The organism is Candidatus Hydrogenedentota bacterium (assembly GCA_012730045.1).
Lineage (GTDB): Bacteria > Hydrogenedentota > Hydrogenedentia > Hydrogenedentales > CAITNO01 > JAAYBR01.
This window is the reverse complement of record JAAYBR010000032.1, coordinates 1-57,671: the sequence shown is the minus strand read 5'-3', so window position 1 is coordinate 57,671 and position 57,671 is coordinate 1. Positions and strand designations below refer to the sequence as shown.

The following is a 57,671-nucleotide window of genomic DNA, read 5'->3' as shown; positions in this document are numbered from 1 at the left end:
GGCGGCGCGATCCGCCGCTTTGTGGAGAAGCCGCGCGAGGACGCCGTGCTCGACCAGCTGGTGACGCCGTCGGGGCTCTTCAGCGACTTCGGCCTGGAGCCGAAGGGCCGCAAGCACCTGGCCTCCATGGGCGTGTACGCCTTCAGGGCGGAGGTGCTGGAGGAGCTGCTGCTGCGCAACCCGTCGTGGCTGGACTTCGGCAAGGAGATCATCCCCGGGGCGCTCAAGACCCACCGCGTCTTCGCGCACATGTTCAGCGGGTTCTGGGAGGACATCGGGACCGTGCGGTCGTACTTCGACGTGAGCATGGCCATGACCTCGCCGGACCCGCCCTTCGACCTGCACGACCCGGACCACACCGTCTACACGCATGCCCGCATGCTGCCGGGGGTGCGGGTCGTGGACGCGTCGGTGAAGAACGCCATCCTGTGCAGCGGGTCGCAGATCGAGCGGGCGACCATCCGCAACAGCATCATCGGCATCCGCAGCCGGATCCGGCCGGGCGCGGTGATCGAGCGCGCCATCGTCCTCGGGGCGGACTACTTCGAGGCGGAGCCGCCGGAGGAGGTCGGGGTCGCCATCGGCATCGGGCGCAACGCCCGCATCTCGCAGGCCATCATTGACCACAACGCCCGCATCGGGGACAACGTGGTCATCCGGGGCTCGGACCGCATGAAGGACTACGACGGCGACGGCTACGCCATCCGCGACGGGATCGTGGTCGTGTTCAAGGACGCCGTCATCCCCCCCGGCACCCGCATCGTCTGACGGCGGCCCGCACCCCGCGGAATCGCCGCGCCGTCCAGGAAGGAGTCGTTCGTTTGACGCACCAAGAGGGCAGGGAGTTCCGCTGGCACGAGGGCCTGGCCATCTGCATCTCCATGGTCGGCGTGCAGCTGTGCAGCGAGGTCATCAACCAGTGGGGCCTCTATTTCTACTCGCCGTCCGGCGGCGTGGGCCGCACCATCTACGTGCCCGTCGCGCTCGTGGGGGTCATCTTCATCATCGGCACCCTGTGGGACGCCGTCAGCAGCCCCGTGGTCGGCGTCCTGTCCGACAAGACCCCCACGCGCCCGGGGAAATGGCGGATTCTCCCCATCCCCGGACGCCGGCTCCCCTACATCTTCTGGGGCGCCCTCGGCATGGTCTTCACCCTCGTCGGGTTCTGGTACCCCCCGGTGGAGGGCACCTCGCTCCTCAACCTCGCCTACGGAACCGTCTTCCTCTGCGCCCACTGGACCCTCTTCTCCCTGGCCGTGGTGCCGCTCAACGCGCTCGGCCCGGAAATCGCCCGGTCCGGGGCCGCCCGCGTGGCCGTCGGCACCTGGGTCGCCGTCGGCATGATCCTCGGCCTTGCCTTCGCCAACGCCCTGCCCGGCGTGCTCATCACGGCGCTGGACCCCGGCCGCGTGGAGAGCGGTCTGGCCCTGCGCTTTGCCGGGCCGGTCGCCGACGTCCGCGGCGCCGTGGGACGCCTGCTGCCCCCGGGCGAGACGGGGCTGGAGGCGGGCACGGCGGGGGGCCTGACGGTCTCGGAAAAGGACGAAAGCGGCGCCGTCTCCGTGTCCGTGGCGGGGCCGCTCTACGAGCGGATCCGCGAGCACACGCAGGAGGATGCCGTGGCCGCGGCGTTTCCGGAGGCGCTCCGGGGGAAAATGACCCCCGTGCGGCGCAAGGCCTGGTCCGGCGCGCGGTTTGACGCGCCCGGGCCCGACGCCGCGCAGCTGGACGCGATCCGGGCGCGCCTGGCGCCGGTGGTTGCGGCGGCCTTCGCCGCGGAGAGCCTGGCGGGCGTGGACGGGGGGCTTTTTTCCATCACCTACCCGACATCGCAGGCGGAGCTCATGGACGAAAAGGCGCTGGCGGCGGCCCTCGCGGGCGCGCCCGGGGTCCAGGGGCCGGTGGGGGTGGAGAAGAGCGCGGCCCATCTGCGCCTGATGCTGCCCCCCGGCACCGCGCCCTCGGGTGAGCTGGCCGACTTTCTCGCCGCCGCGGCGGCCCGCGAGGCCGTGCGGGCCAACCTGATCCTGATGGACGAGTCGGGGGCGCCCACCGTGGCCCTCACCCGCGCCCTGCGGGGGGATCTGGCCTTCGCGCGCGTGCGCGCCCTGCTGGCCGACGCCCCCGGCGGGCCGTCGGCCACGCGCCGCGAGGAGTCCTTCTCCCCCGCGGGCTACCGGCGCGTCGCCATGATCTTCGCCGCCGTCTCCTTCCTCACCTTCCTGTGCCCCGTGCTGCTGGTCCGCGAGCGCTACGACTCCGAGGCGGTGCCGTCGGACCCGATGCCCTGCGGGCGGGCCCTGCTGGACGCCCTGCGCAACAGGCCCTTCCTCATCTACGCCGCGTCGTTTTTCCTGTTCACCATCGGGTTCCTGGCCGTGCAGCGGGCGCTTCCCTACTGGGCCGAGCTGGGGCTCGACGGCGACGAGGGCACCATCACGAAGCTGCTCGTGCCGTTCGTCCTGGTGGCCGTGGCGTCCTACGCCGTGATTCCCCTGGTGGCGCGGCGCGTCCACATGAAGTGGATGATGTTCGCCGCCCTGGCCATCATCGCCACCGGCATGCCCTTCATGTACCTCATCGGGAAGTCCGGGGCGGACTTTGCCACGCGCCAGCTCATGGGCATGCTCCTCTTCGGCTACTGCGGCGTCGGCCAGGCCATCATTTATGTCATGATCGTGCCCATGATGGGCGACATCATTGACTGCGACGAGCGGCGGTCCGGCGAGCGGCGCGAGGCCCTCTACAACGGCCTCAGCGCCTTCATCTGGAAGGCCTCCATGGCCGGGTCGGTCCTGCTCGCCTCGCTCTCCATGAGCGTCTGGGGCAACCGGGTCGGGGAGCACACCGGCGTGCTGCTGGTGGGGCCCTTCGCCGGCCTCTTCGGACTGCTCGGCATGGTTGTCATCGCCCTGTACCCCGTGATGAAACCCGGGGCGGCGAGGAAGGAAGGCACCCCATGAAACAGCGCCTGCTGGAAGCCATCGTCTCGGGAAGGGCCGCCGTCGCCGTCGTCGGCGCGGGCTATGTCGGCATCCCCCTGGCAAAGCATTTTCTCGACGCCGGGCACCCGGTCATCGTCCACGACACGGACCCCGCCAAGGTGGGCGCGCTCCGCGCGGGCGTGTCGCCCCTGCGCCACCTCCCCGGCGACTGGGCGGCGAGGGCCGCGGCCGCCGGGAACCTCACCGCCTCGGCGGACCCCGCGTGCCTCGCGGGCGCCGACGCCGTGATCGTCTGCGTGCCCACGCCCCTGACGGCGCACCGCGAACCCGACCTGTCCTGCGTGCGCGCCGCCGTGGCGGCGGCGGCGGCGGTCCTCCGGCCCGGCATGCTGGTGGTTCTGGAAAGCACCACCTGGCCCGGCACCACCGAGGAGGTGGTGCGGCCCCTGCTGGAGGCGGGCGGGCTGCGCGCGGGCGCGGACTTCTTCCTGGCCTTCTCCCCCGAGCGCGAGGACCCCGGCAACACGCGCCACGCCCTGCCCGACATCCCCAAGGTGGTCGGCGGCGTCACGGCGGACTGCACGGAGGCGGCGGCGGCGCTCTACGGGCGCGTGTTCCGCGCCGTGGTCCCCGTGAGCCGGCCCGCCGCCGCGGAAATGGCGAAACTGCTGGAGAACGTGTTCCGCAGCGTGAACATCGCCCTGGTCAACGAGCTCAAGATGCTCTGCGACCGCATGGGCCTCGACGTGTGGGAGGTCATCGCCGCGGCCGCCACCAAGCCCTTCGGGTTCATGCCCTTCCAGCCCGGTCCCGGCCTCGGCGGCCACTGCATCCCCATTGACCCCTTCTACCTCACCTGGAAAGCCCGCGAGTACGGCTTCACCACCCGCTTCATCGAGCTGTCCGGCGAGATCAACACCTCCATGCCCCAGTATGTCGTCACCCGGACCATGGAGGCCCTCAACGAGCGCGGGAAAACGCTCAAGGGCGCGCGCGTCCTCGTGCTGGGCGCGGCGTACAAGGCCGATGTGGACGACCTGCGCGAGTCGCCCGCCCTGCGCATCCTGGAGCTGCTCCGGGGCCACGGCGCCGAGGTGTCCTACAACGACCCCCACATCCCCCGGCTCGCCGCGCCGACCCCGATGGAAAGCGCCCCCCTCACGGCGGAGACGCTGGCGGCGGCGGACTGCGTCCTCCTCACCACAGCCCACACCGCCTACGACGCGGACTTCATTGTGAAACACAGCCCGTTGGTCGTGGACACCCGCAATTTCACCCGCGATGTCCGGGAGGGACGAGAGAAGATCGTGAAGGCGTAGGAAGCGGCCAGGCGAAACGGTGGTTGGTTTTACGGGCGGCGCGATGATCCGGATGAGGTAGCGAAGACCAAAGCGCTGAAAGCGCGCCACAAAACAGCCCGGGGCGTAAGCCCCGGGAAATCGCGACCCCTCCCTCTGAGCCCTGAAGGGGCGGCACAACAACCCTCCGCGCATGTGCCGCGCTTTCAGCGCTCTGTGGGGGATGGGCGCACCCTCCTTCCCGGGGCTCACGCCCCGGGCTATTTTGTGGCGCGCCTTCGGCGCTCAAGGGGCCAGGCATGGCGGTGCCTTGTCCGATGATCGGCGGCGCGCGCCGCGTGGACGGGCCGGGTTATTCCTGCGGCGGGGCGGGCGGCGGGCCGGGGGGGGTGCGGTCACCCTGTTTGTGGGGGCGGGGCGCGCCGGGCGGCGGGGGCGGTCCGGGCTGTACGCCGGGCGGGGGGCCCATGCGGTCGGGCGGGCCGGGGGCGCGGCGTTCCTGGGCGGTTTTCACCACCTGGCGCATCTGTCCCTCAAACTCGTCGAGGAAGAGCAGGAGTTTCGCCTGCTGGACGGGGTCCATGCCTTCGGCCATGGCGTGGAAAAGGCGCTGGCGCTGGAGGGCGATTTTCTCGTTCAGTTGCAGGGCGCGCTCGAGCAGGGGCGCCACCGCGCCGGGGTCCGCGTCGCCCTTCAGGGCGGTCTGGCGGAGTTCCCTGACCGTCTCGGCGCGCTCCTTCTGGAGCTGCTGGGTTTCCTTCCTGAACTGGGAGAAGCGCCGGACCATGAGCACGCTCTGTTCGTCGGACAGGCCGAGATCCTCGGACAGGCGCGCCACCATGACCTGTTCCAGCATTTCGCGGCCCCGGGCCTCGCGGGCCGCGCCGGGGCGTTTCTGCGGCGCGGGGCCGGGCGGGGCGATTCCCGGGGGGGGCGGGCCGGCGGCGGGTCCGCCGGGCGGGGGGCCTTCCGGCGGCTGGGCGGCCGGCTGCACCATCAGGCCGGCGGCCAGCAGGCACGCCGCGCACAGGCCCATCCAGAATGTCTTCATCTTCGGTGTCTCCTTTTCCGGTTGCGCCGGGGCGCCGCGCTAGACGAGCGGCGCGCCCCTCCGAAGCAGGGGCGCCAGCGCCTCCGCGTTTTCGTCAGCCAGCAGTTCCGCCTCCTCATACAGGGCCCACACGCCCCCGTTTCCCTCGGCGTCCAGCCACGCGTCCGCCGCCGCGCCGTCCTCCTCCAGCGCCAGCGCGGCGACCAGTTCGGCGTCCGTCAGCGTCTCGCTTGCCTCCAGCACCTCGGCCATGCCGTCCTCGAAGGGCCAGAGCGTTTCCGGGGTTGGGAGTTCCGCGTCTTCGCCTGTCGGCGGGGCGGCCAACTGGAGGGCCGCCGGGGCGGGCGCGGGATCCTCCAGGGACAGGGCGACCCACGCGCCCCCGGCGATCACCGCGAGCGAGGCCGCCAGCGCGGTCACGGTCACCGTGACCCGGCGGAAGCGCGCGGCATGCTCCCCGCGCAGCGGGGGGATGCGCCCGCAGACCCGCTCCGCGAACCCGGGGGAGACCTCCGGGGCGGACAGGCGCGCGAGCGCGCCGCGCAGCGCCCGCATCTGTTCCAGATACGCCGCGCGGGCGGGGTTGGCGGCCAGCCACGCGGCGTCCGCCGCGGGGTCCGCGCCCTCGCCGTCGAGGATCGCGCCGATCCGCTCCAGGTCTTCCTGTGTCAGCCCGTGTTCCCTGTTCATGATTCGCTTCGCTCCCTGTTGCCGGACAAGACAAGGCACGAACGGAGGCCGTGGCGGGCAAGAGATTGCTTCAGTCGCTCCGCTCCTTCGCAATGACGGGGACTTGGTCGGTGGATCCGGCGTCGGCGCGATTGCTTCAGTCGCTCCGCTCCTTCGCAATGACGGGGACTTGGTCGGTGGATCCGGCGTCGGCGAGATTGCTTCAGTCGCTCCGCTCCTTCGCAATGACGGGGACTTGGTCGGTGGATCCGGCGTCGGCGCGATTGCTTCAGCCGCTCCGCTCCTTCGCAATGACGGGGACTTGGTCGGTGGATCCGGCGTCGGCGCGATTGCTTCGGTCGCTCCGCTCCTTCGCAATGACGGGGGGACGCGGCGGCATCAAGAAGGCCGGCGCGCAGCGCGTCATTGCGAGGCGGCGCCCCGGCCGCCGCGGCAATCTCTTGTCGGAATGCCTCCGCTCTGACACACCCTACAGGCCAATCGCTCGCATGCCGGTGATTCATGATCCGTGGTCCCAGGCCTCCAGTTCCCGGCGCAGGCTTTCCCGCGCGCGGGCGAGGCGGCTCCGCACCGTGCCCACGGGGCATCCGACCGTTTCGGCGATGGCCCCGTAGTCCATGTGTTCGTATTCGCGCAGCAGCAGCACCTCCCGCTGGTCCTCCGGCAGGCGCAGGAGCGCCGCCTCCAGCAGGCCGCCCAGCTCCGACGCCTCGGCGTGCCGGTCCGGCGTCACGCCGCCCGCATAATCCACCGGCGCCGCGTCCAGCGACACCATGCGGTCGCGGCCGCGCCGTTTCCCGTTGCGGATGCAGTTCAGCGACAGGTTCCGGGCGATGCCGAAGAGGAGGGTGGAGAGCCGCGCCCTCGGTTCAAGTGTCGGCAGGCTGCGGTGGAGCCCCAGGAACACCTCCTGGGCGACCTCCTCCGCGTCCTCGAGGGAGCCGGTCATGCGGGCGCAGAAATGGACCACCGGCCGCTGATAGCGCCGCACCAGCCGCGCGAACGCGTCCGTGTCGCCGTCCCGCGCGCGGAACGCCAGCGCCCAGTCTTCCGTGTCCTGCATGGGCCGCTCCATCAACCTGCCCCTTGTAACACCGCCCGGCCCGGAAAGTTCCGGCGCCGGAAGCTCCGCCTTATTGTGGGGCCCCGGCGCGGGAAGAGTCCACCCGCGCCCGGCGAACCCGGACCGCCGGATAAGCGACGGCCCATGCGTCCGCTCCAGGGCGCAGCAAGCGGCGCCCCTGCACGGGGATTGCCCGGTGTTTTCGTGTGTGCGCGGGGCGCACCGGGAATGTATGATAGGGGGGTGGCGGAGCGGGTCTTTCCGGGACTTCCCCCGGGGCGCCGTCTCCCGCGGGACGGGGTGGTCCTATGATGCTGTCGGCACTTTCCGCGCTGGTGTTGGCGCTTTCCGCGGCGGGCAACGCCCCCCGGGTGGCGGGTGACATCTATCTGCAAACGGACTCCTTTGCCCTGATCCTTTCGGCGGACGCGCGCGCCACGGGGGTGATGGACATGCGCGCCGGGGAGGATTACGGCGTTCCGGACACGGGGGTCCCCTTCGCCGCCGTGCGGCGAGGCGGCGAGACGTTTCCCGCGACATCGGCCTCGTATGAGAACGGGCAGCTCACGCTGGAGTTCGCGGACATCAAAGGCCGCGCCGTCTTCTGCGTCACTTCGGCGTTCCGCCGCATTGAATTCGAGGTGTCCTCCCTCACCTGCGAGCGCGCGGCCGAGCTGGTGTTCGCCCAGATCCCCACCACCCTGCGCGGCGCGCCCGACGAACCCTTCGCGGTCAGCCCGCTCGCGCTGAACCTGGAGACGAACTGCGCGCAAATCCCCGGCCTCTGCCCGGGCCTCACGGGGTTCACCGCCCCGGAGCGGTTCGGGTTCCGGGGGGCCAAAGGCGCCGTGGTCGCCGCGCCCATGGCCGGGCTCCGCGACGCGCTGAAAGAGGCGCTCCAGTCCGCCGAAGGCCTGGAGCACTCCCCCCTGGGCGGCCCCTGGGCGCAGGAGGCGAAGATCAACCGGGGCTCGTACCTCATCGCCACGGAGGACGTGACGGAGGCCAACGTCGCGTACTGGATCCAGGCCGCCCACAGCGTCGGCGCGACGCAGCTCGACCTGCACGGCGGCCACGCGTTCCGCTGGGGCGACTACGAGGTGAACCGCGACGTGTACCCGCGCGGGCGGGACAGCCTCAAGGCCGTCGTGGACACGATCCACGCGGCGGGCCTCGCCGCCGGACTCCACACCTACGCCTTTTTCATCGCCAAGGAGACCCCCTGGGTCACGCCCGTTCCCGATGACCGGCTCGACACCGACGCCGTGTTCACCCTCGCGGAGGGGCTGGGCGCCGACGCGACGGAGGTGGCGGTGAACGAGGACACGGCAACCCTATCCGCCGTCACGGGGTTCCAGGTGCGCAACAGCGCCACGCTCCGCGTGGGCGACGAGTTGATCACGTACACCGGCGTGTCGAAGGAGGCGCCTTACGCCTTCACGGGCTGCACGCGCGGCGCGCTGGGCACCAAGGCCGCGCGGCACGCGCGCGGGGCAAAGGCCGCCCACCTCAAGGAGTGCTTCGGCCTCTTCGTCCCCAAGGGCGACTCCACCCTGTTCACCGAGGTCGCGCGGCGCACGGCGGACCTGTTCAACGAATGCGGTTTCGACATGCTCTATCTCGACGCGCTGGACGGCGCGGACACCCTCGCAGGGGGCCCGCACGCGTGGCATTACGCCGCGAAGTTCACCCATGAGCTGGCCCGCCGCCTCGACCGGCCCGCCGTCATGGAGATGAGCACCTTTTTCCACCACCTGTGGCCCCTGCGCTCGCGCATGGGCGCGTGGGACTGCCCCGCACGGGGTGCCCGGGACTTCGTGGACGCCCATGTCCTCCACAACCGGCGCTGGGAGGCGTCCTTCCTGCCCGTCCATCTCGGGTGGTGGGGCGTGTTCGGGTGGGGCGGCGTGCAGCCGGAGCGCAGCTTCCCCGAGGACATCGAGTATGTCTGCGCCAAGGCCCTCGCCACGGACAGCAGCCTCTCCTACATCGCAGGGGTGACGCCGGAGACCCTGAAGACCGGCGGCGCGGGGCGTTTCGCCGGCATCGCCAAACGCTACGAGGCCCTGCGTGCGGCGGGCACCGTGCCCGTTTCCGTGCGGGCGCGACTGGCCGCCCCGGGGAAGGAGTTCACCCTCGACCCCAAGGCAGACGGAAAGTTCCTCCCCCTGGACCGGTCCCGCCACACCGTCACCGTGACGGGTGCGCCCGCGGAGGTGACGGTGGCCAACCCCCACGGCGAGCAGCCCCTGCGGCTCCGCATCGAGGCGCTGCTGTCGGCCGGGGACCCCGCCTCCCCCGACACGCTGGTACTGACGGATTTTCAGGGCGTCGGCGAATTCGCCCCCGCCACCGCCCAGCAGGGGGTGGAAGCCACCCTCGCCCCCGGACCCGCGGCGGTGCTGACGGCGAAGAACGCCTCCGCCGAGCCGGGCCGCGCGTGGGCCGCCTTCCGGTCGGAGTTTGCCGCGCCCCTCGACCTGACCCACCGGGGGCTGGCGCTTACGGTGGAGGGCGATGGCCAGGGCGCGGTGCTCAACGTGCAGCTCCGGGCCTCGGAGCATCTGGGCGGCGGCATCGCCGACCACTACATCCCCCTGGACTTCAAGGGGCGGCGGCAGGTGCTCCTCGTCGAGCCGGAGTCCGACCGGCTGGCGACCTGGGAATGGCCCCACACCCGCCGCCGGGGCGACTGGGCCGCCGACCCCGACCGGCTCACGGGCTTCCTCTACCCCATGTACCACATCTGGGTGGACTACGCCAGCATCGCCTCCATGAGTGTCGGCGTCACCAACCTCCCCAAGGGGAAAACCGTAACGGCGAAGTTGGGGCCGGTGCATGCCGTGAAACTGCGCGCGGGCGTGGTGGCGAACCCGTTCCTCCTCATGGGCGGCGAGACCGTTGTCTTCCCCGTCACGCTCGAGGCCGGGGAGTATCTGGAATACAACGACTTCGCGGACTGCAAGGTGTACGACGCGCGGGGCGCGTTCAAGGCCGACATCGTGCCCCTCGGCGTGCTGCCCCTGCTCGCGGCGGGGGACACGGTCTGCGCCTTCGCCGCCGACCCGCAAAAGGACGGCCCCGTCCGCGCCCGGCTGACCTTCACGACCACCGGGGAGGCGCTGAAGCCGTAGGGGGAATGGACGATATGGACTGTATGGACGGGATGGACATAACGGCGGCGCCGTTGCCCAGCCCTCTCAGTCCATAGCGTCCATGCCGTCCATCTCGTCCATGGCCCGGCCGCCCCGGCTCACCCCGTGAAGTAGAGGTAGACGCCCAGGATCAGCCCCAGCACGATGCAGGTGTGGATGACATCCCAGCGGTTCCAGCCCGCGCGGATTTCGTCGCGGCCCTCGGCGGTGACGGTGGCGTAGGTGAGGCCGGTGATCCGCTTCTCGTCCGGCGGGGCGGTGGCGTAGCTCACCACGACCAGGGCGGCGCAGCAGAACACGAACAGGAACACGCAGAAGAGCAGGAAGTTGATGTGGCCATAGGCCGCGGCGAGGGCCATCGGTCCGGACAGCGCCTCCAGCGCCGCCGGCTCGAAGCTGTTCGCGTAGACCTGGCATGCCAGCTTGAGCAGGCCCAGGGCGAAGCCCGCCCCCAGCGCGGCGACCGCCCCCGTTCCGTTGAGCCGCTTCCAGAAGACGCCAAGGAAGAACACGGCCGTCATGGGCGGCGCGAGGTAGGACTGCACACTCTGGAGGTACTCGTAGAGCGCCCCGGCCACCATCTTCATCACGGGGATCCACGCGATGCCGAGCACCACGACGACGGCGGTCACGACGCGCCCGACGGTCACCAGCTCCCGCTCCGACGCCCGCGGCTTCAGCTTCTGGTAGATGTCCACCGTGAAGAGGGTGGAGCAGGAGTTGAACAGGGCGGACAGGGAGCTCATCAGCGCGGCCAGCAGCCCCGCGATCACCAGCCCCTTGACACCCACCGGCAGGATTTGCGACACCAGCGCGGGGAAGGCCTGGTCCGGGCTTTCCAGCACCAGCAGGTTCTTCTTCGCCAGGGCGTAGGCGATCATCCCCGGCACGATGAACAGGAACACGGGCGTCAGTTTCAGATAGGCGCCGAAAATGGTGCCCCGCCGCGCGATGGTCAGGTTGCGCGCCGCCAGCGTCCGCTGCACGATGTACTGGTCCGTGCACCAGTACCACAGCCCCACGATGGGCGCGGCGAAGAGCATGCCCGGCCACGGGAAATCCGGGTCGTTCCAGGGCCGCCACATGTTGAAGTGCGTCGGGCCGCACTGCGCCCGCAGCTCGGCCCAGCCGCCCAGATGCCACAGGCCCAGCGCTGTGATCGTCAGCGACCCGACAATCAGCACCACCGCCTGCATCGCGTCCGTGTACACCACCGCCTTCATGCCGCCCACCACCGTGTAGATGCCCGTCAGGATCACCGTCGCCAGCGCGCCCACCCAGAAACTGTCCAGCCCCGCGATGTTCACGTCCGGGAACAGCGTCGCGAAGACCGTGCCCCCCGCGTACACCGTCACGCTCACCTTCGTGAACACATAGGCCGTAAGGCTCACGATCGAGAGGATCCACCGCGCCGCCGGGTTGTACCGGCGCTCCAGAAACTCCGGCATCGTGAACACGCCCGAGCGGTAGTAGAACGGCACCAGCACCCACCCCAGCACCAGGATGCACCACGCGTGCAGCTCATAGTGCGCCATCGCCATCCCGCTCTTCGCCCCCGCCCCCGCCAGCCCCACCAGGTGCTCCGACCCGATGTTCGACGCGAACAGCGACGCCCCCACGGCGAACCACCCCACGTCGCGCCCCGCCAGGAAATAGTCCGCCGACGTGTTCTGGTTGCGCGACGCCCACAGGGCGATCCCCGCCACCGCCCCGAAATACACCGCGATGATCGCCCAGTCCCAACCCGCAAGCACCGTCATGGCATGGTCCCTCTCTTGCGCCGCGACCCCCGCGGCCCGCCCCGGCATTGTAGCCGAACGCCCCCGGAAAAACCCATCCCCGTGGGAACGCGGTGAAATGCACGCCATCATGCAGAATACCCGTCACCCGAAGGGTGCGACGGTCATGTCGCGAAAGAAGAGGGCGCAGCAAGCAGCGCCCCTACAGATGGCGACTCCCGCGCCGTTGCGTGAGCCCAAGGCAGGAGGCCGTAGGGGCGCCGCTTGCTGCGCCCTGGAGCGGACACGAAGGCCGTCGCGTATCCGGTGATGCGGGAGCGTCTGGATGGGTGCCCGGCGTCTGTAGGAATCCGCTTTTTCGTCGGGGGTGCCCGGGAGTACCATGGTTGGCGGGCCGCGCCTGTGGGGCCCCCACTGGGAGAGACGCCATGACGGGGATGATCGGTGTGCTGGTGTGCGTGCTGTCGGCGGCGGACGGGGCGGGGACGGCGGGGGCGGACCTGCTGACGCCCGCGCCGTTGACGGCGTCGCTGGAGGGGCATGCGGGGCGGTATGTGGACGCCATTGTGGACCAGTGGCTCCTGCCCGCGCCGGACGCGAATCCGGGCATGCTGGAGATGATGCGCCTGCGCGACCGCGCGCCGGACTATGAGGACCCGGTGCCGTGGGCGGGCGAGTTCATCGGCAAGTTCCTCACGTCGGCGGTGCTCATGCGGCGGATTTCGGACAGCGCGGCGCTGGACGAAATGACCCGCGGCCTCATCGCGGAGCTGGTCGCCACGCAGGACGCGGACGGCTATCTCGGCCCCTTCCGGAAGGGCGAGCGCCTCCTAGGCCACTGGGACCTGTGGGGGCACTACCACGCCATGCTCGCCCTGCACACCTGGTTCGCCGAGACGGGCGACCGGGCGGCGCTCGCCGCCGCGTGCAGGGCCGCCGACCTCGTCTGCGCCACCTATCTCGACACGGGCCGCCGCGTGCTGGACGCGGGGTCGGCGGAGATGAACATGGCGGTCATCCACAGCCTCGGCCTGCTCCACCGCGAGACGGGGAAGCCGGAGTACCTGCGCATGATGCGGGCCATCGAGGAGGACTGGGCGCGGCCCCCGGCGGGGGACTACCTGAACGCCGCCCTCGCGGGGACGGAGTTCTACCAGTCGCCGAAGCCGCGCTGGGAGAGCCTGCACCCCATGCTCGGCCTGGGCGAGCTGTTCCGCATCACCGGGGAGGCGAAATACCGCGACGCCCTCCTGCACTGGTGGCGCAGCATCCGCGCGCACGACGTCCACAATTCCGGCAGCTTCTCCACCAACGAGCAGGCCACGGGCAACCCCTTCATGCCCGGGTCCATCGAGACCTGCTGCACCGTCGCGTGGATCGCGTACTCCGTCGAGGCCCTGCGCCTGTCCGCCGACCCCGCCGTCGCCGACGCGCTGGAGCTGGCCTTCTGGAACGCCGTCCTCGGCTACGAGCACCCCAGCGGCCGGTGGTGCACCTACGACACGCCCATGAACGGCAAGCGCCCGGCGTCCGCGCACTCCATCGTGTTCCAGTCGCGCCCCGGCACGCCGGAGCTGAACTGCTGCTCCGTGAACGGCCCGCGCGGCCTGGCGATGCTGTCGGACTGGGCGGTCATGCGGGGGGCGGGCGGTCTCCATCTGAACTACTACGGGCCGGGCACCTTCACCGCCAGGGCGGACGGCGCGGAGGAATGGACCTTTGTCCAGCGGGGCGGATACCCCGCGGACGGGGAGCTGGAGATCGAGGTGCGGCCCGACACGCCCCGGCGCGCGGCGCTCTTCCTGCGCATCCCCGGATGGTCGAAGGAGACCGTGGTGAAGGTGAACGGCGCGGCGGTGCCGGGTGTGGCGGCGGGCGCCTATCTGCGCGTGGAGCGGGAGTGGAAACCAGGCGACGTCATCGCGATGACTTTCGACATGCGGCCGCGGGCGCTCCGGGGCGACGCGCATGTCCAGTGGCGCAGCTCCCTCTACCGGGGGCCGCTCCTGCTGGCCTACGACCAGAAGTACAACGCCTTCGACCCGGCAGACCTCCCGGAACTCGACCTGGACACGCTGGCCCTGACACCCGCCGACCCGCCCGCGGGCCGGTTCGCGCCCCTCGTGTGCTGCCCCGTGGTTGCCCCCGACGGGCGCACGCTCACGCTGGTGGACTTCGCCACCGCGGGCGCCCACGGCACCCGCTACGAGTCCTGGCTGCCCGTGCGCAACGCGCCGCCCGCCCCGTTCTACGTCACCTGGCCCGTCCCCGGATCGCGCGTCCCGCCGGAGGACCTCATGGTGGAGTGGTCCCCCGCGGCGGAGGAGGGGGCGGTGTATGACGTGACCGTGGCGCGGGATATGGAAAGGACCGATGCCCTCTGGCACGCGGAGGGCCTGGAAGTCCCCCATGCGGCCCCCGAATTCGGCCGCGACGCGGCGGCCGGGCCCGTCTTTGTGTGCGTGAGGGCGCATGTCGGCGGCGCGGTGGTTTCCGCCGTCGGCTCTCCGCTCTGCGTGGCGGTGGACCCCGCGCTGCCCTCGCGCATGAAGGGGACCGTGCTCGACGCGCCCCTGCGCGGCGCGCCCGACCCGGCGGCGGGCGCGGTGCTGGCCGCCGAACAGCTCGCCCCCGCGCCCGGCCCCGACGGCGCGGCGGACGGCGCCCTGCGCTTCGACGGCAAGGCCTCCAAGCTGGTCTACGACGCCCCCGGCTTCCCCACGCGCAACCACACCCTGTCCGTCTGGTTCCGCGCAGAAGCCCCCGACCCGGCCAACAAGGGCTGGCAGGAGATCGTCTCCGCGTGGTACCAGGGCGGCTGCGACCCCCTGCGCCTCGCGCTGACGGGCGGGCAGCTCGTGGTCCGCATCGAGCACCCCATGGGCACCTTCCAGACGCCCGGCGTGCCCGTGGCGCGCGGCGAATGGACCCATGCCGCCGTCGTGAAACGCGGCGCGGCGATACGGCTCTTCGTCAACGGCGCGGAGGCCGCGTCCCTCGCCGTGCCCGAACTCCTCGCCACGGACGCGAAAGCCCTCGGCGTCGGCTGCAACCCCCTGCACTCGGAGCTGGAGGGCTTCCACGGCGACATCGCCCGCGTCCGCTTCCAGCGCGAGGCCCTCGACGACGAGGCGGTGAAGGCGCTCGCCGAGGCGCGGTGAGGCCTGATCGCCGGACAAGACACCGTGAGAAAGGGAGCCGATCCGGGAACGAGATTGCTTCGCTACGCTCGCAATGACGGGGAAACGCGCGTCATTGCGAGCGTAGCGAAGCAATCTCGCTCCCGCCAAAGCCCCGGCCGGCCCGGTCATTGCGAGTCGGCCGCCCCGGCCGGCGCGGCAATCTCTTGTCTGAACGCCTCAAGTTCTCCGCGTCTCATGGGAGGATGCCTTGATCTTCTCTGCCGCAGGCACGTTCGGCGTGAATCCACAAGGCGCGTTGCTCTGCGGGCGTCTCGACGGTCCTTCCTCATCCGGTGCCCAAGGGGAAACATCCCCGCGCGTTGGGTTTGGACGGGGGGGCGGTGTACACTGTTTCTACCGGGCTGCGGGGCGGCCTGTTTGACCCCAAGGACGAGGAAAGCCATGAAGACAATGCGCGAAGAGACGGCCTCCGGCCGGGTGCTGGTGTCGGACGGGGCGTGGGGCTCCTTTCTGGTGGCGAAGGGCATGCAGCCGGGGGAATGCCCGGAGCTGTGGTGCGTGGAGCGTGCGGACGATGTGCGGGGCATCGCCGCCGTGTACGCGGCGGCGGGCGCGGACATTGTCATGACGAACAGTTTCGGCGGCACGCGGTTCAAGCTGGCGCATTTCGGGCTGGACGGGCGCGTGGCGGAGCTGAACCGCGCGGCGGCGCGGCTTTCGCGCGAGGCCGCCGGGCCGGACCGCCATGTGATGGCCTCCATGGGCCCGACGGGCAAGCTGCTGATGATGGGCGACGTGGCGGAGGAGGAGCTGTACGACGCCTTCCGCGCGCAGGCCGTCGCGCTGGAGGAGGGCGGCGCGGACGCCGTGACGGTGGAGACCATGTCCGCTGTGGACGAGGCGGGCATCGCCGTGCGCGCGGTCCGCGAGAACACGGGCCTGGAGGTGGTGGCGTCGTTCACCTTTGACCGGAAGACCGACGCGGGCTGGCGGACCATGATGGGCGTCAGCCCGGAGCAGATGGCGGAGGAGATGCTCGCCGCCGGGGCGCACATCCTCGGCGCGAACTGCAGCCTGGGCTCGGCGGAGATGGCCGGGGTGGTGGCCGCCCTGCGCGCCGCCGCGCCGGACACGCCGGTCATCGCGCATCCGAACGCCGGGCGGCCCCTCCAGCATCCCGACGGGCGCATCGAGTACCCCGAGACGCCGGAGATCATGGCGGCGAACGTCCCCGCGCTGGCCGCGGCGGGCGCGGGCATCATCGGCGGCTGCTGCGGCACGGGGCCGGACCACATCCGCGCGATCCGCGCCGCCGTGGACGCGCTGCGCGGCTGAACATTTGAAGGCTGACACGCGTGTTTTCCGCCGCGCCCCGCCACGAGCGGAAAAGAGCGGCCCCGGAGAGGTGACACGGGCTTCCAGCCCGTGGATTGAGTCATGGATGCGGCCCGAAAACCACGGGCTGGAAGCCCGTGCCGCCTCAAAGGCGCGGGCCGGACATCTTCGCGAAAACATGGTCTTTCACCCTGAACATGCACTGAGGGTTTATGGATCAGCCGTCTGTCCCTGACAAACGCACCGAATCCCCGGCGCGGCCGCGTCGGCGCGTCCTCCGCGCGCTGCTCGTGCTTGCCCTGCTCGCCGGGGCGGCGTGGATGGGGGGACTTCCGCACCGCGCGGCCTTCAAGCTGGCCGGGGATTTCCTCGGGGGGCGGGTGTCGGGACGGCTGCACCTGGGTCAGGGCGGGGCGCAGGTCACCCATCTGAACGTCCGCGATCCCGAGGTGCCCCTGCCGTGCCTGCTCACGGCGGAGGAGATGACGCTGTCCTTTTCGCCGGAACAGGGCCGGCTCTTCGGCGACCTGGCGGTGCGCCGGCCGATCCTGTCGCTGGTGCGCGCCGACGACGGGGCGGCCAACTACGGCTTCCTGCTGCGCTTTCTGGCGCAACCCTCCAGCGGCTGGGACATTGAGCGCTTTGTGCCCCGGCAGGTCCGGGTGACCGGGGGCGCGGTGCACGTGTCGGGGCACGGCGGCGTCCGGCTTCAGCTCAACGGGCTGAAGGCCGATGTCTCCCTCGCCTCGTCCACCGCGTATTCCGGCGGGGTGGGGCTGGACGGCGACATGATCCTGGAGCGGGGGGGCGAGACGCTTGCCCGGCTCACGGGCCTGCGCGAGCAGGCCGCCTTCTCCGCCGAGCTGCGCGCCGACGGCGCGTCGGCGTCGCTCCGCTATGACAGCCCGGAGGCCGGGGACGCCGCGGACCTCTCCCTGGAGACGCGCACCGCCGGCGGCGACCGGGAACTCCGCGTCTCCCTCGCGCGGCTCGCGCTGAACCGCCCCGAGTGGGGGCGGCTGGCGGGGTCGTTCCTCCCTGTGGCGTTTTCCTCGGTGAACGTGGAACAGGGGAAGCTGGCCGCCGCGTGGCGCGGCGGGGCGCCCGCGCTGGACACGCTGGCGCTGCGCGCCGCGGTGCCCGGATTGCGCGTCGGGCCGCTGGAGACCCCCTGGGCCGCCGGCGACCTCGCCGTGGACATTGCCCCCGGCGAAGCGCCCGGTGCGTTTGGCGGGTCGGTGACGTTTGGAAACCTGCCGCCGCTGACGCTGTCCGTGGCGCAGGACGCCGCGGCGTCCCGCCTGTCCGTGCGGGCAGGGGTGAAGGAGCTCCCCGTGGGCGCGCTGGGCGGGGCCGTTCCCGCCGCCGCCGCGCTGGCGCGGATTCCCGGCCTGAAATCCGTGACCGGGAACGCGGAGATGGTCTCCTCGCCGGAGGGGCTGAACCTTGCCGGAACCGCGTCCGCCGCGCTGGCCGCAGACACCGCCACCGTGGAGTTTTCAGCGGTCCGCGCCGCAGGACAGGAGGGGGTCGAAGGCGCCGCCGCCGCGCACCTCGGCGACGGGTCGGCAACCGCCAAAATGAAATACGGTGACGCGGGCGTTTCGCTGGACGCGGCGCTTTCCAAGCTCGCGCCCGCCGCGTGGTGGCGCGGGATCACGGGGTCCGGACTTTTGGACCCGCTGGCGCTCGCGCTGGACGGCCCGGTGGCGGTCTCCCTGCCGGCGGCGGGTGGATGGACCGTCCAGGGAACCCTGACCGCGCCGCCGCCGGGCTGGGGCGGCGCGGCGCTGCCCGACGACTGGCCCCTGTCCCTTCAGGCATCCCTCTCGGGAACGCCGGACGCGGTGACCGGCTCGTTGTCGGCGGCCTTCGGCGATGCGGCGCGCGCGACGGCGGAGAAGCTGCGGTTTGCGCCCGGAACAGGCGCGGCTTCCGGCGACCTCACCATCGAGACGGAACTGGGCCCCTGGGCGAAGCTTGCCGGGTTCCCGGACTTGTGGGGCACGCTCCGGGCCTCCGCGAAGGGGAGCCGGGATGCCAAGGGCGACCTCACCGCGCCGGTGACGGTCACACTGGAGGCGCTGGGCTACGGCGGCTGGTCCCTCCCCTACGGCATGGAGACCACCCTGTCCGCCGACCTGCGCGCCGTCCCGTCGCCGCTGCGCCTGCATGCGGGCACGGTCCGCGCCGCCCTCGGGGAGGACACCCTTTTCACTCTCGAGAGCGCCGGCTGGCAGGAGGGCCTGGCCGTCCTTGGCGGCCTTTCCTTCGAGACGGGGCTGGGGCCGCTGGTGTCCAAGGGCTGGCTGCGCGAGGCCGAGGGCCGCGCGGAGGCCCACTGCGGCGCCCTGGCGTTCGGCGGCACGGCGGCGCAGGGGTCCGCGCCCGTTGAATACAGCGCCGCCTTCCCTCGTCTGGTGTTGTCGGCGGTGGACGCCGCGCTGGAGGGCGTCGCCGCCTCGGGACAGTTGTATTGCTCCGACAGCGGGTGGGCTGGGGCGGGCGCGCTTTCCGCCGAATCCTGCACCGTCGCGGGCACCCGCTGGTCGGCCATTGCGGGAAAAACGCGTGTGGAAAACGGCACAGTCCTGCTGGAGGAGGCCACCGCGGCCGTCTTCGGCGGCAGCGTGGGAATGACCGGAACGGCGGCGCTTGTTGACGAGGGCATGCCCCTGAGGGTGGACATGACCGTCAGCGACGTGGATTTGGCCGTGTTCACGCAGGAGTTTAAGCCGCCGTCGGTCGTGCTGACGGGCCGCGTCGGCGGTACGGCGGATTTGCTGGTGCGCGACGCGAAACTGGCCGACCTGCATGTGGACCTGGCGGCGTCCAGCGGCTTCTCGCTGAACAAGGACATGGTGGAGCAGCTCCTGACGAGCCAGTATGTGACCACCATGACCGGCGGGAAACAGGTGACCGCCCTGATCCGCGACGTGCTCGGCGACGACCCCCAGCGGGCCTTTGACGCGGCGGTGCTGACCCTTGCCCTGCGCGACGGGCGCATCGAGGGGGTGGCCCGGCTGGAGAGCCGCGACCTGAACCTGACGATGGACATCAAGGCTGATCCGGCGGCGCTGCTGGAGGCGCTGCGGGCGGGCCGCGACGGCGCGTCGGCGGAGGTGGCGAATCCGGACGGGATGCAGTAGAATGGCAGCGAGGACACCGGACGGCCGCCACCGGCGGCAAACTACTGAGGAGAGCGGATCATGCGGATGAAAATCGGACTCGCGGCGGCTGTTGCCCTGTTTCTTGTCACCGTCGGGTGCGTCATCCGCACCGAGCACCGCATAGACGCCCACATCACCCTCGACATCCGCCACATCGCCGCCCAGGCGGAGAACGTGCTGGACTTCGTCGAGGGCAAGACGGACGCCCTGCCCGGCCTCGAGGCCGAGCCCGCCGCCGGGCCGCAGTCGCGCGCCCGCGCCGTCCTGCAGTTCTTCAGCCCCATGGGCGTCGTCCACGCCGACACCCTGAAGGTCACCACCTCCCCCCTCGTCAAGGAAATCGCCGTGCGCATGCGCGACCGCAACCCGCGCGTCGAGGCCTTCAAGGCCCCCGGCTGCTTCGGCGAGAACAACCGCGGCTACCTCGAGCTGCGCGAGTGCGACGCCCTCGGCGACAACGAGAAGCGCAACGAGGCCCAGAAGCTCCTCGCCGAGGAGAACAAGGACCGCAAGGCCCTCTACAACGAGATCGCCCGCCTCAACGCCGATACCGGCGTCACGGTGTCCGCCGTCGAGGGCATCTACGCCCTCGAGCGGCTGCGCCGCGCCAAGCCCGGCGAGGTCTTCCAGCTGCCCGCCGCGGGCGCCGACTTCGACAGCGTCAAGGGCTCCGACCTCGGAATCCGTCTCGGCGACAAGTGCGTCCCCGGCGCGTGGGTCACCGTCTGAGGCGGGACCCGCCACCCTGCGGCCGCCGTTCCCGCCGGTGAATCGCCCCGGCACCGCGCGGTGTGCCATAATAGGGGGTTCATGGCCCCAAGGAACCCCCCGCGGATGGAAAACGACGACAAGAGAATGACGTTCACCGAGCATCTGGGCGAGCTCCGGACGCGCATCATCCGCTCCATCATGGCGCTGTTTGTGGCGGTGCTGCTCTGCTACGCCCTGTCAGACGTCATCCTCAAGCAGCTGGCCCGGCCCCTGGCCCCGCTGGGCGAGCGCGGCATGATCTCCGCTCCGGCGGCCGTCCCCGCGGCCGGGACGGATCCGGCGGCGGCTCCTCCGGCCGCCCCGGACCAGAAGCCCAAGCGCAGCATGGAGTGGACCGTTCTGAACCCCATTGAGTTTGTGGTGGTCCAGTTCAAGATCGCGGGCTACGGCGGCTTTCTCCTCGCCCTGCCCTTCATCCTCTACCAGATCATGGCCTTTGTCTTCCCCGGGCTTCTCCCGCACGAGCGCCGCGTGGTCCAGATTCTGGCGGGCGGGTGCAGCGCCCTCGCCATTGTCGGCGTGGGGGTCGCCTATTTCGGCGTGTTCCCCCTGGTCCTCCCCTACCTGCTGGAATGGACCCCCGAGTGGGTGCAGATCCAGCTGCGCGTCACCGAGACGCTGAGCATCATCGTGAAGCTGCTGGCCGGTTTCGCCATCGCGTTCCAGTTTCCCATGGTCGTGCTGGTGCTGGTCTACATGGGCCTGCTCACCCCGCAGTCCCTGCGCGAGTACCGCAAGTTCGCCATCGTCATCATGGCGGTCGCCGCGGCCATCCTGACGCCGCCGGACGTGTTCTCCATGAGCATCATGCTCCTGCCGCTGGTGATCCTCTACGAGGCCAGCATCTGGATGTCCTACCTCGTCCTCCGCAGGAAGAAGAAGAATGAAGAGGCCGCCGCGGCCGAAACCCCCTGAGGAGTTGTCATTCCATGTTTGACATGGGCATAGGCATGGGCGAGATGATCTTCCTGGCCGTGATCGCCCTCGTGGTGCTCGGCCCGGAGAAGTTCCCCCAGTACGCCAAGATGTTCCTCCGCGCCTTCAAGGACGTCCGCGGGTACATGGACGAGGTGAAGACGGACGTCGCCCGCGAGATCAACCCCCTCCGCCGCGAGCTGGACAAGCTCAACCGCACGGACCCGGAAAAGCTCATTGACACGCTCATGGGGGGCGATGAGAAAAAGCCCGAGGTCACGGCGGAGGGCGCGGCGGCGGCGGACACGGCGGCGGACAGCACCTCCGACGCCGACCCCTACGCCAGGCCGCCCGACTCTGCGGAGACGGACGGGGACGCGCCGGAGGCGGAGGCCACCCCCTCCGAGTTTGACGTCACCCCCCCGGAGAGAATGGACTGACCGCCATGGACCCGCTCCAGGAGTACAGCACGGCCCTCAGCGGCATTGCCAACGCCTACCGGAAGTCCCAGACCCTGTTCACCGCCGTCGAACTGGACGTGTTCTCGCACCTCATCCCCGCCGCCCCGGCGGAGCATGTCGCCGAAAAGACCGGGTGCAGCCTGCGCGGCGTCCGCATGCTCCTCGACGCGCTGGTCGCCATGGAACTCCTCTGGAAGGGGGACGGCCGCTACGGAAACACCCCCATGGCCGAGGCCTGCCTTGTGAGGGGCGCGCCCGCCTGGCAGGGCGACATCATCCGCCATGCCGCCGCAAACTGGGACGCCTGGGGCGGCCTCGCGGAGTGTGTGCGCACCGGCACCTGCGCCCCCCCGGCCAACGAGCGCGAGCGCTCCGGCCCCGCCCTGCGCAACTTCATCCTCGGCATGGACAACATCGCGCGGTTCAGCGCCCAAAGCGTGCTCGGCGCGGTGGACCTCTCCGGCCGCCGCCGCATGCTCGACCTCGCGGGCGGCCCCGCCACCTACTCCATCGCCTTCCTCCGGGAACACCCCGCGCTCCGCGCCACGCTCTTCGACCGCCCCGCGGTCATCGATATCGCGCGGGGGCAGGTGGCGGACGCCGGACTCGCGGACCGGTTCGGGTTCCTTGCCGGGGACTGCCTCGCCGACCCCCTGGGCGGCCCCTACGACCTCGTCTTCATGTCGAACATCATCCACAGCTTCAGCGCCGACGAGAACCGCGTCCTCGTCGCCAGGGCCTTCCAGAGCCTGGAACCCGGCGGCATGCTCGTCATCAAGGACTTCCTCACGGACGACGGCCGCACCGGCCCGCCCTACAGCCTCACCTTCGCCCTCATCATGCTCGTCAACACCCCCGCCGGCGGCACCTACGCCGTGTCCGAAGCCGCGGCGTGGACCGACGCCGCCGGATTCCTCCCCGGGCGCATGATCCCCCTCACCGCCCAGTCCCGCCTCTGGATCGCCGAAAAACCCCGCGCCTAGCGGGGAACCACCGCCCCCCGGGAAGAGGGCGCGGCAAGCGGCGCCCCCCCGGGAAGAGGGCGCGGCAAGCGGCGCCCCTACATGCGCGGACCCGAGCCCACGCAATGACGCGGGAATCCCCGCCCGTAGGGGCGCCGCTTGCCGCGCCCCGGAGCGAGCACATGGGCCGTCGCTTGTCCGGTGATCCGCCCCGGTCATTCCCCGTTGAACTTGAACGAATAGAGGTCGGCGTCGCGCAGGGTGATTTCCATGACGACCGGCGTGCCGGCGAGGGCGGCAAGGTCCCCGTCGGGGAAGGGGACGTTCCGGTCCAGGGCGTCGCCGAAGAGCTCGACGGACTCAAGCGTCCGGTCCGCGCCCACGAGTTTGATCCGGACATAGCCCAGGGCCGAGGTGGCGAAGTTGACGGACAGGGCCTTTCCCGCGAAGAGGAAGGGCTTGGTGACGGCGGTGGCGGGTGTGTAGGGGGCGCGGAGGGAGACAAACCCGTCCACGCGCAGGGTGTGGCGGCGCAGCTGGTGGTGGCGCATGGACCAGTGCCCCTCGGGGTCGTACATGGAGATCTCGTTGGGGAGTCCCGGCCGGTCGTTTGCGGTTTCGATCATGCCGACCGCCGGGTAACAGTCGCCGTAGACCCAGTTGAACTCCCCCTCCGGACCGGGGGTCATGAAGGCCTCGTCCCATCGTTTCCAGGACGCGCCGTCGCGGGAGGACATGAACACGCAGTCGGTGACGGCCAGCCCGAAGCGCGGGTGCCCCTGCATGCGAGCCCGGCGGCGTTCAACGCCGGGCAGCTGGTCGTAGTTTCCCGTCCACTCCCCCCGCTCCACATAGCGGGAGGGGAACCCGACGAAGACATGGTCGGCGCGGTAGTAGGGCTGGACGGCGTTGGTGTACAGGGGGTAGTCGTCGGCGCCCCGGAAGTCGAGCGGCACGGGGTCGGACCACTCCCGGAAATCCCGGGACACCATCCAGCGCACATCGCGGATGCCCGCGTTCAGGTCGCCGCCGGGGACATTGTGGAAGTCGCGGATGTAGCACCGGTACTGCCCGGCGTGGCGGTCCCAGAAGGCGATGTTGAGCGTGTCAAACTTTCCCTTGTCCGTCATGCGCCACGCCTTGGCGAAGTGGATTCCGTCGGCGCTGGTGAAGCACCAGAGGAAATGGTCGTTGCCGTCCACGCCCACGCCCTTGTACCGCTCCTCCGGCGGGCAGGCGGGGTTGGCGTCCTTGAACACCGAGAAGTTGTCGAAGAGGGCGGTGGCGCCGTCGAGCAGGATGTTGTTCTCCCGCATCCCGCGAAAGTCGCAGATTCCCAGCCGGGGCTTGACCCAGGTCCTGCCGTCGCGGCTTTCGGCGTAGCAGACGACCATGGGCTGGCTGCTCAGGCGCGTGCCGTCCTCGTTCAGCTGCTGTCCGGCGAGGTAGTACATGCGGTGGAGGCCGTCGTCGTTGAGGAGGTTGTAGTACCCGCCGCCGTCGCCCTCCCAGGGCTCGTCGGAGACCATGACCACCTCCGCCGGCCGGGGATGATGCAGTGTCAGGACCGCGGTTGTCCGGGCGGTGTCAAGAAGGGCGTCATCCCAGAACAGCTCCCTTCGAGACCCGATGTCCACGGGGGCCGCGTTGTCCTGGGCTGCCGCCCGGACGGGGGCGAACGCCCCGGGGACGGCCAGCGCGATGATCATCATTGCGGCGGCATGCTTCATTTTCGGCACTCCCTGTGTGCGCGCCGCATCCGGCCGCGGTTCGCGGCCGTTCCGGAGCATTCTCTCCGCGCCGAATTCCGGGTCGTGCGGGCACGTGTCCTTCCCCATTGTACAGAAACGGGCTTCCCCCTCAAACCCCGATGGCGGCCGCCTTCCGGCGGGGGTCACTCGTCGGCGGCGGGGGCGGTGCGGTCTATGTCGTGCTTTTTGAGGCGGTACTGGAGGGTTTTGTAGGTGAGGCCGAGGAGTTCGGCGGCCTCCTTGATGCGGCCGCCGGCGCGGTCGAGGGCCTGGCGGATGAGGTCCTCCTCGAGGTCCTCCATGACGAGGCCGCCGGGGGGCAGGAGGAATCCGCCGGTCTGGGGGGAGGGGGTCCGGAGTTTCTCGGGGAGGTCGTCCGCCGTGAGGCGCGGCGCGCTGGAGAGGATGAAGGCCTGCTCCAGGGTGTGCTCCAGCTCGCGGACGTTGCCGGGCCAGCGGTAGCGGCGGAAGGCGTCCAGGACGTCGGGGACGACCACGGGGGGGGCAATCCCCAGTTTCTTCCCGAGTTTTTCGCGGAAGTGGGCCACCAGCAGGGGGAGGTCCTGGGTGCGGTCGCGCAGGGGGGGCAGCTCGATGGAGAGGACCTCGAGGCGGTAGTAGAGGTCCGTGCGGAAGGCGCCCTCCTCGACCCGCTGGCGCAGGTTGCGGTTGGTGGCGACGATGACGCGCACGTCCACCTGGCGGGGCTTGGACGCGCCGACGCGCTCGATGACGCCGTCCTGGAGGACGCGGAGCAGCTTGGCCTGGCTCTCGAGGCGCATGTCGCCGATCTCATCGAGGAAGAGGGTGCCGCCGTTGGCCAGCTCGAACTTGCCGGGGCGGCTGACCTCGGCGCCCGTGAAGGCGCCCTTCTCGTGGCCGAACAGCTCCGACTCCACAAGGGTGTCGGGGATGGCGGCGCAGTTGACCACGATGAACGGCTTGTTCCGCCGGGGGCCGGAGAAGTGGATGTGCCGCGCGATGAGCTCCTTGCCCGTGCCCGACTCGCCGAGGATGAGGACCGTGCTGTTGACGCTGACGGCGCGGCGGGTGCGCTCGAAGACCTGGCGCATGGCGTCGCTCTGGCCGATGATGTTGCCCAGGGACACCGACTCGGTGACCAGCTCGCGCAGGCGCAGGTTCTGCCGCTGGAGCTCGGCCCGGTCGCCCGTGCGCGTCATCACCAGCAGCAGCTCGTCCTTGTCAAAGGGCTTTTCCAGGTAGTCGGCGGCCCCCTCCTTCAGCGCCGTGACCGCCGTCTTCACCGTGGCATGCGCCGTCATGATCACCACCGCCAGCTCCGGCCGGATCCGGCGCGCGGCCCGCATCAGCTCCAGCCCGTCCATGCCCGGCATCCGCATGTCCGTCAGGAGGATGTCAAAGTCGTCCTCCTCCAGCGCGGCCAGGGCTTCCCGCGCCTCCGCGCACGGGCGCACGGAGAAGCCCGCCACCGTCAGGATGTCGGCGATCACCTCCCGCTGGACCAGGTCGTCTTCTGTCACAATTACGCGAAACGGCATGTGCGGAGCATTCCTTCCCGGGGGCGCGGAGGCGGGAAACCGCCCCGTCCCCGTGAACAACGCATTTTAGCATGTCTCCGGGGGACGACATGGACGGTATGGACGGCATGGACCGTATGGACCCCGGTCAGAGCGGGGGCTTCCCTCAGCGGATGAGGTACTGTCCCGTGGCGGTGAGGGGGCACTTCACCACGAGGCGGCGCTTTTCGGCGTCGTAGGTCCAGTCGGTCCCCTCGGCGAGGGCGGCGCCGTCGCGGGAGACGGCGGCCGGCTTGGCGTCGAGGAGCACGCGGAGGATGTGGGGCTTCGCCACGCCCTCCAGCTTGACGGAGACGCCCTGGTCCTTCTTGACCGTGACCGTCAGCTCGCCGGGGTTGTCCGTGTGGTGGACCGTGAAGCGGCTGTCGGCGGCGGGGTAGATGTTGAGGGTGAGCATCCCCTCCCAGTCCTTCGCGCCGATGCCGGTGTAGTCGCGGCGGACGTTCATGGGGAGGATGGCGCCGTCGCGCACGTAGACGGGGTACTCGTCCATGGGGAAATTGCGCGTGAACGTCTTGGGACCCTCGATGACCTCGGCGTCGTTGAACCAGTAGCGCCATTTTCCGGCGGGCAGGACGACCTCGGAGGTCTCGGAGTCGCGGTAGATGGGCGCGACGAGGAGGTCGTCGCCGAAGAGGTAATGGTATTTTCCGTTCTTGAGGGGGCGCATGAGGGGCTTGCCGCCGCGGTGGGCGGCGACGGTGTGGCTGTACATGTAGGGGACCAGCTCGGAGTGCAGCCAGGAGTACTCGCGGACGACCTCCAGCTCCAGGGGGGAGCGCATCCACATGCGGCGCTCGCCGTGGCCGCCGTTGAGGAAGAGGCCGCAGAAGGTGGAGAACTGGGCCCAGCGGATGTAGAGGCTGGCGGGGATGGGCTCGTCGCCGTGGTACCCGGCGATGTCGGACCCGACGATGTTGTAGCCGATCTTGGCGCTGCCGAGGATGCAGGTGAGGGCGCGCTCCAGCCCGCGGGACTCATATTCCCAGGTGTGCGTGTTGTCGCCGACCCAGTTTGCCGGCGAGGCGTCGAGGGGCGCGAATCCCTCGGGGTGCGCCTTGGGGAGCACGCTGTCCAGCGCGCGGCCCAGGGTGACGAACTCGGGGTTCTGCGTGAGGCCGTGGGTGTACTCGTCGCGGTAGTAGTGGTCCATGTAGCCGCGCATGGTCATGAGGCCGCCGCGGGTCTTCGCGTAGGGGAAGGGGATTTTTCCCCTCCACGTCCCGAAATAGGTGGCCGTGCCGTCCAGCTTCCAGCCGTCCAGACCCCAGTCGAAGACCTGCTGCTGCATGCCGCGCCACCAGGCCATGGCCTCGGGGTTGGTGTAGTCAATGAGGCCGCCCCGCCCCTTCCACCATTTGATCTCGCCCGTGTCCGCGAGGTGGCCCTTGTTCCGGGCCTCCTCATACCACGGGCGGGAATCCGTGACCGCCGTGTCCTTGCTCTCGCTGTCCACGAAGCAGGTCATCCACAGCACGACGCGCACGCCCCGGTCCTTGACGGACTGGAAGAAGGCGCCCGGGTCGGGAAAGCGCTCCGTGTCCACCTCGAAGTCGTTGTAGCGCAGGGACCACGGGCTGTCAATGAGGACGGCGCCCACGGGGAAGTCATGCTGGAGATAGCCGTCAATCAGCTCGTTGGTGAAGGCGGCCGTGTTGTGGTCGTCCTCCCAGATCCAGGGCTCCAGCGCCCACGCGGGCGTCAGGGGCACGGTGCTGTGGCGCTGGGCGTTGAAGGGAACGCCCCACACGGGGAGAAAGACCACGAAGTACGCGAACAGGAACACCCCAAGGGCCAGCGCCCCCGCCGCGATGAGCAGTTTCCTCTTCCATCCAGTGAATGACATGGCAGCGTTCCCAGATTGTGTTGTTTCTGCCCCGCCCGGGGCCTAATATGCCACACCGAACCGGTCCAGCAGGGCCTTTCCCGCGTCGTTGGCGAGCAGGAGGGCGTCCCGCCGCCCGACCTCCCGTTGGACCAGCCCGTGCAGTTTCAGGGTTTCAGGCAGGAAGGGAACCACCCAGCGCCAGTCCTCCGCCTGCACGAACAGAAAGGCCGGCCTTGCCGAGTCGAGCCGCCGCGCGAACGCGCCGAGTTCGGCGCGCAGGTCCTCCTCGAAATGCAGCGCGCCGACGATGCGCTCCTCCTCCTCCTCAAGGGTGGTGTGAAGGGCTTTCAGGAGGGCGGCCCGCTCCTCCGGCGTGGGGGAGGCCAGGTCGGCGATGGGGATGTCCTCCACGGCCTCCTCGATGGCGTCCTTCGCATGAAGCTGCAGCCGCGCAGCCTGCATCAGCCTGTCCGGCGGAATGGAGGCCCTCCCGACCAGGTCCGTCAGCACGGACTCGTGGAACTTCTCGCTGTAAAAGACATACTCTTCCCGCGAGAAACCCACGCAGAAAAGGTCGTAGTCCTGGCCCAGTTCGGAGAGGGTTCGCACGGGGGCGCAGACGCGTTCGGCCGACTTGTAGGGGTCGAGGGCGGGGAACACGACGAAGGCCGCGCCGGTGAACAGCAGCGCGGCGGACCCCGCGACGGAGACGTGCAGGTTTCGGCACTCGTTGCGGCGAACGCAGGCGAGGGTGGCGGCGGCGGCCGCCAGCGCCGCCACGGAGACCACAAACGCGCCGGGGGTGTACTTGTCCGCATGCTCGGTGAGCAGGAGCGCGTGCGGGGCGAGGCCGATCAGCAGCAGGGCGGCGGCCCACACCAGCCCGGTGCGCTTCCGCCACGTCACCCGGTCGCTGTCCATCAGTTCCAGCACGGCGAGGGCGGTCAGGATGGCCAGGGCAGGATACAGCGGCAGGATGTAGATGGCGCGCTTGCCCACGGCGGCGGAGAAGAGCAGGAAGGCGGGAAGGGTCCAGCACCAGAGGAAATGGCGCATGCGGTCGGCGTGGCGGTTCTTCCAGGTGCGCCAGGCCACCCACGGGAGGAAAAGCGTCCAGGGCAGCCAGTCCGAGGGCAGGCTGACGACGTAGTACCAGGGCCACTGCGCCTTGCTCACGCCCATGACGGCGCGGCCGATGGTGTTGCGGAAGAGGTTGCCGCCGATGCCCTCGGCCACGGTGGTCTCGCCGCCTCCGGCGATGGCCAGCCGCGCGGGGATGTACCAGAGCATGACGATCAGCAGGGCCCCCGCCAGTCCGGCGACCCAGTGGACGGCCTTCCGGGAGTCCTTGTCGCGCCAGTAGAGCGAGAGGATCAGCATCAGGGGGAAGATGGCGGCGGGCGGCCCTTTGGCCAGCATCCCGGCGGCCACGGCGCCGTAGATGACGGGCAGGCGGAAGAACTTGCGGTCCTGGTCCCACTGCCAGAGGTGGTAGAGGGCCAGGGTGGTGCAGGCGGTGAGGAGCATGTCAATCTGGCCCGTGCGCGTCTGCCACCAGAAGCGGTAGCCCGTGGCCAGAATGGCGGCGGACCAGAACGCGACCCGCGCCCCGAACATGCGCCACGCCAGCATCCAGGTGAGGACCAGTGTCATCACACCGCCCAGCCACGAGGGAATCCGCGCCGTGAGGGGGGTGACATCGCCGGTGAGCTGCGAGAACGCGGCGATGGCCCAGAAGAGCAGGGGGGGCTTTTCCAGATAGTCTTCGCCGTTGACCTGCGGGACCAGATAATTGCCCCGCAGCATCATCTCGCGGGCGACCTGGGCGAAGCGGGGCTCGTCGGGTGCCCACACCCCGTAGCCGCCGAGATTGGCGCCCAGCAGCATGGCGGCGCCCAACAGCATCAACAGCGCCGTGCGAACGGGAAACAGACCGCCGTTTGGGTTGGTCATGCGATGGGGTCCTTTCCGGAGAAACCCGGGAAAACGGCCTACAAACCGGGGGGGAGATCCACCATGGGAACACCCGCAGGGGCGGACGGGGCCTCCCCGGCCGCGTCCGACAGGATGTCCGGCAGGGGGATGGGCAGGTCGCCGCCGGTGGCGGGCAGGGGGGGCGCCGCCGCGGGGTTGAGCAGATGGAGAACCCGGTCGCGGTCGGGCAGGAGCACATTGTCGGCAAAATGCTGGAGGGTGCGGCGGGTCTCCTCCTTCACGCGTTCATCGCGGATGCTCTCGGCGGCGATGTGGGAGCCGAGGGACTCGGCATAGCGCTGGATCATGGCGCCCTGGTCGCGGAGGATGGAGAGGGTCTCCGGTTTCACAGGGGGCGGCGTGTCGCCGAGCTGGACGGAAGGCGGCTCCGGCGCGCCCGCGGCGGCGGAGCGCTCCGCCACCAGCGGGTCGGCGGCGTAGGCGGCGGCGTAGGCGCCCCAATGGCGGTCATGGAGCACGCGGATGGCCAGCGTCTGGATGTCCGGCTCCTCTGTGGCCAGCGAGGCGACCGCCTCCAGGGCCGGCTGGAACTCCTGCGAGAACCGGTCGTACATGTCGTCCAGCGTGCTGCCCAGGAGGGAGACCGCCGGCGCGTCCGGGGCGAACTGCTCCACGAGATACCGGCGCACCACGGGGTCGCTCTGCGAGGTTCCGATATAGCCGGACACCATGCCCGCGTCCTTCTTGTCCCGGATCAGCAGGGGAAGATACTCCAGCGCCAGGACGACGTTGGCCCGGGCCTGGCGCTCCACCTCCTCCGGGGGCCTGTTGAAGCCGTTTTTGCGGGCCTCGGCCGCCCCGTCGGTGGCCGCGCGCAGCAGGTCCTTGGCCCGGAGGTTCTGGAAGGCCTCAAAGGGGTAGTCCGGCGCGGGCACGTCCAGCGCCGCATCCACGGAATTCGGGCGCGGCGGCGCGGCGGCGATGCGCTTCATGATCGCCTGCACCAGCTGCCAGTTGTTCACCACCACGTCCGACCCGGGCGTGGGCAGCGGCGCCCCCTGCGCGGGGGGCGCCGGGGCGGGGGCCTGCCCCGCGGCGGTGGCCGCGACAAGGGCGGAGAGTGTCAGCGTCAGGAAAAACGCGCGCAGCATGCTCATGTCAGCCTCAGGTTTCACCCGTTTCTGGGTGGCTCGCTCCAGTATACCCAACCGCCGCCCCTCTCCGCACACTGAATGCGGGAGGTGGAGGGGGGCACGGACCCGCCGTCCGTCAAGGTGTGAAAACCGGCGCTTTTCGAGTATCATGCATCCCGTATTCCGCGCGGCCGGGCGGCGGTCCGTGCGGGCAAGGGTCTGGGCAATACACTTCGGAAGGAACAGTGTCATGGCGTTGACATGGGTGGATGGTGCCGTATTCGTGGCGTTTGTCCTTGCCGTGCTGGGCATATCCCTGTACGCGGGGCGCAAGGGAAGGTCCTCGGAGGACTACTTCCTCGCGGGGCGCAGGCTGACGTGGCCGCTCATCGGGTTTTCCCTGATCGCGGCGAACATCAGCACGGAGCACTTCGTGGGCATGGCGGGGCAGGCCTTCGGGGAGACGGGCCTGGCCATCGCCAGCTACGAGTGGATGTCCGCCATCACGCTGGTCGTGGTGGCGTGGTTCCTGCTCCCCCGCTTCCTGAGCGCGGGCATTTACACCATGCCGGAGTTTCTGGAGTACCGCTACGACGCCAGGACGCGCGGCATCATGGCCAGCTACATGATGGTGGCCTACGTCGTGGTGCTGCTGGCCACGGTGCTCTACAGCGGGGCCATCGCGCTTAATGCGGTGTTCGGCATCCCCGAAATGTTCGAGGCCCGGCTGGGGCTGGAGCCTGAACAGGCGCGGTTCTGGGCGCTGGTGTTCTCCATCTGGGTGATCGGGATTCTGGCCGGGATTTACACCACTTACGGCGGGCTCAGCTCGGTGGTGTGGGCCGACCTGCTCCAGTGCTCCGCGCTGATGATCGGCGCGGTCATCGTGCTGTACTACGGCCTGGGCGAGCTCGGCGGGGGCAGCGTGACGGCCGGCTGGGCGAAGTTCACGTCCACCCATGTGGCCAAGCTGCACGTGGTGCGTCCTTGGAACGATCCGGCGATGCCGTGGATCGCGGTGTTCATCGGCGGGCTGTGGATCCCCAACCTCTTTTACTGGGGCCTGAACCAGTTCATCACGCAGCGCACGCTGGCGGCGAAGAGCCTGGCGGAGGGCCAGAAGGGCGTGCTGTTCGGCGCCATGCTCAAGCTGACCATCCCGTTCATCATCGTCATGCCCGGCATCATCGCCTACGACCTTTACGGGGACGTGATCAAGCACAGCGACAGCGCCTACCCCTACATGCTCGGCCAGATCCTGCCGTCCTGGGCGCGCGGGGTCATGCTGGCGGCCCTGGCGGGCGCGGTGATCAGCACCTTCAACTCGGGGCTGAACTCGGCGGCGACCATCTTCACCATTGACTTCTACAAGAAGCACCTCGTGAAGGACGCCGCGCCGGAGAAAATGGTCCGGGTGGGCCGTCTGGCCACGGTCTGCTTCGTCCTGATCGCCTGCCTGTGGGCGCCCATGATCTATGTGATGGGAGAGGGCGTCTTCAACTACATCCAGGAGTTCTGGGGCTTCTTCTCCCCCGGCATCGTCGCCGCCTTCATCGGCGGGCTCGTGTGGAAGAAGGCCCCGGCCAAGGCCGCCAAGTTCGCCCTGGTCGTCGGCCCCGCCATGTACGCCTGCTGCCGCGTGCCCGGCTGGCTGATCAAGGCCGCGTCCACGGGCGCGGACGGAACCTTCCAGATGCCCGGGGGCGTGGCCGGGGCGGTCTACCGCTTCTGCTCGGTGACCTTCCTTCACCACATGGCCCTCGTCTTCCTGCTGCTCATGCTGATCATCGGGATCATCGCGCGGCGGGAGCCCCTCCCGAAGGAGGTCACCATGCCCCGGTCGGAAATTGACCTCACGCCCGACCCCATGGTCAAGGTCTTCGGCGTGATCGTCATCGTCATCACCGTCGGCATCTACATCATCTGGCGCTAGGCGCAAAGGAACGCAACCATGAAGAAGGATACGGGACGAATGCTGTGGATGATCGCGGGCGCGGGGCTGGTGTGCGTGGCCGGGCTGGTGCTGGCGCAGGGATGCGCCCGCGCGGAAACCCCGGACTGGGAAAACCCCGGCATCGTGGGAATCAACAAGGAGGCGCCCTCCTGCACGAAGATGCCCTTCCCCGACGAGGCGTCGGCGCGCACGCAGCCGCGCGACGCGTCGCCGTGGCGCATGTCGCTGGACGGCGCGTGGAAGTTTAACTGGGTGCCCAAGCCCGCGGACCGGCCCCTGGACTTCTTCAAGCCGGATTTCGACGTGTCCGGCTGGAAGGAAATCCCCGTGCCGTCCGTGTGGGAGCTGGAGGGCTACGGCACCCCCATTTACTCGAACATCAAGTACCCCTTCCCGGCGGATCCGCCCAATATCCCGCATGACGACAACCCCGTCGGCTCCTACCGCCGCACCTTCACCGTGCCCGCGGAATGGGCCGGACGCGAGGTCTTCATCCAGTTCGGCGGCGTGTACAGCGCGTTTTACCTCTGGGTCAACGGCGAGAAGGTGGGCTACAGCCAGGAGAGCAAGACCCCGGCGGAGTTCCGCATCACCCCCTTCCTGAAGCCCGGCGAAAACACGCTGGCCGCCGAGGTGTACCGCTGGTGCGACGGCAGCTACCTGGAGGACCAGGATTACTGGCGCTTCAGCGGCATTTTCCGGCCTGTGTGCCTGTATTCCACCGCCGCGTCCCAGATCCGCGACTTCCACGTCCACAGCGACCTGAACGACGCGCTTGACGCCGCGAACGTCAAGGTTACGGCCAAGGTCCGCAACCTGTCGGGCACGGCGGGCGGCAAGATGTCCGTCGCCGTCAACCTGTACGACCCCGCCGGGAACCCCGTCGGCGCGTCGCCGTTCCTGACCCTGCCCGTGGCCCTGCCCGCGGCGGGGGAGGAGGCCGCGGCCACGGCGGAGGCGGCGGTGTCCGCACCGGCCCTGTGGTCGGCCGAAACCCCCAGCCTGTACACCGTCACGCTCACGCTGCTGGACGCGGCGGGGGAGACCGTCGAGGCGCATTCCTGCGTCCACGGCTTCCGCCGGGTCGAGGTGCGCGACGGCGTCTTCCTGGTGAACGGGGTGCCGGTGAAGATCAAGGGCGTGAACCGGCACGAGCACGACCCCGAGGCGGGGCGCGTGGTCTCCGTGGAGAGCATGGAGCGCGACGTCCGCCTGATGAAGCAGCTCAACATGAACACCGTGCGCACGTCGCACTACCCGAACCGTCCCGAGTGGTACGACCTGTGCGACCGCATCGGCCTGTTCGTCATTGACGAGGCGAATATCGAGTCCCACGGCATGGGCTACAACCCGGACATCTCGCTGGGCAACCAGCCCGCCTGGGAGAAGACGCACCTCGACCGCATCGGGCGCATGGTCGAGCGCGACAAGAACCACCCCAGCGTGATCATGTGGTCCATGGGCAACGAGGCCGGCCCCGGCTGCAACTTCACCGCGTCGGCGGCGCTCATCCGGAAGCTGGACCCGGGCCGGCCGGTCCACTACGAGCGCGACAACACGCACACCGACGTGCACAGCGAGATGTACACCAAGATCACCGGGCTTCTGGAGTACGTGGAGAAGGGCGACAAGAAGCCCTTCTTCCTCTGCGAGTACGCCCACGCCATGGGCAACAGCGTCGGAAATTTCCAGGACTACTGGGACGCCATCGAGGCGCATCCGGTCCTCATGGGCGGGTGCATCTGGGACTTCGTGGACCAGGGCATCAAGAAGCCCTTCGCCGACCCGCGCGGGCCGCGGGTGGAGCGCGCCGCCTGCTGGAAGGAGGACTGGTTCTACGCCTACGGCGGCGACTACAACGACACGCCGAACGACGCCAATTTCTGCTGCAACGGCATCGTCCACGCCGACCGCACGCTCCACCCCTCGGCGCTGGAGGTGAAGAAGGTCTACCAGTTCCTCAAGGTCGTGCCCGTGGACCTCGCCAAGGGCGAAGTGAAGATCGTCAACAAGTACGACTTCGTGGCCACGGACTTCCTGAAGGGCGCGTGGAAGGTCGAGGTGGACGGCAAGACCGTCCAGTCCGGCGAACTGCCCGTGCCGGTCATCCCGCCGAAGGGCGAGGCCGGGATTGCGGTGCCGTTCACGCCCGTCACACCCGGTCCCGGACAGGAGGCCTTCCTGACGGTCTCCTTCGCCCTGGCGAAGGACCTGCCCTGGGCGGAGGCCGGATTTGAGGTGGCGTGGGACCAGATGCCCCTGCCCTGCGCGGCGGCCCCGGCCCCCGTGCTCGCCGCGAAGGACCTGCCCGCCGTGAAGCTGGACAAGCGCGGCGGCCGGTTCACCGCCTCGGGCGACGGCTTCGCCGTGGCCGTGGACAAGAAGACCGGCATGATTTCCTCGTGGACCGTGGACGGCAAGGAGTTGCTGGCCGCCCCGCTCACGCCGAATTTCTGGCGCGCCCCCACGGACAACGACAACGGAAACAACGCCCCGCGCCGCCTGAAGATGTGGAAGGACCCCGTGGGCGAGGGCAAGGTGTCCAAGGTGGACGCCGCCGAAAAGGGAAACACCGTCGAGATCACCGCGAAACTGGCCCTCGGCGCGGCGGGCGCGTCGCAGACCCTGCGCTACACCGTCTTCGGCAACGGCGACGTGGTGGTGGACAACGCGTTTGATCCGTCGAAGAAGGCCCCCGAGCTGCAGCGCTTCGGCATGCGCATGGCCCTGCCCGCGCAGTACAGCCGCCTGGCGTGGTTCGGCCGCGGCCCCCAGGAGAACTACTGGGACCGCCTCACCGGCGCGGCCGTCGGCCTGCACACGCTCCCCGTGGCGGAGGCGTGGTACCCCTACGTCGAGCCGCAGGAGACGGGCAACCGCACGGAGGTGCGCTGGGCCGCCCTCACGGACGACGCGGGGAACGGCCTGCTGGCCGTCGGCATGCCGCTGCTCCAGGTGAGCGCGTGGCCCTTCGCCCAGGAGGACCTCGAGGGCAACGAGCACTCCTGCTCCGTGCCCTGCCGCGACTTCACGACCTTCAACGTGGACATGGGCCAGACCGGCGTGGGCGGCGACGACAGCTGGGGCGCGAAGCCCCTCGACAAGTACACCCTCGACTGCAAGCCCTATGAATACCGCTTCCGGCTGACCCCCCTGCGCGCGGGCAAAAACACCCCCGAACAGGAGGCCCGCCGCGGCGTGGAGTAGACTGAAGCGTTGGGGCACTTCAAAGTGGACCGTGCCGCTCTTGCGTGTTCGGACTCTGCTTCCCCGGAGGGGAAGAATGTCAATAGCCGGAGGTGACCGAAGGGAACCTCCGGACAGGCACCCGGGATCCACAACCCCGAAGGGGTTGAATGCGTGTTCGCGGCAGACAGGTCCGCGAGCCCGTTCACATTCAACCCCTTCGGGGTTGGTTTCTATCAACCCCCTCCCACCGGAGGTTCCCTTCGGTCACCTCCGGCTATTGACATTTGTCCCCTTCGGGGACATTCCCCGAAACAGCCTGGGGGCGGGCATCGAAACCGCAGCGGCAGCGTGGAAGGGCGCGCGGAGCCGGACACCGTTCTTCTTTGCCTGCCCTAATACAGCCCGTAGGGGTCGAGGTCGAGCTTGAGGCTGACCTTGGCGTTTTGGCCCTGCGCGAAGTCGTCGCGCATGCGGCGGGCCGCGGCGTTGATCCGCCCCGCGCTCTTGGAGAAGAGCGCGAGGTTCCAGCGGTATTTCTTGTTCACCCGCCGGATGAGCGCCGGGGCCGGACCGACAATCTCCATCCCCCGGAAGTCCCCCTCCCGCAGGATCGCCTGGCCCAGGTTGCGCAGGCGGAACCCCTCGCGCTCGGCCACCTCGGGATCCTCCGACTCGATGAGGAAGTGCGCCAGCCGGCGGAAGGGCGGGTAGCCCGCCTTGCGCCGGTGCTCCAGCTCCGTCGCGTAGAAGGTCTCGTAGTCGTGCCCCGCCGCCGCCGCGACGGCGTAGTGCAGGGGATGCCAGGTCTGGATGTACACCGTGCCCGGCCGGTCGCCGCGCCCCGCGCGGCCCGCCACCTGCGTCAGGAGCTGGAAGGTCTGCTCGGCGGCGCGGAAGTCCGGCAGCGCGAGGCCGCTGTCCGCGTTGATCACGCCCACCAGCGTCACGCCGGGGTAGTCGTGGCCCTTGGCGAGCATCTGCGTGCCGATGAGGATGTCAATCTCCCCGGCGGCGAAGCACCCGAGGATTTTCGCGTGGCCGCCCCGGCCCGCCGTGGTGTCGGCGTCCATCCGGGCGACCCGCGCCCCCGGGAACGCGCGCAGGAGGTAGTCCTCCGCCTTCTGCGTGCCCAGGCCCACATAGGCCAGCCCGCGGAACCCGCACCGCTCGCAGGCACCGGGCTTGGGCTGCTCCGCGTTGCAGTAGTGGCACCGGAGCACGCCGCCGCTGCTGTGGTAGGTCAGGCTGACCTGGCAGTTCTCGCAGCCCGCCACCCACCCGCATTTCGGGCAGAGGACGTAGGGGGCGAAGCCCCGCCGGTTCAGCAGCAGGATGCACTGCTCCCCGGCGGCCACGCGGTCCGTCACCGCCCGCTCCAGCGCCTGCGACAGGATCACCTGGCCGGGAGACTCGGCGGCCTCCTCCCGCATGTTCACCAGCCGGACTTCGGGCAGGGCGCCGCGCGTGGCGCGCGTGAGCAGCTCGATCCGCTCCGACTTGCCCAGGTCCGTGTTGTGCCGCGACTCCACGGAGGGCGTGGCCGACCCCAGCACGCACACGGCCCCCAGCCTCCGCGCCCGCATGATCGCCACGTCCCGCGCGTGGTAACGCGGCGTCTCGCCCTGCTTGTACGAGCTGTCGTGCTCCTCGTCCACCACGATGATGCCGAGGTTGGGCAGGGGGGCGAACACGGCGGACCGCGCGCCCACGACGATGCGCACCTCGCCGCGCCGCGCGCGCCGCCACTCGTCGTAGCGCTCGCCCTGGCTCAGGGCGCTGTGCAGCACGGCGATGGACTGGCTGAACCGCGCGTAGAAGCGCCCCACGGTCTGCGGGGTGAGCGAGATTTCCGGCACGAGGATGATGGCGTCGCGGCCCAGCTCCAGAAACCGCTCGATGGCCTGGAGGTACACCTCGGTCTTGCCGGAGCCCGTGATGCCGCGCAGGAGGAAGGTGCGGTACTCCCGGGACTCGCCCGCCGCGCAGAGGGCCTCAAAGGCCCGGCGCTGCTCCGGGTTCAGGGGGAACTTCTCCGCCGCGTGCGGCGGCGCGTTCATGTCCGGCGCGCGGTAGATTTCCCGCTGGACCCGCCCGATGAGCCCCTTCTTCTCCAGCGCCGCCAGCACCCCCGCGTCCACCCGGTGCTTGTCGTACAGCTCCGAGGCCGCGCGCTCCGGCGCGCCGTGGAGCAGGTCCAGGTAGACCCCCGCCTGCTTCGGCGCGCGCCGCTGCATCGCCTCCAGCGCCGCCGCGTCCGGCACCGCCTCCTCCACCAGCACCGCCCAGGTCTCCGTCATGATGGAGACGCCGCCCTCCTCCCTCGCCTCCTCCTCGACCACCAGCCCGCGCCGCACCAGCGCCATCAGCGTGTTGCTCAGGGCCTGCGCCCCCGCGGCCCGCGCGAGCTGCACCCGCGTCAGCGGGCCCTTGGCGTACAACGCCGCCACGATCTTCGCCTGCCGCTCCGACAGCCGACCCTCGCCCGCGCGCTCCGTCACCAGCCGGTAGGCCTTCTTCGCCCCGCCGGAGCGCAGCCCCGCGGGCACGGCGCAGTGCAGCGCCTCGCCCCACGAGCAGCAGTAGTAGTCCGCCATCCACCGGCACAGCGCCAGCATCTCCGCGTCAAAGACCGGCTCCTCGTCCGGCAGGTCCAGCAGCCGCCGCACCTTGTCCGGGGCCAGGTCCGTTCGGGGGCTCAGGGCGGTGATGTAGCCCGTGGCGATGCGCTCGCGCATGGGCGCCAGGGCCCGCATGCCGGGGGCCGCCCGCTCCCGCAGCGACGCGGGCACCGCATAGGTGAAGGTCTGGTCCAGCGGCAGGGCGAACACCACGTCCGCGTACAGGGCGTCTGTCGCGGTCTCCGGGGGATGGGGGGTGTGCCTGGGCTCGCGCATGAAGATTCCGGGGTGCGGCGGACCCTTCCGCCGCGCCCCCCAGCCTACCACAACCCCCGCCGCACCCGAAAGGGACCGCCCGCAACGACGCGCCATCTTGGCGCGTTCTTGGGGTTTTCGTTGAACCGAAGAACGCGCCAAGATGGCGCGTCTACGTGTCCCGCCCTCGGCGGTCCGGGGCTCGTCGTGGCGCCGGCGGCCCTACGCGCCGGCGAAGAGCTGCTGGTCCAGGCTGCGGTACTGGACGGCCTCGCCGACGTGGTGCTCGCGGATGATGTCGGCGCCCTCGAGGTCGGCGAGGGTGCGCGAGACGCGGAGGATCTTGTCGTAGGCGCGGGCGCTGAGGCCGAGTCGGTTGAGGGCGCTTTCCAGCATGCCCTTGGCACCCTCGGTGGTCGCGCAGTGCTTGCGGATGGCGCGGGTGTCGAGGTGGGCGTTGCAGGTGTGCCGTCCGCCGAGGCGGTGCTGCTGGCGGTCGCGGGCCTCCTGCACCTGGGCGCGGACCTCGGCGCTGGTGGGGCCGCTGGCGCGGTGGTCCGTCAGCTCCTCGAACGAGAGGGGCGGCACGTCCACATGGATGTCAATGCGGTCGAGGAGCGGCCCGGACACGCGGCCCATGTAGCGCTGGACCTCGCCCAGGCTGCACCGGCAGACCTTGCGCGGGTCCGTGCGGCAGCCGCAGGGGCAGGGGTTCATGGCCACCACCAGCATGAAGCGGCTGGGGTAGGTGACGGAGTAGTTCGCCCGGCGGATGTGGACCTGGCCCTCCTCCAGCGGCTGGCGCAGCACCTCCAGCGTGGCCCGGTTGAACTCCGGCAGCTCGTCGAGGAAGAGCACGCCGTTGTGCGCGAGGCTCACCTCGCCGGGGCAGGCCGTCGGCCCGCCGCCGCCGCCGGCGATGGACACGGTGGTCGAGGTGTGGTGGGGGCTGCGGAAGGGCCGCGAGACCACCAGCGCGTCGCGCCGCGCGATGCTCGGCATGACGCTGTAGATGCGCGTGGTTTCCAGGGACTCCTCGAAGGTCATCTCGGGCAGGATGCCCGGCAGGCGCGACGCGAGCATGGTCTTGCCCGTGCCCGGCGGGCCCACCATCAGCAGGTTGTGGCCCCCCGCCGCCGCCACGGTCAGCGCGCGCTTCACGGCGCCCTGCCCCTTCACGTCGCTGAGGTCCGGCACCTCGCGGTGGGCCGACGAGAAGGCCGCCGCCACGTCCGTCACATGCGGGGCGATCTCCTCCGCGCCCGAGAGGAAGGCGTGCGCCCCGTGGAGCGACCCCACGGGCAGCACCTGTATCTTGTCCGTGACCCCCGCCTCGCCCGCGTTGTGCCTCGGCAGCAGGATGCCCTCCAGCCCCAGGTCCCGCGCCGTGATCGTCATGGCCAGCGCGCCCGCCACGGGCCGCACCGACCCGTCCAGCGCCAGCTCGCCCACGATCAGGTGGCTGCGCAGGCGCGCGCCCTTGAGCTGCCCCGTCGCCGCGAGAATGCCCAGGGCGATGGGCAGGTCCAGCGCGCTGCCCTGCTTGCGCATGTCCGCCGGGGCCAGGTTCACCACCACGTTCCCCGTCGGCGTGCGGAACCCCGAATTGCGGATCGCCGCCAGCACGCGGTCCTCGCTCTCCTTCACCGCCGCGTCCGGCAGCCCCACCACCTTGAACCGGAACATGCCCGGCCCGGCGTCCACCTCCACCGCCAGCGGGTACGCGTCAATCCCCACGACGGCGCAAGACTGTATTCTGGCCAGCATCCGGAGAAGCCTCCCCCGCGCCCGCAGGGGCGCATCCCCGGCATTGTCCCCAAAACCCCGCCCGCGATGCAAGGACGGCAGACCCGCACGGGCTATAATGGCGTGCGGACGGGTTGCCCGGACGCGGGGCGGAAGCCGTCCGGACGGGAGGCAGGTCATGCTGGCATTCATTGCGGCACTGGGCATCGGGTGCATGGTCCACGGGGCGGCCCCGGCGCCGGGGGAGACGGCCACGGCGGCGGAGTGGGCGGCGGCGAAGTTCGCCGGCGCGCCCGCGCCGGACCCCGGCATGTTCATTGAGGTGCTGGGGAATTACGGGCCCGTGCACCAGAACACACGGGGAGGCAAACCGCTGTGCCTTCGCGGCGCGGACGGCGGGGTGCGGCGGCATGACCGGGGGCTGTACTGCCACGCGCCGGGGGCGCTGCGGGTGACGCTGGACCGGCCCGCCGCGCGGCTGGAGGCCGTCGTGGGGGTGGACGGGAACGACCAGACTTCGGGCGGCAGGGGCAGCGTTGTGTTTGCGGTTTCCGTGGGGGACCGCACGGTGTGGACGTCGGGCACGCTTACGGAGGCCGGGCCCGCGGCGGAGGTGTCGGCGGACCTGGGCGGCGCGCGGGTCTTCACGCTGGGCCTCGGCGACGGCGGCGACGGCAACGCCTGCGACCAGGGGGACTGGGCGGACGCGCGGGTGGTGTGCGCCGACGGGTCCGTGGTGGGACTGGGCGACCTGCCCCTGCGCGACCGCACCGCGCCGGGCTTCGACGGCGCGCCGTTCTTCTCGTTCACCTGCGGCGGGAAGGCGTCGGCGGACCTGCTGCCGTCGTGGACGGTGACCCGCGCCACGGAGGCGCCGGACGCGCGCCGCGCGCGCCACACCGCCACCTGGACGGACCCGGAGACGGGGCTGGAGGTCCGCTGCGACGGGGTGCGGTATCTCGACTTCCCCACGGTGGAGTGGACGCTGCATTTCCGGAACACCGGCGCGGCGGACACGCCGCTGCTGGAGAATGTCCGGGCCGTGGACACGGCGTTCCGCCGCGACCCGCACAGCGAGTTCCTGATGCGCGGCATCCGCGGCGACAACTGCACCAGCGCCAGCTATGAGCCCCTGGAGACGCCGCTGCCGCCGAAGGAGCGCGTCCGCCTCGCCTGCACGGGCGGCCGCCCCACGCAGGAGGTCTTCCCCGGGTTCAACATCGCGTGGGGCGGCGGGGGCGTGATCTGCGCGCTGGGCTGGCCCGGGCAGTGGGCGGCGGACTTCACCCGCGACGACGGGGAGACGCTCCGGATTTCCGGCGGGCAGGAGGACGCGCACTTCATCCTGCACCCCGGCGAGGCGGTGCGCGGGCCGCTGGTGGTGCTTCAGTTCTACACGGGCGACTGGCTCCGCGCGCAGAACGTCTGGCGCGCGTGGATGCTGGCGCACAACACCCCCGCCCCCGGCGGCAGGCCGCTGGCGCCGATGCGGTCGCTCTGCAACGGGAACTACTACCCGGGCCTCATGACCGTGGCGGCCTCCGAGCGCGCCTTTATCGAGCGGCATCTGGCGGAGCAGGTGGACTTCACCTGCTGGTGGCAGGACGCGGGATGGTACCCCTGCGACGGCCCCGGCTGGCCCAAGACCGGCACCTGGGAGGTGGACCGGGGGCGCTTTCCCGGCGGCCTGCGCGAACTCAGCGACCTGGTCCACGCCCACGGGAAGTCCGTGCTGGTGTGGTTCGAGCCGGAACGGGTCCACGCGGGCACCTGGCTGGCCGACGAGCGTCCGGAATGGGTCCACGGCGGCCGGAAGGGCGGGCTCCTCGACCTGGGCAACCCCGCCTGCCGCGAATGGCTGACGGACCATGTCGCCGGGCTCATGGACGCGGAGGGCATTGACCACTACCGGCAGGACTTCAACATGGACCCGCTGCCCTTCTGGCGCGGCGCCGACACGGAGGACCGGCGGGGCCTCACGGAGATCCGGCACGTCGAGGGCTACCTCGCCTACTGGGACGCCCTGCGCGCGCGGCGGCCGGACATGTTCATTGACTCCTGCGCCTCCGGCGGCCGCCGCAACGACCTGGAGACCCTCCGCCGCGCCGTGCCCCTGCTCCGCAGCGACTGGTACTGGTCCGAGGCGGGCCAGCAGTGCCTCAGCTACGGCCTGTCCCTGTGGATCCCCTACCACGGCACGGGCGTCATCTACGACCACGACGCCTACTGGTGGCGCAGCAGCATGGCCCCCGAGATGTCCTTCGGCCCCGCCGCCGCCGGCGTGGAGAAAACCGATTTTGCGCTTCTGCGGAAGATGACCGCCGAACACCGGCGCATCGCGCCCTACCTCCTCGGCGATTTCCATCCCCTGACCCCGTACACCCGCGAGGAGAACGCCTGGATGGTCCTCCAGTTCGACCGTCCGGACCTGGGCGGCGGCGTGGTCCGCGCCTTCCGCCGCACGGAAAGCATCTACGAATCCGCGCGCGTCCCCCTCCGGGGCCTCGACCCGGCGGCGGCCTACACCGTCACCGACCTCGACACCGGAGAATCCCAGTCCCTGACCGGCCGCGCCCTCACGGAGCAGGGGCTTCCCCTCCTCCTGCCCGAACGACCGTCGGCCAGGGTGTTCATGTACGAGGGAAACAAACCAAAGTAACCGACTTATTGGCAGCAGGTTACATAGAAACCCGCCCTCCGGGCCAGCCTTCCGGCTTCTGGAATTATAAGGAGTTTAGCGAGTTTAGGTTTTTTCGATAAACTCCGTAAACTCCTTATAATTCGGCACGCACCCGCGCTCACGGGGTGCCCAGCCCTGCCATGTGATATATTGGGAGCGGAAGCCGGGGCCAAGCTTCATGGCGGCACCCGACAGTGTGCAGCGTCCGGATTGACAGCGGCAAGGCCGCAGAAAGCATCTTGGCATGAGCGAAGTGGGAAACAGCAGAACCGCGTTGGATTTCTTCGCGGGGAGCGGTCTCGTTTCCGAGGGCCTGAGTCCGTTTTTTGCGACGATCTGGGCAAATGACATCTGCGAGAAAAAGGCCGCAGTCTTCTGCGCCAACCATTCCTGGAAGGCGTTCACGCTGGGGCCCATTGAGGGTGTTAAGGGCGAGCGTCTGCCGGAAGCGGAGCTGTCTTGGGCCAGTTTCCCCTGCCAGGACCTTTCTCTGGCGGGCAATATGCGGGGCATCTCCGCGGAGAGAAGCGGTTTGGTCTGGCATTGGCTTCGCATCATGGATGAGATGGGCGAACGCAGACCCCCTGTGCTGGCCGCGGAGAACGTCGCGGGACTCGTGTCCGCGGAGGGAGGGGCGCATTACCGTCTGCTGCACAATGCCCTGGTCGAAAGGGGGTACAAGGTTGGGGCGCTTCTTCTCGACGCGGTTCATTGGGTGCCCCAGTCCCGCAAGCGGGTGTTTGTGGTCGCTGTAAAGCGTGACGTGGATACCCGGTGCATGGAGACGGCGAGACCAACGTGGTGCCATCCCCGCCCGGTGCAAAACGCCGCGAAGGGACTGAAGGACTGGGTGTGGTGGCACTTGCCGCCTCCCCCCCGCAGAAAGGTCTCCCTGGAGGATTTGATTGATTTTGACGCCCCGATGGACGTCGAAGACAAGAGCAGCCATGTCTTGGCGCTTGTTCCGGAGACGCATCGCAAGAAGATCGAGCATGAAAAGCGGCTGTCCGTTTTTCCAGGATACAAACGGGTCCGCAACGGACGGCAGGTGTTGGAACTGCGTTTTGACGGAGTGGCGGGTTGTCTCCGCACTCCGGAGGGGGGGAGCAGCCGGCAGTTCCTGGTTATCAGGCGTGACGGCAAGCTTGGGACACGCCTGCTGACCGTTCGGGAGGCGGCCGCCCTGATGGGAGTCCGTGAGGGGTACAAGATTCCGGGCACTTACAACGATGGCTACAGGGCCATGGGGGACGCGGTTGTCGTCCCCGTGGTTCGCTACCTGTCACAACATTTACTTGCCCCACTGGCTGACATCGCGGGGAGAAACGAGTGTGAATGTGAATCTGGACAAGAGGCTGCGGGAATTCGCGGAAAAAGAAGGAATGAGGGGGAAAGGGCCGCTGTGTGTGGCCCTAGTGGTCACCCGGCACGCGCGGGACGTGGGACTACCCCTGGCACCTGACGAGCTTCTTACCGATGCCGGGGGGCAGGTCGCGGGGCTGGGAAAGGCGGCGGTGCAGTCCATTTTAAAGGACCACGGCATCATCCGGACACTGGCCGAAGAGGGTGGAAGGACAAGCCGCGGAAGCGTCGGCAACATGAAAAAGTATGTTGCCTTTCTGAACAACCTGCACTCGAAGAAAGAGGCTGATCTCACATTCATTGAAGAGTGGTGGGTTCAACGGGTGAGGGCATTTTTTGCGGCGGGGCCGTTCTTTCTGAACTATGACACGTCGAAGTCGCTGCGGGCGGTGGTAAGGGATTTGCTGGCCCAGGCACAGAAGAGACAGTCGCAGTTTCCGGGAACCACCTTCGCGGGAACCATGCTCCAGCATCTTGTCGGGGCAAAACTGACGCTTCTTTTGCCTGCCGGAGTTGAACACCATGGGGCCAGCGTGGCGGATGATCCTTCTGGAAGGCCCGGAGATTTCATCGTTGAGGATGTGGCGATACATGTCACGATGCTGCCATCGGAAGCCCTGATGCAGAAATGCGATAAGAATCTGGCCAACGGCCTCAAACCCGTGATCATCACCACGGCAAAGGGCGCGGCGATGGCGGAAGGGCAGGCGGAGCTGGAAGGCATTGCGGACCGGGTGGACGTTTTCGAGGCGGAGCAGTTCCTGGCGGGAAATCTCTATGAAATTGGGAAGTTCGGCGGTGCCGGAAGGAAAGCCACGGCCGCCCAGCTTGTTGCGGAGTACAACAAAATCATCGAGGAACACGAAACTGACCCAAGCCTGCGGATTAAAGTCACCACTTGACGCCGTGGTTCTTTGAAATTCCTTGCTTCCCACCTCCTCCGACCGGTTGCTTGAGGTCGTTCTTGGCGGAGTTTCCTCTCGGTTGACCGAAGGGCTTTCCCCTGTTAAGCTGACGGTCTGCGTTCGAAACGCCGCCCCACATCCGCCTTCCGTGCCGGCACGGAATGACCACCATGGGAGAGAACAGAGTGACTGGCAAACGGGTGCTGACAGTTCTGGGCGTTCTCGCGGCGGCGGGGATGGCCGCGCTGCTCGTGGTGCCGTCGCTGGTGTTTCCGCCGAACTTGGCGGGGTCGCCCGGGCTGCGGGACGCCGTGCGCGACCTGTCGGGCGCGCTGCCCGTGTTTCCCGGCGCGGAGGGTTTCGGCACGGACACGCCCGCCGGGCGCGGTGGCGCGGTGCTGCGCGTCACGTCGCTGGAGTCCGCCGGGCCCGGCACGCTGCGCGCCGCTTTGGAGACGCCGGGGCCGCGCGTGGTGGTGTTCGAGGCGGGCGGGGTCATCCGCCTGTCGGAGCCGCTGACCATCCCGCACCCCTTTGTGACCGTGGCGGGCGAGACCGCGCCCCCGCCGGGGATCACGCTGACGGGGGCGGGGCTGGTCATCGCCACGCACGACGCGCTGGTGCGGCATCTGCGCATCCGCGTGGGCGACCGGATGCCCGGCCCGCCGGGGGACGCCCGCGACGGCCTGTCGGTCTATCCGGGCGGGGACGGTCAGGCGTTCAACGTGGTGGTGGACCACTGCTCGGTGGGCTGGGCGGTGGACGAGGGCGCGAGCCACTGGGGCGCGGGCGTGCGCGATGTGACCTTCAGCGGCTGCATTTTCTCGGAGAACCTGTCGCACTCCATCCACCCGGAGGGCGAGCATTCCAAGGGCCTGCTCCTGGGCGACCACGGCCGGCGGATCGCCGTCGCCGGGTGCCTCTTCGCGCACAACGACGAGCGCAACCCCTATGTGAAGGGCGACGTCAGCGCGCTGGTGGTCAACAACCTGGTCTACAACCCGCGCCGCAACGCGATGCACGTCGGCGACTACAATTCGTCCGGCCCCTCCCTCACGGCGTTCATGGGCAACGTGCTAAAACCGGGACCGGACACGCGCCGCGGGGTGCCCCTGGTCACGGTGCACGTCCACACCCAGCGCACGGCCGTCGTGGGCATGTTCGACAACCTGTGCCCGGGCCGCGCCGAATGGGGCGAGTGGGCCTGGTCCACCCGGCGTGTGAACCTCGCGCGGCTGGAGGACTCACCGGTGCGCGTTTCCCCGCTCACTGTGCGCCCCGCCGCCACGGTGGCGGACTGGGTGCTGGCCCATGCGGGCGCGCGCCCGGCGGACCGCGACGCGGTGGACACCCGGGTCGTGGACGAGGTCCGCACCGGCGCGGGGCGCATTATTGACAGCCAGGAGCAGGTCGGCGGCATGCCCCAGGACGCCGCCACGCGCCGTCCGCTGGAGCTGCCGCCGGCCCCCGGCGCCGACGACGACCGCGACGGCTACACGAACCTCGAGGAATGGCTGCACGCGCAGGCGGGGGAGGTGGAGGGGGCGGAGTAGGGGAGAGGACTCCTCCGACCGATCCGACGGATCCGACCGATCAGTCGGATGGCAGAGCCCGGTCCGGCTTCCCACCGGGGGGCCGGGTTCCGCCGCGCGCTCCGGCTATGAACCGCCGCCGCCAAGCAATTGCTTGTTCGCACGCAGCAGGAACTGCATGCCGTACCCCAGCAGGGAGGTCCGCTGCGGATGGTCCCGAAGGATGCGCCATATGCGGGACGGCCGCATGTAAAAAGTCCGCTGGGCTTTGCGCTGATAGGCGAACAGAACGTTGTCCGGAACCGCCGACAGGTTGATGCGCACGTTGGACAACTCTATGTCGCGGTAATCCAGGGCGGTCATCCTTTCGGGCACGGTTTCCATGGCCAGGCGGTAAAGCGCGGTTCCCGGATACGGCGTCACGGTGAAGAAGGATGCGGTGTGCGTCTTGGAATTGAGGCACACGTCAATGGTCTGCTGCATCTCCTCCGCCGTCTCCGTTGGAAAGCCCAGCATGTTGAAGCAGTGGACGAACACGCCCCGGCGGCTCGCCCATTCCATGGTCTGCAGGAACTTCGGGATGTTCAGCCGCTTCCCCATGAGCTCCTGGATGCGCGGCGAGCCCGACTCGAGGGCGAACGAGCAGAAATCCAGTCCGGCCCCGACCAGCGCGTCCATCGTCTCCTCTTTGAAGATGTCTGCGCGGACCCCGTTTGGCGCGGTGATGTGCACCTTGATGTTGCGCCGGTTCATGAGCTCGGCGATCTCGATCACGCGCCGGTTGTCAAGATTGAACACATCGTCCAGTATCTCCACCGTGTCTATGCCGTAGGTCTTGACATAGTGCTCTATCTCGTCAACGACGCGCCCGGCCGAATGGGCGCGGAAGCGTTTCTCGAACACGCGGTGGCAATAGATGCACTTGTAGGGGCAGCCCCGGCTTGTGAACAGCGAAATGTACTTCCGGTGCGGGATCGGCGTGAACGACAGGGACTTCCAGTAGTCTTTCATGTCTATGAGGTCATAGGCCGGAAACGGAAGCGAGTCCAGGTCCTCTACGAGGGGCGTCTCGCCGGGATTCCTCACCACAGAGCCGTCCGGGGCGCGCCACATCAGGTTTGGTATTTTGCTCAGGTCCCTGCCGCCGTCGAACCATGCGTTTATCAGCGCCTCCAAGGTCAGCTCCCCCTCCCCCGACACGGCGGCGTCCGCCTCCGTGCCCGCCATCGCGTCGGCGCCCGAAGCCGTGACATTCGGGCCGCCAAGCACAATCAGGGCGTTGGGAAGACCCTTCCGAATCATGCAGGTCAGGGGGGGAACCTCGTGCGCCGAGGGCGTCAGGGCGCTGATGCCCACCACGTCCGCCCCGAAGTCCACGGCGTGCTTTGCGAGCTCTTCAACCGAACAGTTGTCCTTCCGCTGGTTGACGATGCGGATGTCGGTGTCAAACTTCTCGCGCAGATACGCCGCCAGATAGAGCAGGCCCATCGGGGGGGCCACTTGCGGGAGCAGAAACACGGGCTTGGCCGCGATGGCGAGAAACACACGCAGACGATTCACAGAAGAGCCTCCTGACTGCCGAAAAGCCCGAAACGCTGCTCCACGGCGGATTTGCATTGTGGCGCATGAACCCGGAACATGTCAAACGACGCGGCCGCGCACGGGGGGCAAATGACGGTCTCCCGCCCCGCCGCCGCCGCCCGACCCCGGCGCCGATGGCGACCGCGACGGCCACGCGAACCCCGGGGAATGGCGGCATGCGCGGGCGGGGGAGGTGGAGGGGGGCGGAGCAGGGGAGAGGACTCCTCCGACCGATCCGACGGATCCGACCGATCGGTCGGATGGCAGAGCCCGGCCCGGCTTCCCGCCGGGGGGCGGGGCCGTGCTATCATGGGCACCCGGAGTACCCCCATGACCGACGCTTCCAGAACGCCCGAAGAACTCTACGCCGAGGCGGTGGAGGACGTGCGGAGCCTCGCCAAGAAGGCGGCGCGCGGCACGCCGCCCAAGGTGCGCCTGTCGCGCCACACCGCCCGCCTGCTGGAGGGGCTGTCCACCGCGCCCGCGCCGCCGCGGGCCGCCGCCGCGTGCGGGCCGCCGGACGGGCTGGAGCGCATCGCCGACGAGGTGCGGGGGTGCACCGCCTGCCCGCTCCACGCCACGCGCCGCCACACGGTGCCCGGCGAGGGCAACCCGAACGCGGACCTGGTCTTTGTGGGCGAGGCGCCCGGCGCGGACGAGGACGCGCAGGGCCGCCCCTTCGTGGGGCGGGCGGGCCACCTCCTGACGGACATTATCGAGAAGGGCATGAAGATCCCCCGCGGGAGCGTTTTCATCTGCAACGTGCTCAAGTGCCGCCCGCCGGACAACCGCACGCCGAACCCGGAGGAGGTGGCCTGCTGCGAGCCCTTCCTCCTGCGCCAGCTCGACCTGCTGCGGCCGAAGGTCATCTGCGCCCTCGGCGGCACGGCGGCCCAGACCATTCTCAAGACCAACGCCACCGTCGGCAGCCTGCGCGGCGTGTGGCACACCTACCACGGCATCCCCCTGCGCGTGACCTACCATCCCGCCTACCTGCTGCGGAGCCCCGGCGAGAAGGCGAAGGCCTGGGTGGACATCCAGGAAATCATGCAATTCCTCGGGATCGCCCCGCCGCCCGCGCCATGAGCGTCCGTGTCCCCGACGAGACCCCGGCCCCGCTTTCCCCGCCCCTTGCGCGCTGGCGGAACACCCTCTTCCTGCGCGTGGTCGTGCTGTGCGGCGTCTTGCTGCTGTGTCTGTTCGCGGCCGTGGTGGTGATCGCGCGGTACTTCTTCCACGAGGCGGCGGTGCAGATGGAGGCGAGCACCCTCGACATCGCGCGGAGCCTGGAACTCCGTCTGGACGAGGGTTTCCAGGGGGACTATCAGGCCCTCGAGGGCGAGCTGATGGACCTGCACAAGGGCTTCGACATCCGCCTGGAGGACCGCCCGGCGGCCGAGGAGCCCGGCGCCACCTTCACCATCGAGCGGCAGCGGGACGGCAGCTTCCTCCGCGTGGCCCGCGTGCCCCTCACCAGCGAGGGGCGGACCGTGCTCCTCACCGCCTCCATGACCATCGTGCCGCAGACGGAAATCCTCCACGCCTTCACCAGCCGCTACCTCCTCGCCGTGACGGCGGTGTTCCTGCTCGCCCTGGGCGCCATGGTCTGGTTCATCTGGAAGGCCCTGCACCCCCTGCGGCGGCTCGCCGAGAGCTGCGCGGCCGTCGGTTCGGGGCATCTCGAGCCCGTGGCCACCTCCGGGGCCTCCGGCGAGGTCCTCGCCCTGGAAACCACCTTCAACCGCATGATCGAGTCCCTGCGCGAGAAGGAGACCGTCGAGGCGCGGCTCCGCCAGGCCCAGCGCCTCTCCGCCCTCGGCACGCTCGCCGCGGGCGTCGCCCACGACGTGCGCAACCCCCTCAACGCCATCAAGCTCCTCTCCGGCCACGCCGTGGAGCAGCTCGGCGACCCGGACTCCCCCCCCGCCCGGTCCCTGCGCACCATCCGCAACGAGGTGGGCCGGCTCGAGGAGATCGTGTCGGGGTTCCTCTCCCTCGCGCGGGAGACGGAGCTGCACCCCGAGCCCGTGGACCTCGACGCCCTGCTCCAGGAATGCGTCGGCCTGCTGGGCCGCGAGGCCGACCAGCGCGGCGTGCGGCTCACGGCGGAATGCGGCGCGGGCGGGCTCCGGCTCATGCTCGACGCCCGCCACATCAGCCGCGCCGTGCTCAATGTCCTGCTCAACGCGCTGGAGGCCTGCCCCGAGGGGGGGCGCGTGCGCCTGTTCTCCCGCGTGACCGAGACGGCCTGCCAGGTGGAGGTCCGCGACGACGGCCCCGGCCTCGACCGCGAGGCCCTGGAGCGCGTGTTCGACCCCTATTACACCACCAAGCCCGGCGGCACCGGACTCGGCCTGTCCATCACCCGCGGGGTCATCGAGGAGCACGGCGGCGCCATCGAGATGACCTCCGCCCCTGGCGGCGGCGGCTGCCAGGTGCTCATCACCCTGCCCCTGGACCGTCTGCGCGCCTGACGCCCGGGAAGGGACCCGGCCCCCGGAGTGTTGTTCCACCGGGCGGAGACACTATAGTAGGTGTTTGCGGCGCCCCCGCGGGCGCCCCAACCGGAGCGGCTCATGAAGATTGTGTTTGTCATGCCCTCGTACGAGCTGGTGAAATCGTACGGCGGCGGCGGCGTGCTGCGCCGGGGCATTCTGCCCCCGCTGGGCGTGGGGTATCTGGCCGCCTCCGCGGAGGCGGCCGGGCACACGGCGGCCTTTGTGGACGCCCAGGCGCTGAACCTGGACGAGGCCGCCGCCGTGAAACGGGTGCTGGACCTGGAACCCGACGCCGTCGGCATCTCCTGCCTGACCCAGCTCGCCGACGCCGCCCGAAGGATCTCCGGCCTGCTCAAGGAGGCGCGGCCCGGCCTGCCCGTCATCATGGGCGGCCCGCATGTGACCTCCTTCTTCGACAGCGCGCTCGCGGATTTTCCCGGCGTGGACATTCTGGTGCCCGGCGAGGGCGAGGAGACGCTGGCGGAACTGCTGGGGGCCCTCGAACACGGCCGGCCGCTCGACACGGTGAAAGGGCTCCTCTACCGCGGGCCGGACGGACGGCCCGTGACCACCCCTGTCCGCCCCCCCCTGCGCGACCAGGACCTCCTGCCGCACCCCGCGCGGCACATCTATGAGGACCGCCTGTATGCGCCCCTGCCCAACCAGTGCCGGCGCCGCCCCGCGACGACGGTGATCACGTCCCGCGGCTGCCCCTACGGCAAGTGCCGTTTCTGCTTTCAGGGGGGGTGCTATGCCGCCCCGTACAGCCGCCGCAGCCCGGAGAACGTGGTGGACGAATTGAGGCGGCTCGCCGCGCGCGGCATCCGCGAGGTCATTTTTTGGGACGACAATTTCTGCATCAACGGCAAGTGGGTGTCCCGTTTCTGCGACCTGCTGGACGGGGAGCGGCTGAACCTCACCTGGACGGTGTTCGGCAGGGTGAACACGGTGACGGAGGAGATGCTGCGGCGCATGGCGCGCTCGGGCTGCTACAACGTCTATTACGGCTTTGAGTCGGGCAACCAGGGCATGCTGGACGCGATCCGAAAGGGCATCACCCTGGACCAGGCGCGGCAGGCCGTGAAATGGGCGAAGGCCGCGGGCATGGAAATCCGCGGGTCGTTCATCTTCGCCATGCCCGGCGACACGCCGGAGATCGCCGAGGAGACCATCCGTTTCGCCTGCGAACTGAACATAGACTGGATGATCTTCTACCCCTACCATCCCAGCGCGGGCACGGCCCTGGGCGACTTGGCGGCCCTTGAGGGCACCCTCGTGCCCCCGGGCACGGAAATGCACCAGCCGGTCTATGTGCCCAAAGGCTACCGGGACGCGGAGCAGGTTTCGCGGGTCATCCGGTCCGCCTATCGCCGCTACTACCTCCGGCCCCGCTACATCGCCCGCGCCCTCTGGCGGGCGAGAAACCCCGTGGTCCTGCGGAATTACTGGGATGCTTTCCGCTACTGGCTGACTCTGGTAAAGTAGGGGGCATGGCCCGGAACGAACACAGCCCACGGCGCGGGGTCCGCCCCGCCGTCCTTCTGCTCCTTGCGGTGGGGATCGCCCTGTCGGTCCGCCTGTGGGGCCTGGGCGACCGGAGCCTCTGGTATGACGAGGGGGCCACGACGCTGCTCGCGGACGCCCTGGCGTCCCCCCTGGACGCGCTTGATTGGGGCCGGACCAACGATCCGCCCCTGCTCACCTGGCTGGCGGTGCTGCCCAACCGTGTGCTCGGGCCGTGGCTGGGGCTGGACCGCGCCACGCGTGCCCACGACGCGCTCGTCCACGTCATTCCCCTGCTTTTCTCCACCGCGGCGGTGGCGCTGGCCTTCGCCTGTTTTCGCCGTGTTCTCGGCCCGGGCGCCGCCTTCGGCGGGGCGCTGCTCTGCGCCCTGTCGCCCTTTCAAATCATGTACGCCCACGAAATCAGGCCCTATGCCTCCATGCTGCTCATCGCCCTGGCGGCATGGTACTGCCTGGACCGCGCGCTGGAGGGGAACCGCCCCGGCTGGTGGGCCGCCTACGCCCTCGCGGGCGCGCTGGGCATGTACAACCATTTTTTTGCCGCGTGGGTGCTGCTCACCCTTGCGCTGACGGGCGGATGGGCCGTCCTGTTCCGGTGGCACCTGCTTCCGGGGTGGTTTCTCGCCAACGCCGCCGCCGGCCTCCTGAGCCTGCCCATGCTCCTCATGGCCGCCCGGGCCGGAAGACTGATCGCCAGCATCACGAACGTCTACACCATCCATCCGGACGCAAAGCAGTTTCTGATCACCTTCAAGACCTTCCTCGCGGGGTTCACGGACCGCCGCGAGGTGTACTGGCCGCTCCTGGCCGTTTCTCTCGCGCTCTTTCTCGCCGGCCTCTGGAGCCTGCGGCGCGACCCCCGGCGCGCGGGCATGGCGTTTCTGCTCGTGGTGTTTCCCGTGGCGGGAAACCTGCTCTTCTGGCAGTTTCCCCGGGTGCCCTACTACGAGCACCGGCAGTTCCTCTTTGCGGGCGCCGTCTACTGCGGCGTGGTCGCCCTGGGGATCGCCGCCTTGCCGCGCCGTCCCCTGCGGGCCGTTGTCTGGGCCGTCCTGCTCGCCCTCATGGGGGTGACCGTGGCGGACGAGCATGCCCAGCGCATCCACCCCCTGGACACCCACCTCATGGGGGTGCGCTACAAGCCCGACAACCGCGCCGCCGCCCGCCGGATCGCCGACGGGTTTCAGCCGGGCGACCGGGTGCTGCACGCCAGCCACTTCACCCTGCTGCCCCTCCGGCATTATCTGCAAGGACGGAACATCCCCCAGCAGTGCATTTACGGCGACCCCGCGGAGCTGGAGGGATTCCTCGGCTCTTTTCCCAACCCGAACGCCTGGGAGTTCTACGGTGCCATGCCCGTGCCCGTGGACGAGGCGCTGGCGGGCGCGCGCCGCGTCTGGTATGTCGAGTCCTGGTGGGAGCACACCCGCCGCCCGCCCCACGTCCTCGCCCTGCGCGAGCGCGTCCTGAAAAGCGGGCACCTGCTCACCTACGCGCCCTTCGACGGCGGACTCCTCCTCCTGGTGGAACGGGCACCCGGTTGATCCCGGCGGCGCCCTCTTTTTCAACGCCATGCCCGTCTCCTCCGCGGGGGAGGGGCGTTCCGCCCAGGACGGTGCGCGTTGTTCCGCGCTTTCGCGCAGCCTGCCCGATGCTGACCGCTGTCTTGCCCGTTGGAGGGGTCTGATCCCCCGCATTGCGGTCCCGGGTTCCGGTTGCTATAATCCCCGTGACGGCAAGAAGGGGGCTGCTTGCCGCGGCCGGACACTGCAACAGGTGGAAGGATGAGCCTCATGGACGCGAGAAAGGTCTTGGTCGTCGGAAGCTCCAGCATGGACCTGGTTCTGCGGGTGTCCCGCATGCCCCGCTCCGGTGAAACCGTCATCGGCCAGTCCTTCCAGACGGTGTCGGGCGGCAAGGGCGCGAACCAGGCGGTGGCCGCGGCGCGGCTCGGCGGCGAGGTCTCCCTCATCGCCTGCGTGGGCGACGACCTCTTCGGCCGCCAGCAGCTGGACGGCCTCACCGCCTCCGGGGTGGACGTGTCGCACGTGCGCACCGTCTCCGACGCCCCCACGGGGGTTGCGATGATCCTGGTGGGCGAGTCCGGGGAAAGCAGCATTGTGGTGGCTTCGGGCGCGAACTTCTGCCTGCGCGCCTCCGACGTGCTGGAGCGGCGCGAGGTGTTCCAGGACGCCGACGCCGTCCTGCTCCAGCTGGAGACCCCCCTGGGCACCGTCGAGGCCTCCCTGCGCATGGCCCGCGAGTGCGGTGCCCTCGCCATCCTCGACGCCGGCCCCGCGCGGAACCTGTCCCCTGACATGCTGTGCCTGGCCGACATTGTCTCGCCGAACGAGACGGAGGCCGAGACCCTCACGGGCATCGCCGTGGACACGATGGACGGGGTGCACAAGGCGGCCCAGGAGCTGCTCGACATGGGCGTGGACCACGTGGTCCTCAAGCTCGGCGACCGCGGCTCCTACTACCTCGGCCCGACGGGCGAGCTGCACGTCCCCGCGTTCCCGGTGGAGGCCGTGGACACCACCGCGGCGGGCGACGCCTTCACGGCGGCCCTCGCCCTGCGGTGGGACCCCGCCCGCATGCGCGACACCCTGCGCTTTGCGAACGCCGCCGGGGCGCTGGCCGCCAAGAGCGAGGGGGCCCAGCCCAGCATGCCGCTGGCGGCCGCGGTGGACGCGTTTCTGGCGGCCTATCCCGCTGAGTGACCGGTTTCGTCAAGAGGAGAAGACAGAGGTGGCCAATTCCCTACCGAAGATTTCCCTGTCCGCGGCGTCCCTTCCCCAGCTTCACTTGGAGCCGTTTCTCCGGGGGGACACGGGCGCCGACGAATGGTTCATGCCCCTGGGCGACCCGTCTGAGACGCCCCTGCGCGGGCTGGGCGCCGACACCGTCCGGGCCGCCGCCGCCGCGTCCGCCCTGCCCTGCCATCTGCACGTCCCCGTGTGCGGCGGGTCGGCGGTGCTGGAGGCCCTCGCGGGGCTCGGCTGCGCCCGGGTCACCCTCCAGCTCGAGGGCTGCCCCCACCCCCACCGCGCCCTCGGGCGCCTGCGCGACCTCGGCGTGTCCCCCGGCATCGCGATGCTCCCCTGCACCCCCCTGACCAAGGCGGACTATCTTCTTCCGCTGGTGGACCGCGTGGTCCTCCTGTCCGCCGAGCCCGGCGGCGGCGCGGCCGCCGCAGGACCCGTCACCGAGCGCGTCAAACTCCTCGGCGAATACCTCCGCTACCAGGAGCTTCGCGCCGGGATCATCGTCCACGGCTGCGCCGACGTCGCCCTCATGGGCCGCGCCGCCCGCCTCGGCGCGCAGGGGGTCGTCGTCGAGGACCTCCTCCCCCCCGACGCCCGCGACACCACCCCCGAATCCTGCCGCGTCCACCTCGACCAGTTCCGCGGCGCCCTCTCCACCGCCATCCGCATCGCCTGACGGGCGCGGGCCGCCGCGTTTTCGCCCTACCGCCGGCCCTCCGGAGACGGCGCGCTTCGGCGCGCCTGGCAGAGGGGCTGGAGCGCCTCCACCAGCAGCTCACCGCAGATCCGGTGGCCCTCCGCGTTCCAATGCCCCCCATCCTCGGCAAAGACCACCGATCCGGAGGCGGCGGCCCGCTGAACGGCTTCCGCGACACCCTCCACCCGCACGAGCCCCCGGCGGACGCAGATGTCACGGAACGCCTCCGAATACGGCTCCCGGGCCTCCACGTCAAACACAAGCAGGGGCGTCTCGCCGCAGCGCACCCGGATTATCTCGAACAGCCTCTCCGTGGTCTCCACCGCCCGCTGGAAAGGCGGAAACTGGGGCCCCTCTCTCTCGATGATGTTCTCGACGGTGCTCTCCGGGGTGGGAAAGCCGTTCCGGTTGTCCAGGCGGTAGGCCAGCGAGCGGAGAAGCGCCGAGGGGAGGGGGCGGACTCCCTGCGACCACCGGCCCTCGCCCGGGTTGATGCGGCGAATGGACCCGTCCGCAAAGAGAAACGGCTGGGCGACATGGCACTGGTTCTTGGCGCTTGCGCGCGTGAGTTCCGGCTGGTTTCCGATGAAGTCATTCCTGCAGAACTGCCAGACCACGACATGGGGCCGTATCCGGTCCATCCACGCGTCCAGCACCAGATACTCCTGGAGCGTTCCGTAGCCGTCGGCGCCGTAGGCGAAGACCTCCAAATCGAGCATCCTGCCCGCCACGGCGTGGAAGGGCTCCGGCTGGCTCACGTCCTTGGCGAAGGTGAAAGAGTCGCCGATGAAGAGCACGCGGCACTTGGCGGAACCGGGGTCGCCGAACGCGCGAAACCCGTTCGCGTCGGTGACGATCTCCACGGGGTGTTCGGCGCCCGCCGCATCCCTCTTCACACCGGAGAAATGGAAGTTCGGGCGCGTCCGCCAGCCGCGCTCCCCGTCGCGCTCCAATTCCGGGCTCAACGGCACGGGACCCAGCGCGCCCTTGATCCGGAACGCGGCCTCGCAGACCAGAAACACAAAGAAAAACGAGCACACCACCAGCGCCAAGGCCGCAAGGAGTCTCTTCCTGCGTTCGGATGCGGGCATTAAACAACCTTTCGTCGGGACGACGGCACCCCCGCGGCCGCCGGGAAAGCCAAACAGTGACACACCGCCCTCCGTCCCCGCAAGTGCCCGGAGATTCCCCGCCCCGGGTGTGAAAGCCCGCTGCAAGCCGCGTTCCCCTCGGCCCGTTCCACGGCGCCCTCCCCACCGCCTTCCTCCCTCCGGACTCCGGACTACAGACTCCCCACTCCCTTCCCCCCGCGCAGCCACTCCACAATCCTCGCCACATTCTCCGGCACGGGGTCCGCGCCGTTGAGGACGAGGTCCGCGTGGGCGCGGGTGGGGCGGCACCATCGGTCGGCCATGGGCTTGACGGTCTCCGCGTACTGTTCGCGGACGCTTTCCTCGG

The 57,671-nt window shown here is 69.8% G+C and carries 36 protein-coding genes and 1 pseudogene (1 of these 37 running past the window's edge); 23 read left to right on the top strand and 14 right to left on the bottom strand.

Annotated features, from left to right (window positions below):
- The 3 genes in view from GXY15_03465 to GXY15_03455 are tightly spaced (at most 53 nt apart) and all read left to right on the top strand, a layout consistent with a single transcriptional unit that may run on beyond the window.
- Positions 1-768 carry the 3' portion of a glucose-1-phosphate adenylyltransferase gene (locus GXY15_03465; GenBank protein NLV40273.1) on the top strand. 504 nt of this gene lie to the left of the window's left edge, so the window shows 768 of its 1,272 coding nt (coding positions 505-1,272); its start codon lies off the left edge, out of view; its stop codon occupies positions 766-768.
- Between the two features lie 53 nt (positions 769-821).
- On the top strand, positions 822-2,963 hold the full coding sequence (locus GXY15_03460; GenBank protein NLV40272.1) for a hypothetical protein: 2,142 nt from the start codon (positions 822-824) through the stop codon (positions 2,961-2,963).
- A complete protein-coding gene (locus tag GXY15_03455; GenBank protein NLV40271.1) occupies positions 2,960-4,264 on the top strand; it encodes a nucleotide sugar dehydrogenase in 1,305 nt (434 codons plus the stop codon). The genes GXY15_03460 and GXY15_03455 overlap by 4 nt, the downstream gene beginning before the upstream one ends.
- A gap of 331 nt (positions 4,265-4,595) precedes the next feature.
- Here the strand turns inward: GXY15_03455 and GXY15_03450 are convergent, their stop codons facing one another.
- From GXY15_03450 to GXY15_03440, 3 genes are all read right to left on the bottom strand, one after another.
- Positions 4,596-5,294, bottom strand: a complete 699-nt coding sequence (locus tag GXY15_03450) for a hypothetical protein (GenBank protein NLV40270.1) — start codon at positions 5,292-5,294, stop codon at positions 4,596-4,598.
- Positions 5,295-5,333: 39 nt separating this feature from the next.
- Positions 5,334-5,984: a DUF3379 domain-containing protein gene (locus GXY15_03445; GenBank protein NLV40269.1), complete on the bottom strand. Its 651-nt coding sequence runs from the start codon at positions 5,982-5,984 to the stop codon at positions 5,334-5,336.
- A gap of 499 nt (positions 5,985-6,483) precedes the next feature.
- Positions 6,484-7,047: a sigma-70 family RNA polymerase sigma factor gene (locus tag GXY15_03440; protein NLV40268.1), complete on the bottom strand. Its 564-nt coding sequence runs from the start codon at positions 7,045-7,047 to the stop codon at positions 6,484-6,486.
- 308 nt (positions 7,048-7,355) lie between these two features.
- On the opposite strand from GXY15_03440, the gene GXY15_03435 reads away from it, so the two are divergent.
- Positions 7,356-10,181, top strand: coding sequence for a hypothetical protein (locus GXY15_03435; GenBank protein NLV40267.1), 2,826 nt, complete (start codon positions 7,356-7,358; stop codon positions 10,179-10,181).
- A 119-nt stretch (positions 10,182-10,300) separates the two neighbouring features.
- Here the strand turns inward: GXY15_03435 and GXY15_03430 are convergent, their stop codons facing one another.
- Positions 10,301-11,962 (bottom strand): sodium/solute symporter, encoded by a 1,662-nt coding sequence (locus tag GXY15_03430; protein NLV40266.1) that lies wholly within the window; start codon positions 11,960-11,962, stop codon positions 10,301-10,303.
- A gap of 407 nt (positions 11,963-12,369) precedes the next feature.
- On the opposite strand from GXY15_03430, the gene GXY15_03425 reads away from it, so the two are divergent.
- From GXY15_03425 to GXY15_03395, 7 genes are all read left to right on the top strand, one after another.
- On the top strand, positions 12,370-15,102 hold the full coding sequence (locus GXY15_03425) for a hypothetical protein (GenBank protein NLV40265.1): 2,733 nt from the start codon (positions 12,370-12,372) through the stop codon (positions 15,100-15,102).
- A gap of 423 nt (positions 15,103-15,525) precedes the next feature.
- Positions 15,526-16,419, top strand: coding sequence for a methionine synthase (locus GXY15_03420; protein NLV40264.1), 894 nt, complete (start codon positions 15,526-15,528; stop codon positions 16,417-16,419).
- Positions 16,420-16,631: 212 nt separating this feature from the next.
- Positions 16,632-19,568, top strand: coding sequence for a hypothetical protein (locus GXY15_03415; protein ID NLV40263.1), 2,937 nt, complete (start codon positions 16,632-16,634; stop codon positions 19,566-19,568).
- A gap of 60 nt (positions 19,569-19,628) precedes the next feature.
- On the top strand, positions 19,629-20,318 hold the full coding sequence (locus GXY15_03410; GenBank protein NLV40262.1) for a YdbL family protein: 690 nt from the start codon (positions 19,629-19,631) through the stop codon (positions 20,316-20,318).
- Between the two features lie 105 nt (positions 20,319-20,423).
- Positions 20,424-21,275 carry a twin-arginine translocase subunit TatC gene (gene tatC, locus GXY15_03405; protein ID NLV40261.1) on the top strand — a complete coding sequence of 284 codons (852 nt, stop codon included), beginning with the start codon at positions 20,424-20,426 and terminating at the stop codon, positions 21,273-21,275.
- 14 nt (positions 21,276-21,289) lie between these two features.
- Positions 21,290-21,715, top strand: a complete 426-nt coding sequence (tatB, locus tag GXY15_03400; GenBank protein ID NLV40260.1) for a twin-arginine translocase subunit TatB — start codon at positions 21,290-21,292, stop codon at positions 21,713-21,715.
- Between the two features lie 5 nt (positions 21,716-21,720).
- Complete coding sequence (locus GXY15_03395) at positions 21,721-22,719, top strand: methyltransferase domain-containing protein (GenBank protein NLV40259.1); 999 nt, start codon at positions 21,721-21,723, stop codon at positions 22,717-22,719.
- A gap of 194 nt (positions 22,720-22,913) precedes the next feature.
- On the opposite strand, the gene GXY15_03390 is transcribed toward GXY15_03395, so the two are convergent.
- The 5 genes from GXY15_03390 to GXY15_03370 form a co-directional block, all read right to left on the bottom strand.
- Positions 22,914-24,428, bottom strand: coding sequence for a hypothetical protein (locus tag GXY15_03390; GenBank protein NLV40258.1), 1,515 nt, complete (start codon positions 24,426-24,428; stop codon positions 22,914-22,916).
- 164 nt (positions 24,429-24,592) lie between these two features.
- Complete coding sequence (locus GXY15_03385) at positions 24,593-25,969, bottom strand: sigma-54-dependent Fis family transcriptional regulator (GenBank protein NLV40257.1); 1,377 nt, start codon at positions 25,967-25,969, stop codon at positions 24,593-24,595.
- Between the two features lie 145 nt (positions 25,970-26,114).
- The gene (locus tag GXY15_03380; protein ID NLV40256.1) at positions 26,115-27,854 is read right to left on the bottom strand and encodes a glycoside hydrolase family 31 protein; all 1,740 of its coding nucleotides are present in this window, start codon (positions 27,852-27,854) and stop codon (positions 26,115-26,117) included.
- Positions 27,855-27,896: 42 nt separating this feature from the next.
- A complete protein-coding gene (locus GXY15_03375; protein ID NLV40255.1) occupies positions 27,897-29,789 on the bottom strand; it encodes a glycosyltransferase family 39 protein in 1,893 nt (630 codons plus the stop codon).
- Between the two features lie 38 nt (positions 29,790-29,827).
- Positions 29,828-30,928, bottom strand: a complete 1,101-nt coding sequence (locus GXY15_03370) for a hypothetical protein (protein NLV40254.1) — start codon at positions 30,926-30,928, stop codon at positions 29,828-29,830.
- Between the two features lie 226 nt (positions 30,929-31,154).
- On the opposite strand from GXY15_03370, the gene GXY15_03365 reads away from it, so the two are divergent.
- Together GXY15_03365 and GXY15_03360 are read left to right on the top strand one after the other, a co-directional pair.
- Entirely contained in the window at positions 31,155-32,837 is a 1,683-nt protein-coding gene (locus tag GXY15_03365; GenBank protein ID NLV40253.1) for a solute:sodium symporter family transporter, read from the top strand.
- An 18-nt stretch (positions 32,838-32,855) separates the two neighbouring features.
- Entirely contained in the window at positions 32,856-36,065 is a 3,210-nt protein-coding gene (locus tag GXY15_03360; protein NLV40252.1) for a DUF4981 domain-containing protein, read from the top strand.
- Positions 36,066-36,439: 374 nt separating this feature from the next.
- On the opposite strand, the gene priA is transcribed toward GXY15_03360, so the two are convergent.
- Together priA and GXY15_03350 are read right to left on the bottom strand one after the other, a co-directional pair.
- A complete protein-coding gene (gene priA, locus GXY15_03355; GenBank protein NLV40251.1) occupies positions 36,440-38,941 on the bottom strand; it encodes a primosomal protein N' in 2,502 nt (833 codons plus the stop codon).
- Between the two features lie 201 nt (positions 38,942-39,142).
- Entirely contained in the window at positions 39,143-40,687 is a 1,545-nt protein-coding gene (locus GXY15_03350; GenBank protein ID NLV40250.1) for a YifB family Mg chelatase-like AAA ATPase, read from the bottom strand.
- Positions 40,688-40,844: 157 nt separating this feature from the next.
- On the opposite strand from GXY15_03350, the gene GXY15_03345 reads away from it, so the two are divergent.
- From GXY15_03345 to GXY15_03330, 4 genes and pseudogenes are all read left to right on the top strand, one after another.
- Complete coding sequence (locus GXY15_03345) at positions 40,845-43,325, top strand: hypothetical protein (GenBank protein ID NLV40249.1); 2,481 nt, start codon at positions 40,845-40,847, stop codon at positions 43,323-43,325.
- A gap of 265 nt (positions 43,326-43,590) precedes the next feature.
- Positions 43,591-44,658, top strand: a pseudogene (locus tag GXY15_03340) (DNA cytosine methyltransferase).
- A 70-nt stretch (positions 44,659-44,728) separates the two neighbouring features.
- Positions 44,729-45,610 (top strand): DUF4928 family protein, encoded by an 882-nt coding sequence (locus GXY15_03335; protein NLV40248.1) that lies wholly within the window; start codon positions 44,729-44,731, stop codon positions 45,608-45,610.
- A 188-nt stretch (positions 45,611-45,798) separates the two neighbouring features.
- Complete coding sequence (locus GXY15_03330) at positions 45,799-47,166, top strand: right-handed parallel beta-helix repeat-containing protein (protein NLV40247.1); 1,368 nt, start codon at positions 45,799-45,801, stop codon at positions 47,164-47,166.
- 105 nt (positions 47,167-47,271) lie between these two features.
- Here the strand turns inward: GXY15_03330 and GXY15_03325 are convergent, their stop codons facing one another.
- A complete protein-coding gene (locus GXY15_03325; protein ID NLV40246.1) occupies positions 47,272-48,705 on the bottom strand; it encodes a radical SAM protein in 1,434 nt (477 codons plus the stop codon).
- 351 nt (positions 48,706-49,056) lie between these two features.
- Here GXY15_03325 and GXY15_03320 point away from each other — a divergent pair, with 351 nt between their 5' ends.
- The 6 genes from GXY15_03320 (at position 49,057) to GXY15_03295 (ending at position 56,192) form a co-directional block, all read left to right on the top strand.
- Positions 49,057-49,812, top strand: coding sequence for a uracil-DNA glycosylase (locus tag GXY15_03320; protein ID NLV40245.1), 756 nt, complete (start codon positions 49,057-49,059; stop codon positions 49,810-49,812).
- Positions 49,809-51,200, top strand: a complete 1,392-nt coding sequence (locus tag GXY15_03315; GenBank protein ID NLV40244.1) for a HAMP domain-containing protein — start codon at positions 49,809-49,811, stop codon at positions 51,198-51,200. The genes GXY15_03320 and GXY15_03315 overlap by 4 nt, the downstream gene beginning before the upstream one ends.
- A 102-nt stretch (positions 51,201-51,302) precedes the next feature.
- Positions 51,303-52,709, top strand: a complete 1,407-nt coding sequence (locus tag GXY15_03310) for a radical SAM protein (GenBank protein ID NLV40243.1) — start codon at positions 51,303-51,305, stop codon at positions 52,707-52,709.
- Positions 52,710-52,714: 5 nt separating this feature from the next.
- Positions 52,715-54,292 carry a hypothetical protein gene (locus tag GXY15_03305; GenBank protein ID NLV40242.1) on the top strand — a complete coding sequence of 526 codons (1,578 nt, stop codon included), beginning with the start codon at positions 52,715-52,717 and terminating at the stop codon, positions 54,290-54,292.
- A 249-nt stretch (positions 54,293-54,541) separates the two neighbouring features.
- Positions 54,542-55,471: a ribokinase gene (rbsK, locus tag GXY15_03300; protein NLV40241.1), complete on the top strand. Its 930-nt coding sequence runs from the start codon at positions 54,542-54,544 to the stop codon at positions 55,469-55,471.
- A gap of 28 nt (positions 55,472-55,499) precedes the next feature.
- Complete coding sequence (locus GXY15_03295; protein NLV40240.1) at positions 55,500-56,192, top strand: hypothetical protein; 693 nt, start codon at positions 55,500-55,502, stop codon at positions 56,190-56,192.
- A 26-nt stretch (positions 56,193-56,218) separates the two neighbouring features.
- On the opposite strand, the gene GXY15_03290 is transcribed toward GXY15_03295, so the two are convergent.
- Both GXY15_03290 and GXY15_03285 read right to left on the bottom strand, forming a co-directional pair.
- Positions 56,219-57,304: an SGNH/GDSL hydrolase family protein gene (locus GXY15_03290; protein ID NLV40239.1), complete on the bottom strand. Its 1,086-nt coding sequence runs from the start codon at positions 57,302-57,304 to the stop codon at positions 56,219-56,221.
- 191 nt (positions 57,305-57,495) lie between these two features.
- Positions 57,496-57,671: hypothetical protein (locus GXY15_03285; GenBank protein ID NLV40238.1), on the bottom strand; the 176-nt coding region annotated here is incomplete at its 5' end.

What these genes read in the sequence shown, in the direction of transcription:
- GXY15_03455 (NLV40271.1), top strand. Translation starts at nt 2,960, where the DNA reads ATGAAACAGCGCCTGCTGGAAGCCATCGTCTCGGGAAGGGCCGCCGTC.
- GXY15_03450 (NLV40270.1), bottom strand. Translation starts at nt 5,294, where the DNA reads ATGAAGACATTCTGGATGGGCCTGTGCGCGGCGTGCCTGCTGGCCGCC.
- GXY15_03445 (NLV40269.1), bottom strand. Translation starts at nt 5,984, where the DNA reads ATGAACAGGGAACACGGGCTGACACAGGAAGACCTGGAGCGGATCGGC.
- GXY15_03440 (NLV40268.1), bottom strand. Translation starts at nt 7,047, where the DNA reads ATGCAGGACACGGAAGACTGGGCGCTGGCGTTCCGCGCGCGGGACGGC.
- GXY15_03435 (NLV40267.1), top strand. Translation starts at nt 7,356, where the DNA reads ATGATGCTGTCGGCACTTTCCGCGCTGGTGTTGGCGCTTTCCGCGGCG.
- GXY15_03430 (NLV40266.1), bottom strand. Translation starts at nt 11,962, where the DNA reads ATGACGGTGCTTGCGGGTTGGGACTGGGCGATCATCGCGGTGTATTTC.
- GXY15_03425 (NLV40265.1), top strand. Translation starts at nt 12,370, where the DNA reads ATGACGGGGATGATCGGTGTGCTGGTGTGCGTGCTGTCGGCGGCGGAC.
- GXY15_03420 (NLV40264.1), top strand. Translation starts at nt 15,526, where the DNA reads ATGAAGACAATGCGCGAAGAGACGGCCTCCGGCCGGGTGCTGGTGTCG.
- GXY15_03415 (NLV40263.1), top strand. Translation starts at nt 16,632, where the DNA reads ATGGATCAGCCGTCTGTCCCTGACAAACGCACCGAATCCCCGGCGCGG.
- GXY15_03410 (NLV40262.1), top strand. Translation starts at nt 19,629, where the DNA reads ATGCGGATGAAAATCGGACTCGCGGCGGCTGTTGCCCTGTTTCTTGTC.
- tatC (NLV40261.1), top strand. Translation starts at nt 20,424, where the DNA reads ATGGAAAACGACGACAAGAGAATGACGTTCACCGAGCATCTGGGCGAG.
- tatB (NLV40260.1), top strand. Translation starts at nt 21,290, where the DNA reads ATGTTTGACATGGGCATAGGCATGGGCGAGATGATCTTCCTGGCCGTG.
- GXY15_03395 (NLV40259.1), top strand. Translation starts at nt 21,721, where the DNA reads ATGGACCCGCTCCAGGAGTACAGCACGGCCCTCAGCGGCATTGCCAAC.
- GXY15_03390 (NLV40258.1), bottom strand. Translation starts at nt 24,428, where the DNA reads ATGAAGCATGCCGCCGCAATGATGATCATCGCGCTGGCCGTCCCCGGG.
- GXY15_03385 (NLV40257.1), bottom strand. Translation starts at nt 25,969, where the DNA reads ATGCCGTTTCGCGTAATTGTGACAGAAGACGACCTGGTCCAGCGGGAG.
- GXY15_03380 (NLV40256.1), bottom strand. Translation starts at nt 27,854, where the DNA reads ATGTCATTCACTGGATGGAAGAGGAAACTGCTCATCGCGGCGGGGGCG.
- GXY15_03375 (NLV40255.1), bottom strand. Translation starts at nt 29,789, where the DNA reads ATGACCAACCCAAACGGCGGTCTGTTTCCCGTTCGCACGGCGCTGTTG.
- GXY15_03370 (NLV40254.1), bottom strand. Translation starts at nt 30,928, where the DNA reads ATGAGCATGCTGCGCGCGTTTTTCCTGACGCTGACACTCTCCGCCCTT.
- GXY15_03365 (NLV40253.1), top strand. Translation starts at nt 31,155, where the DNA reads ATGGCGTTGACATGGGTGGATGGTGCCGTATTCGTGGCGTTTGTCCTT.
- GXY15_03360 (NLV40252.1), top strand. Translation starts at nt 32,856, where the DNA reads ATGAAGAAGGATACGGGACGAATGCTGTGGATGATCGCGGGCGCGGGG.
- priA (NLV40251.1), bottom strand. Translation starts at nt 38,941, where the DNA reads ATGCGCGAGCCCAGGCACACCCCCCATCCCCCGGAGACCGCGACAGAC.
- GXY15_03350 (NLV40250.1), bottom strand. Translation starts at nt 40,687, where the DNA reads ATGCTGGCCAGAATACAGTCTTGCGCCGTCGTGGGGATTGACGCGTAC.
- GXY15_03345 (NLV40249.1), top strand. Translation starts at nt 40,845, where the DNA reads ATGCTGGCATTCATTGCGGCACTGGGCATCGGGTGCATGGTCCACGGG.
- GXY15_03335 (NLV40248.1), top strand. Translation starts at nt 44,729, where the DNA reads ATGAGGGGGAAAGGGCCGCTGTGTGTGGCCCTAGTGGTCACCCGGCAC.
- GXY15_03320 (NLV40245.1), top strand. Translation starts at nt 49,057, where the DNA reads ATGACCGACGCTTCCAGAACGCCCGAAGAACTCTACGCCGAGGCGGTG.
- GXY15_03315 (NLV40244.1), top strand. Translation starts at nt 49,809, where the DNA reads ATGAGCGTCCGTGTCCCCGACGAGACCCCGGCCCCGCTTTCCCCGCCC.
- GXY15_03310 (NLV40243.1), top strand. Translation starts at nt 51,303, where the DNA reads ATGAAGATTGTGTTTGTCATGCCCTCGTACGAGCTGGTGAAATCGTAC.
- GXY15_03305 (NLV40242.1), top strand. Translation starts at nt 52,715, where the DNA reads ATGGCCCGGAACGAACACAGCCCACGGCGCGGGGTCCGCCCCGCCGTC.
- rbsK (NLV40241.1), top strand. Translation starts at nt 54,542, where the DNA reads ATGGACGCGAGAAAGGTCTTGGTCGTCGGAAGCTCCAGCATGGACCTG.
- GXY15_03290 (NLV40239.1), bottom strand. Translation starts at nt 57,304, where the DNA reads ATGCCCGCATCCGAACGCAGGAAGAGACTCCTTGCGGCCTTGGCGCTG.